Origin of the sequence: Enterobacter cloacae complex sp. I1M (assembly GCF_014982425.1) — a bacterium.
GTDB lineage: Bacteria > Pseudomonadota > Gammaproteobacteria > Enterobacterales > Enterobacteriaceae > Enterobacter > Enterobacter intestinihominis.
Genome location: NZ_JADCLG010000023.1, coordinates 181823 through 239135, shown reverse-complemented (window position 1 = coordinate 239135; position 57313 = coordinate 181823). Strand labels below are relative to the sequence as shown.

At 55.6% G+C, this 57313-nt stretch carries 46 protein-coding genes and 5 pseudogenes; 37 read left to right on the top strand and 14 right to left on the bottom strand.

Annotated features, from left to right (window positions below; genetic code table 11):
- The 8 genes from INF86_RS15365 to INF86_RS15335 all read left to right on the top strand — a co-directional run.
- A partial coding sequence (locus INF86_RS15365) for a type VI secretion system Vgr family protein (protein ID WP_193543684.1) occupies nucleotides 1-1356 on the top strand: 1356 nt, incomplete at its 5' end.
- On the top strand, nucleotides 1337-1849 hold the full coding sequence (locus INF86_RS15360; protein WP_227414795.1) for a hypothetical protein: 513 nt from the start codon (nucleotides 1337-1339) through the stop codon (nucleotides 1847-1849). The genes INF86_RS15365 and INF86_RS15360, both read left to right, overlap by 20 nt.
- A 57-nt stretch (nucleotides 1850-1906) precedes the next feature.
- Nucleotides 1907-2329, top strand: a complete 423-nt coding sequence (locus INF86_RS15355; protein WP_227414794.1) for a hypothetical protein — start codon at nucleotides 1907-1909, stop codon at nucleotides 2327-2329.
- Nucleotides 2330-2480: 151 nt separating this feature from the next.
- Nucleotides 2481-2924: a hypothetical protein gene (locus INF86_RS22505; protein ID WP_227414793.1), complete on the top strand. Its 444-nt coding sequence runs from the start codon at nucleotides 2481-2483 to the stop codon at nucleotides 2922-2924.
- A complete protein-coding gene (locus INF86_RS22500; protein ID WP_227414792.1) occupies nucleotides 2897-3556 on the top strand; it encodes a hypothetical protein in 660 nt (219 codons plus the stop codon). The genes INF86_RS22505 and INF86_RS22500 overlap by 28 nt, the downstream gene beginning before the upstream one ends.
- A 75-nt stretch (nucleotides 3557-3631) precedes the next feature.
- A complete protein-coding gene (locus tag INF86_RS15345) occupies nucleotides 3632-4072 on the top strand; it encodes a DcrB-related protein (RefSeq protein ID WP_022648394.1) in 441 nt (146 codons plus the stop codon).
- A 3-nt stretch (nucleotides 4073-4075) separates the two neighbouring features.
- Nucleotides 4076-8461 carry an RHS repeat-associated core domain-containing protein gene (locus tag INF86_RS15340; RefSeq protein WP_193543683.1) on the top strand — a complete coding sequence of 1462 codons (4386 nt, stop codon included), beginning with the start codon at nucleotides 4076-4078 and terminating at the stop codon, nucleotides 8459-8461.
- Nucleotides 8458-8937: a hypothetical protein gene (locus INF86_RS15335; RefSeq protein WP_094948303.1), complete on the top strand. Its 480-nt coding sequence runs from the start codon at nucleotides 8458-8460 to the stop codon at nucleotides 8935-8937. Before INF86_RS15340 ends, INF86_RS15335 begins: the two co-directional genes overlap by 4 nt.
- 427 nt (nucleotides 8938-9364) lie before the next feature.
- On the opposite strand, the pseudogene INF86_RS15330 reads toward INF86_RS15335, so the two are convergent.
- A pseudogene (locus tag INF86_RS15330) lies at nucleotides 9365-9613 on the bottom strand (DUF933 domain-containing protein); the annotation flags it as partial.
- Between INF86_RS15330 and INF86_RS22495 the strand changes: the two are divergent.
- From INF86_RS22495 to INF86_RS22650, 5 genes and pseudogenes are all read left to right on the top strand, one after another.
- Nucleotides 9612-10785 (top strand): annotated as a pseudogene (locus tag INF86_RS22495) (RHS repeat domain-containing protein); the annotation flags it as partial. The pseudogenes INF86_RS15330 and INF86_RS22495 overlap by 2 nt on opposite strands.
- An 8-nt stretch (nucleotides 10786-10793) precedes the next feature.
- The gene (locus INF86_RS15320; protein WP_058646411.1) at nucleotides 10794-11237 is read left to right on the top strand and encodes a DUF6386 family protein; all 444 of its coding nucleotides are present in this window, start codon (nucleotides 10794-10796) and stop codon (nucleotides 11235-11237) included.
- A 132-nt stretch (nucleotides 11238-11369) separates the two neighbouring features.
- On the top strand, nucleotides 11370-11597 hold the full coding sequence (locus INF86_RS15315; protein ID WP_154051376.1) for a hypothetical protein: 228 nt from the start codon (nucleotides 11370-11372) through the stop codon (nucleotides 11595-11597).
- Between the two features lie 296 nt (nucleotides 11598-11893).
- Complete coding sequence (locus INF86_RS15310; protein ID WP_227414791.1) at nucleotides 11894-12223, top strand: hypothetical protein; 330 nt, start codon at nucleotides 11894-11896, stop codon at nucleotides 12221-12223.
- A gap of 100 nt (nucleotides 12224-12323) precedes the next feature.
- Nucleotides 12324-12664, top strand: a pseudogene (locus INF86_RS22650) (hypothetical protein).
- Between the two features lie 59 nt (nucleotides 12665-12723).
- Here the strand turns inward: INF86_RS22650 and INF86_RS15305 are convergent.
- Nucleotides 12724-12879: pseudogene (locus INF86_RS15305) on the bottom strand (hypothetical protein); the annotation flags it as partial.
- Between INF86_RS15305 and INF86_RS15300 the strand changes: the two are divergent.
- Nucleotides 12863-13990: pseudogene (locus INF86_RS15300) on the top strand (RHS repeat-associated core domain-containing protein); the annotation flags it as partial. The pseudogenes INF86_RS15305 and INF86_RS15300 sit on opposite strands and share 17 nt — an antisense overlap.
- 11 nt (nucleotides 13991-14001) lie before the next feature.
- The gene (locus INF86_RS15295; RefSeq protein WP_154051375.1) at nucleotides 14002-14484 is read left to right on the top strand and encodes an SMI1/KNR4 family protein; all 483 of its coding nucleotides are present in this window, start codon (nucleotides 14002-14004) and stop codon (nucleotides 14482-14484) included.
- A gap of 276 nt (nucleotides 14485-14760) precedes the next feature.
- Here INF86_RS15295 and ychF read toward each other — a convergent pair whose 3' ends face one another.
- Both ychF and pth read right to left on the bottom strand, forming a co-directional pair.
- Nucleotides 14761-15855, bottom strand: a complete 1095-nt coding sequence (gene ychF / locus INF86_RS15290; protein ID WP_010432886.1) for a redox-regulated ATPase YchF — start codon at nucleotides 15853-15855, stop codon at nucleotides 14761-14763.
- A 126-nt stretch (nucleotides 15856-15981) separates the two neighbouring features.
- The gene (pth, locus tag INF86_RS15285; protein WP_193543682.1) at nucleotides 15982-16566 is read right to left on the bottom strand and encodes an aminoacyl-tRNA hydrolase; all 585 of its coding nucleotides are present in this window, start codon (nucleotides 16564-16566) and stop codon (nucleotides 15982-15984) included.
- Between the two features lie 274 nt (nucleotides 16567-16840).
- Here pth and ychH point away from each other — a divergent pair, with 274 nt between their 5' ends.
- Nucleotides 16841-17116 (top strand): stress-induced protein YchH, encoded by a 276-nt coding sequence (gene ychH / locus INF86_RS15280; protein ID WP_022648382.1) that lies wholly within the window; start codon nucleotides 16841-16843, stop codon nucleotides 17114-17116.
- Nucleotides 17117-17236: 120 nt separating this feature from the next.
- Entirely contained in the window at nucleotides 17237-18295 is a 1059-nt protein-coding gene (locus INF86_RS15275; protein ID WP_045621913.1) for a MerR family transcriptional regulator, read from the top strand.
- Here the strand turns inward: INF86_RS15275 and dauA are convergent.
- From dauA to lolB, 4 genes are all read right to left on the bottom strand, one after another.
- Nucleotides 18281-19960, bottom strand: a complete 1680-nt coding sequence (gene dauA / locus INF86_RS15270; protein ID WP_045308283.1) for a C4-dicarboxylic acid transporter DauA — start codon at nucleotides 19958-19960, stop codon at nucleotides 18281-18283. The genes INF86_RS15275 and dauA overlap by 15 nt on opposite strands.
- 124 nt (nucleotides 19961-20084) lie before the next feature.
- Nucleotides 20085-21032: a ribose-phosphate diphosphokinase gene (prs, locus tag INF86_RS15265; protein WP_003856663.1), complete on the bottom strand. Its 948-nt coding sequence runs from the start codon at nucleotides 21030-21032 to the stop codon at nucleotides 20085-20087.
- Between the two features lie 125 nt (nucleotides 21033-21157).
- Complete coding sequence (gene ispE, locus INF86_RS15260; protein ID WP_032624093.1) at nucleotides 21158-22027, bottom strand: 4-(cytidine 5'-diphospho)-2-C-methyl-D-erythritol kinase; 870 nt, start codon at nucleotides 22025-22027, stop codon at nucleotides 21158-21160.
- Complete coding sequence (gene lolB / locus INF86_RS15255; RefSeq protein WP_003856665.1) at nucleotides 22024-22635, bottom strand: lipoprotein insertase outer membrane protein LolB; 612 nt, start codon at nucleotides 22633-22635, stop codon at nucleotides 22024-22026. Before lolB ends, ispE begins: the two co-directional genes overlap by 4 nt.
- A 201-nt stretch (nucleotides 22636-22836) precedes the next feature.
- Here lolB and hemA point away from each other — a divergent pair, with 201 nt between their 5' ends.
- The 6 genes from hemA to kdsA are packed head-to-tail and all read left to right on the top strand — an operon-like array spanning nucleotide 22837 to nucleotide 28140.
- Nucleotides 22837-24093, top strand: a complete 1257-nt coding sequence (gene hemA / locus INF86_RS15250; RefSeq protein ID WP_003856666.1) for a glutamyl-tRNA reductase — start codon at nucleotides 22837-22839, stop codon at nucleotides 24091-24093.
- 41 nt (nucleotides 24094-24134) lie between these two features.
- Entirely contained in the window at nucleotides 24135-25217 is a 1083-nt protein-coding gene (prfA, locus tag INF86_RS15245) for a peptide chain release factor 1 (RefSeq protein ID WP_003856667.1), read from the top strand.
- Entirely contained in the window at nucleotides 25217-26047 is an 831-nt protein-coding gene (gene prmC, locus INF86_RS15240) for a peptide chain release factor N(5)-glutamine methyltransferase (protein ID WP_193543681.1), read from the top strand. Before prfA ends, prmC begins: the two co-directional genes overlap by 1 nt.
- On the top strand, nucleotides 26044-26436 hold the full coding sequence (sirB2, locus tag INF86_RS15235) for an invasion regulator SirB2 (protein WP_022648377.1): 393 nt from the start codon (nucleotides 26044-26046) through the stop codon (nucleotides 26434-26436). The genes prmC and sirB2 overlap by 4 nt, the downstream gene beginning before the upstream one ends.
- A 3-nt stretch (nucleotides 26437-26439) precedes the next feature.
- A complete protein-coding gene (gene sirB1 / locus INF86_RS15230; RefSeq protein WP_022648376.1) occupies nucleotides 26440-27249 on the top strand; it encodes an invasion regulator SirB1 in 810 nt (269 codons plus the stop codon).
- Nucleotides 27250-27285: 36 nt separating this feature from the next.
- Nucleotides 27286-28140 (top strand): 3-deoxy-8-phosphooctulonate synthase, encoded by an 855-nt coding sequence (kdsA, locus tag INF86_RS15225; RefSeq protein ID WP_022648375.1) that lies wholly within the window; start codon nucleotides 27286-27288, stop codon nucleotides 28138-28140.
- Nucleotides 28141-28245: 105 nt separating this feature from the next.
- Here the strand turns inward: kdsA and chaA are convergent, their stop codons facing one another.
- On the bottom strand, nucleotides 28246-29346 hold the full coding sequence (gene chaA, locus INF86_RS15220) for a sodium-potassium/proton antiporter ChaA (protein ID WP_003856672.1): 1101 nt from the start codon (nucleotides 29344-29346) through the stop codon (nucleotides 28246-28248).
- Between the two features lie 268 nt (nucleotides 29347-29614).
- Between chaA and chaB the strand changes: the two genes are divergently transcribed.
- Together chaB and INF86_RS15210 are read left to right on the top strand one after the other, a co-directional pair.
- Nucleotides 29615-29845, top strand: coding sequence for a putative cation transport regulator ChaB (chaB, locus tag INF86_RS15215; RefSeq protein WP_003856674.1), 231 nt, complete (start codon nucleotides 29615-29617; stop codon nucleotides 29843-29845).
- Nucleotides 29846-30022: 177 nt separating this feature from the next.
- Nucleotides 30023-30718 carry a gamma-glutamylcyclotransferase gene (locus INF86_RS15210; protein ID WP_193543680.1) on the top strand — a complete coding sequence of 232 codons (696 nt, stop codon included), beginning with the start codon at nucleotides 30023-30025 and terminating at the stop codon, nucleotides 30716-30718.
- 30 nt (nucleotides 30719-30748) lie between these two features.
- On the opposite strand, the gene INF86_RS15205 is transcribed toward INF86_RS15210, so the two are convergent.
- The 3 genes from INF86_RS15205 to INF86_RS15195 form a co-directional block, all read right to left on the bottom strand.
- Nucleotides 30749-30988, bottom strand: a complete 240-nt coding sequence (locus tag INF86_RS15205) for a hypothetical protein (protein ID WP_015570352.1) — start codon at nucleotides 30986-30988, stop codon at nucleotides 30749-30751.
- 196 nt (nucleotides 30989-31184) lie between these two features.
- Entirely contained in the window at nucleotides 31185-32969 is a 1785-nt protein-coding gene (locus INF86_RS15200) for a methyl-accepting chemotaxis protein (protein WP_023306429.1), read from the bottom strand.
- A gap of 106 nt (nucleotides 32970-33075) precedes the next feature.
- On the bottom strand, nucleotides 33076-33429 hold the full coding sequence (locus tag INF86_RS15195) for a DsrE/DsrF/TusD sulfur relay family protein (RefSeq protein WP_023300288.1): 354 nt from the start codon (nucleotides 33427-33429) through the stop codon (nucleotides 33076-33078).
- A gap of 73 nt (nucleotides 33430-33502) precedes the next feature.
- On the opposite strand from INF86_RS15195, the gene nasR reads away from it, so the two are divergent.
- The 7 genes from nasR (at nucleotide 33503) to INF86_RS15160 (ending at nucleotide 45895) form a co-directional block, all read left to right on the top strand.
- Nucleotides 33503-34675 (top strand): nitrate regulatory protein NasR, encoded by a 1173-nt coding sequence (nasR, locus tag INF86_RS15190; protein ID WP_193543679.1) that lies wholly within the window; start codon nucleotides 33503-33505, stop codon nucleotides 34673-34675.
- 227 nt (nucleotides 34676-34902) lie between these two features.
- Nucleotides 34903-36150 (top strand): CmpA/NrtA family ABC transporter substrate-binding protein, encoded by a 1248-nt coding sequence (locus INF86_RS15185; RefSeq protein ID WP_193543678.1) that lies wholly within the window; start codon nucleotides 34903-34905, stop codon nucleotides 36148-36150.
- Between the two features lie 2 nt (nucleotides 36151-36152).
- Complete coding sequence (ntrB, locus tag INF86_RS15180) at nucleotides 36153-37031, top strand: nitrate ABC transporter permease (RefSeq protein ID WP_022648369.1); 879 nt, start codon at nucleotides 36153-36155, stop codon at nucleotides 37029-37031.
- A 9-nt stretch (nucleotides 37032-37040) separates the two neighbouring features.
- Nucleotides 37041-37829, top strand: a complete 789-nt coding sequence (locus INF86_RS15175; RefSeq protein ID WP_022648368.1) for an ABC transporter ATP-binding protein — start codon at nucleotides 37041-37043, stop codon at nucleotides 37827-37829.
- A gap of 12 nt (nucleotides 37830-37841) precedes the next feature.
- Nucleotides 37842-41828: a nitrite reductase large subunit NirB gene (gene nirB, locus INF86_RS15170; RefSeq protein WP_193543677.1), complete on the top strand. Its 3987-nt coding sequence runs from the start codon at nucleotides 37842-37844 to the stop codon at nucleotides 41826-41828.
- The gene (locus tag INF86_RS15165; protein WP_193543676.1) at nucleotides 41825-44302 is read left to right on the top strand and encodes a nitrate reductase; all 2478 of its coding nucleotides are present in this window, start codon (nucleotides 41825-41827) and stop codon (nucleotides 44300-44302) included. The genes nirB and INF86_RS15165 overlap by 4 nt, the downstream gene beginning before the upstream one ends.
- 174 nt (nucleotides 44303-44476) lie before the next feature.
- Nucleotides 44477-45895: a YchO/YchP family invasin gene (locus tag INF86_RS15160; RefSeq protein WP_023306424.1), complete on the top strand. Its 1419-nt coding sequence runs from the start codon at nucleotides 44477-44479 to the stop codon at nucleotides 45893-45895.
- Between the two features lies 1 nt (nucleotide 45896).
- On the opposite strand, the gene narL is transcribed toward INF86_RS15160, so the two are convergent.
- Nucleotides 45897-46547 carry a two-component system response regulator NarL gene (gene narL / locus INF86_RS15155; RefSeq protein ID WP_003856701.1) on the bottom strand — a complete coding sequence of 217 codons (651 nt, stop codon included), beginning with the start codon at nucleotides 46545-46547 and terminating at the stop codon, nucleotides 45897-45899.
- On the bottom strand, nucleotides 46540-48336 hold the full coding sequence (narX, locus tag INF86_RS15150) for a nitrate/nitrite two-component system sensor histidine kinase NarX (RefSeq protein WP_193543675.1): 1797 nt from the start codon (nucleotides 48334-48336) through the stop codon (nucleotides 46540-46542). Before narX ends, narL begins: the two co-directional genes overlap by 8 nt.
- Nucleotides 48337-48645: 309 nt before the next feature.
- On the opposite strand from narX, the gene INF86_RS15145 reads away from it, so the two are divergent.
- From INF86_RS15145 to narI, 5 genes are all read left to right on the top strand, one after another.
- Complete coding sequence (locus INF86_RS15145) at nucleotides 48646-50043, top strand: NarK family nitrate/nitrite MFS transporter (RefSeq protein ID WP_022648363.1); 1398 nt, start codon at nucleotides 48646-48648, stop codon at nucleotides 50041-50043.
- 381 nt (nucleotides 50044-50424) lie between these two features.
- A complete protein-coding gene (locus tag INF86_RS15140) occupies nucleotides 50425-54168 on the top strand; it encodes a nitrate reductase subunit alpha (RefSeq protein WP_023300281.1) in 3744 nt (1247 codons plus the stop codon).
- Nucleotides 54165-55700, top strand: a complete 1536-nt coding sequence (gene narH / locus INF86_RS15135; protein WP_032624103.1) for a nitrate reductase subunit beta — start codon at nucleotides 54165-54167, stop codon at nucleotides 55698-55700. The genes INF86_RS15140 and narH overlap by 4 nt, the downstream gene beginning before the upstream one ends.
- Nucleotides 55697-56407 (top strand): nitrate reductase molybdenum cofactor assembly chaperone, encoded by a 711-nt coding sequence (gene narJ, locus INF86_RS15130; protein WP_022648360.1) that lies wholly within the window; start codon nucleotides 55697-55699, stop codon nucleotides 56405-56407. The genes narH and narJ overlap by 4 nt, the downstream gene beginning before the upstream one ends.
- Nucleotides 56407-57084, top strand: coding sequence for a respiratory nitrate reductase subunit gamma (gene narI, locus INF86_RS15125; RefSeq protein ID WP_126290891.1), 678 nt, complete (start codon nucleotides 56407-56409; stop codon nucleotides 57082-57084). The genes narJ and narI overlap by 1 nt, the downstream gene beginning before the upstream one ends.
- Nucleotides 57085-57313: the final 229 nt, after the last annotated feature.

The window sequence follows — 57313 nt, the reverse complement described above, 5'->3', positions numbered from 1 at the left end:
GCGAAGGGTGACGACACCAGTTCCTGCTGGGTGCGTGTCTCCAGCGCATGGGCGGGCCAGGGCTACGGCGGGGTGCAAATCCCGCGCGTGGGCGATGAGGTGGTGGTGGACTTTATCAACGGTGACCCGGACCGACCGATTATCACCGGCCGCGTGTATAACGAAGCCAGCATGCCGCCGTGGGCGCTGCCGGCTGCGGCGACGCAGATGGGCTTTATGAGCCGCACGAAAGACGGTTCAGTGGACAACGCCAACGCCCTGCGCTTTGAGGACAAGGCGGGCGCAGAGCAGGTGTGGATCCAGGCCGAGCGTAATATGGACACCAGCGTTAAAAATGATGAAACGCACAGCGTCGGGGGCGCGCGCAGCCATTACGTGAAGAAAAATGAGCTGCATCGTGTTGAAGCGAACCAGATCCAGGCCGTGAAAGGCGGAACCGAGATCCTGACGGGAAAAGGCAAGCTGGATGCAGCGGTAGAGCAGTATGTCATTGCTTCCGGGACGAAGCTGCGGCTGGTCTCGGGTGAGAGTGCTATTGAGCTTAACGCTAACGGCAAGATTAACCTGATTGGCAAAGAGTTTAACTTTTTCGTGGAAGGGGATGGTTATATCACCACGGGTGGTAAGCTGCATCTGAATACCTCGGGAACCAAGCCGGGCACAACGGCACCGGGATCGGGGCATAAAGGGGATATTGATGCGGCGGTGCAGGAGAAGTTTGCGCCGGGAAAGGAGAGTAAGGCAGGTGCGGCTGCAAGCGCGCCTGCCGAAACCTCTAAAACTGCAACACCCCCATCATCAGGTGTGCCTTCAAGCGGATATGGTAAGGATGTGGATGGTCTTGTAGACAAATCACCAACCATGAAAAATGACATTGCGACTTTAAAGAAACGAGGCTGGACATTCGAAGAGGGTGAAGCAGGCAAGGGAACGTTTGCTAATCGTCAAACGCGAGTTATTACCGTTGATAAAAATGAGCTTGGTAATCCGAAGGCTGTTGTTCAGTCTCTGTCGCATGAAAGTGGCCACGCGTTATATGAACCTAACATTGATGTTTCATCGCGCGATGCCTACCTGAACAGTGCACTTAGTGATGAAGGCGCTGCAACACTGAATAATATCCGGGTGCAGCGTGAAATCCTGGCCAATAAGGGAGGGGATATAGGTATTGCAGGCAATCCGGCAAATCAGTCACAATATAATCGAATCTACGATTCTCTCGAACGCGGGGCTATAAAGGAAAGTGAAGCGCGTACGCAGATAGGCCGTATCTTTGGCAAAGGCGAACAAACGTCTACCACAGGGCAATATTACGAAGATTATTATGGCGGTTGGTATGATAAAAATTATCCATAGTATAAAAACGGGTGCGGTGCTTGCGGCTTTATTAACGACGGGAATGGCAGGAGGTAACATGCAAAAACAGGATCTTTGGCAGTTCATTGCAGAAATGAGCGCATCACTCAAAACGTTGTCCGTTAACAGTCTGGATAACGCTCCGTTGTCATTCAAGCTAACGAAACAGAATGAATATATCAATTTCTACAATGCCGACGATATCCAACTGGCGGATGGAACGAACATTACTGCAATTGATTTACGTTTAAGCAAAGAAAGTGAAGGTATGGCACCGTTACTGAATTTTTCGCCGTCAGGCCAGTGCATCACACTCGATACCGTTAAAAAGCATTATCCGCAGCTGACGTTAACTGATTATCCACGAGGCCGCTCGGAGAGCGAAGTGACGAGTTATACAGCGCCAAAGGATTTGAATGGTCAAAAAGTGAGCTTCAGTTTCACGGTTAAAAACCCTGACTGCCTGGGTGTGGTCGTTATTAGCGCAGACTAAAAAAACTGATTCCTTGACTCACCACTTATTGATGTGGTGAGAAGTGTAATATGTATCATGGTAAATGACGATAACCGTGAAAATACGCCTTTCTGCCTGTCTTTTTTTGCCCTGATATCAACATTTCTGAACAGTTATGAAGTTTTCGCTCAGACTATGTCATCCATTCTGACAAAACAGGATTTTTCCGTGCAGATCAACGACCAGCCTGTCGCCTTGGGCGACAGATGGACGCCTGATATTGCCCGTAAAATTGACGTTCCGGTGGAAGGCTGTTTTATCGGTGAGATTCCTTTTGATGGAACAAACTATAAATTCTACCAGCATCAAAAGGCTGGGTCGAAATATACAGTTCTTATCTCTGGTGGGATAAAGCAGAAAGAAGCGTTGACGATTATATCGTCTCCCAGGTTACGCTGGCTGCCTCAGATATTTCAACGCTGCGTGGAGTTCAGGTGGGTTCAACAACCAGAGAATTGAACAATGCATACGGCGATGGTCAGGTCGAAAATGATTCAGGGGAGCAGTGGGTTTCCTATGAATTGGGTAAAAAATTACTCTTTTTGAGGTGAAATACAGTAAGGTTGTGCAAATAACCATGTATTACGAAAATGGTACTTCAGAATAAATTATGACCAAAAAATATCTGGAAGTCGTATTGTTCACCGCTTTATTGACAGGCGTCGTTGAAACGTCATCGGCACTTGAATTATCGCAATACGATAAGCTCGATACGGTCAATCGCATCGTTAACGACAGGGAAGTGACAGACAATCTCAGGACGCTGCTGGGAAATCATTACCAGACCTTAATTGATAACTTTGATGCCTTCGGTGAACCGCATACCACCACAGGTGGCGGATTGTTTGTTGAAGGTTGGTTAAAAGATCTCTATCAGGAGAATGCATCCGTGCTGGTTATCAATCCTGACGGCAAAATCTTTGCGGCCTGGGTGGTTTCGGAGTCGGACGTAATCCATTACCAATCCTCTGGTACTAGCCCGGGTATTAATGCTGATATCCATCAATGGGCTGCAGGTTCAATACGATGCAGTTTGCAACGAACAGCCAATTGAGACCTGTGTTTGACGGGGTTTGGGCAGGCGGGGTTGGCAACGACTCGACGTTAACCCTGCGGTTAGCTGAATCTGGCAACCGTATCACCGGGTCTTATTGCTATATCTTCCTGAGAGGCAACCGCATAGATTGTCCGGAAAATTATGAGCGAAATCTTAGCGGTACGATCGCTGGCAATCGTGCCAATGTAGAGTTCAACTCATCGTTTGGCGGCGCAAACGGACGAGCTGTTCTGGAAATAAAGGGGAGTGAAATGGAATGGAGTCTGGTAACGCCTCCTCAAAAAGGAAATGATTATGCTCCGCAGCGTTATAAGTTACGTAAAGCCGCTTCGGTTCATCACGCTGAAACCAGAAAACTGGACACCGAAAAGTTCACCATCTCTCTGATAAACAAGTGCGGGCGTTTCGAGGGCAAATGCGACCAGATGGTTTATCTCGGCGTGCGCAAAAGCGATAACAGTACGATCTTCTTAAAGGGTAAAACGTTACACGACCCCGCAGGTAAAATAATCGGCTCAACGTACAAGAATGGCGAGATCGCTTATACCGTAACGTATGCACCTGTGAAATTGGTTGTCAGCAAAGGCAGCCAAGTTTTAGTCGAACAATCAGGTCAATGGCGTAAATAATGAAACAGCCAGCCAAAGGGCCAGCCTGGATTGGCCTTTTTATTTCTCTCAATATCAATCATCCCGAGTTCACTTATGAAATACACCCTCCAGGAAGGTTCGTTTTCCCTTTTCCCTGCTGCCTGGCAGGATAACAGCATGAACATTATTCGCGATGACGAAAGCGGGTTATCTGTAGTGGTCAGCCGCGGCGTCATCCCGGATGGTAGCGATTACGAACAAGAGTTCCACCGTCAGTGGGAAGTCCTGCGCCCTCAGATGGGGGAGATCGCCCAGAGCGAATTTCAGCACGTAAAAGCCGGGCCAGACGGAAACATTAGCGGACTGGAAGTTGAGACCACCTTTGACCGTAACGGCCAGCGCCTGTGGCAAAAACAGCTGGCCGTGCAGACGCCGGGCAAACCGGTACTGATGATTTTTACCCTCTCGGCCTTAAAAGCCTTTACGGAAGAGGACGAGGCGCGCTGGAGCGCACTGAAGCAAAGTCTGACGCTAAACGACAACCGGAATGTGTAAGGCATGAGCGATAACAACGCGGCCCGTAAGGGCGACGAGATTATTCACTCCAGCATTTTTGCTGATATAACCAGCATTGTGGCGGAAGGTGCCGCCTATGCGGTGATTGGCGCGGCGGTGGGGGCAGCAGCTACCGTGGCGGCGCCACTGCTGGGAGCCGGGGCGGCAGCCGCAGGCGTGGCGGCGATCGGATCCAGCTGTCTGCTGAGCGGCATTATTGGGGGTGTCCTGGCGAACGTTGCGGGGATCACCGACGATATCAGCAACGCCGCTGAAGGGCTGGGCAACGCGCTTTTCCCGCCGTCGCCTGCGGGTAAGATCACTACCGGTTCCAGCAACGTTCTTACCAATGCGATCCCCGCTGCACGCGCAGCCGGGACCTTGACGCCTGCCGATACTCCTTCCCCTGAGCCGCAGTCTCCGGGCAGCTTTGCCGACTACGCGGGCATGCTGCTTGCCGCTGCCGGACAGTTCGGCAGCGAAATGTGGCAGCCGAGCGTGGCCTCTGCCGCTGCCGGGACCTCGCCGCTGGAAGAAGACAAGGTGGCGTGCGAGAAACACTCCGGGCCGCAGTATCTGGCGGAAGGCTCGAAAAGCGTCTTTATCAACGGGCAGCCCGCGGTGCGTGCAAAAGATCGCACCACCTGCGAAGGCACCGTTTCCGACGACGTCTCCCCGAACGTGATCATCGGCGGCGACACCCTCACAGTTCGCGATATTAAAAGCGGCAAAACGCCGGGCCTGGCGCTGGGGATGATTGCGCTCTCCCTGCTGCGCGGGCGTCCGGGCAAGATCCTGAAAAACATGCCCTGCGCGCTGGCTGCTGCCGGTGGCGGGATGCTGGCTGATATGGCCGTCAACGCCGTGTTCGGCTCCTCGCACCCGGTTCACGCCGCTACCGGCGTGAAGGTGCTGAATGACGACGACGAACTCGATTTCTCGCTGCCGGGGCGCTTTCCGCTACGCTGGCAACGCAGCTACAACAGCCTGACCACCCGCGAAGGGCTGTTTGGTCTGGGCTGGGCTACCACCTTTGACAGCTATCTGACGCTGGAAGAAAACAACGCCACCTGGTTCGATGAAACCGGGCGCGAGCTGAGCTTTGAACTGCCGCCGGTCGACCGCGCGTTTTACAGCATCAGCGAAGGCATTATCATCCGCCGCAATGAGAGCGGCGACGTGGCGATTGCCGACGATGACGGCGCGGTGTGGCGTCTGTATAAACAGACCCGCGCCAACCCAGCCATCCTGCGCCTGGCCTCCCTCAGCGACGAGTACGGCAACGCGTTGCTGACGGCGTGGGATGAACACGGGCGGCTGGTCGGTCTGCACGATGAGCCGCGGGCGATCGACGTCACTCTGCGTTATGAAAATGAACGTTTCCCGCAGCGCGTTACCTCGGCGAGCCATTTTGACGGCAACCAGACATGGCCGCTGATGCAGTGGGGGTATGACGCGCGCGGCCAGCTGGCCAGCGCAACGGATGCCTCCGGCGTGGTTACCCGTGAATACCGTTATAACGATGATGGCCTGATGGTCTGGCACCGTCTGCCGGGCGGGCTGGAGAGCGAATACCGCTGGCAAAAATTCGACCACTGGCGCGTGGTGGAAAACCGCACCAGCACCGGCGACGGCTGTCGCTTTAGCTACGATTTAGCCGCCGGGCTGACGACCGTCGATCACTACGACGGTCAGACGCGAAAGCATTACTGGAACGCGCAAAACCTGATTGTTCGCTACGTTGACGAGCGCGGTGAGAACTGGCGCTACGAGTGGGATGACAACGAACTCCTCACGCGTCGCATCGATCCGCTGGGTAATGCCGTTACCTTCGTCTATGACGAGATGGGCAACCGGGTGCAGGAGATCGACGCCGACGGCAATACCCGCACCACCACCTGGCTGGAGCACCGTGCGCTTCCGGCGTCCATCATCGAAGCCGACGGTAGCGCCACCCGGTTCCTGTATGACGAACATCACGGGCTGAAACGCGTGGTGGATCCGATGGGGCAGACCACGCTGCTTCGTCGGGACGAGTTTGGTCAGGTTGTGGAAGAAGTCGATGCCGCCGGGAACAGCCGTTACCAGGAGTACAACGAGGCCGGGCAGATGGTGCGTGCGACGGACTGTTCGGGCCGTGTGACACAATACCGTTATCATCCGCTGGGCTGGCTGGTGGCTGAGATAAGCGCCGACGGCGAAGAGACGCGTTACCGCTACGACGCCGCGGGGCGTCCGGTGCAGCTCGATCGCCCGGAAGGGTGGACAGAGTCGCTCAAATGGAACGAACGTGGTCTGCCGGTGAAGCATGCGGGCGCCGACGGGAAAGAGAGCGAGTTCAGATACGACGAGGCAGGGCGCTTAACCGCCACCCGTAATACGCAGGGTGAAGAGGTGCGCCGCCGCTGGGACAGCCGCGGGCGTCTGATTGCCCTGGAAAACGAAAACGGCGAAGCGTACCAGTTCCGCTGGGGTGCGGACTCGCTGCTGCTGGAAGAGGTAGGGCTCGATGGCGTGGCCTCGCAGTATCGCTACGATGCCTGCGGGCGTACGATAGCGCGCACCTTTGCCGCCGGACATCCGGAGGCCATTACCCATGCCTTTGCCTGGAGCGCGAGCGGCCAACTGGTCGCCCGCACCACGCCGGAAGGGCAGACCCGCTACCACTACACCCCGTCCGGCCTTCTGAGCCGGATTGGGCTGCATCCCGCGCTTTCAGCCGATGCCTGGAGCGCCGAAGCCGAGCAGGAGCTTGTGTTTGAGTATGACGCGCTTGGACGCGTCACGCGCGAAACGGGCGAACACGGAGAGCTGGCGTGGGAGTATGACGCCCTCGGTAACCGCACCTCCGTCACGCTGCCCGATGGCCGGGAGCTGAAACAATTCTACTACGGCAGCGGGCATTTGCTCAGCATTGCCCTTGATAAGCTGTCGGTCTCCGACTTTACCCGCGACGAACTCCATCGTGAAACCAGCCGTACGCAGGGGCTGCTGACCACCCGCAGCGAATACGACCGCCTTGGCCGACTGCATCGCCGGGACGTTTTTACCGGCAATGCCCAGCGCCCGTCGCCGCGCCGCTGGTCCCGCCGCTGGGATTACGACTATCGCAATAATCTTGTCCGCGAAGAGCGGGACGATAACCCGTTCAGCTGGTACCGCTGGCAGTACGACAGCGCAGGGCGCCTGCTCGTTCAGGACGGCACGCTGCCTGGTCAGGAGCAGTGGCGCTGGGATGCGGCCGGTAACCCGCTTGAGGGGGCTGCTGAGAAAGTCACGCACAACCGTCTGACGCAGCTCAACGGCATTCGCTGGCGTTATGACATCCATGGCCGCACCGTGGAGAAGGATAATGGCCAGACCCGCTGGCACTACCGCTACGACGGCGAGCACCGCCTGACGGAGGTCATCAGCCAGCCACGGGACCGCAACAGACCGCAGACGGAGGTCAGCTTCCGCTACGATCCGCTCGGGCGACGCATCAGCAAAACGCGCCGCCAGATGCTGGGCGGCCAGCCAACCGGTAAGCCTGTCACCACGCGGTTTGTCTGGGAAGGGTTCCGCCTGTTGCAGGAAGTGCACGGAGAAGTGCCGCTGACCTACGTCTACAGCGATCAGGACAGCTACGACCCGCTGGCGCGTATTGACGGCGTTGATGCCCCGGAAATCTTCTGGTTCCACTGTCAGCCCAACGGCACGCCGGAGCGGATGACGGATAGCGAAGGGCAGGTGCGCTGGGAAGGGGTGAACAGCGCCTGGGGCAAGCTGCTACGGGAAAGCGAGACGAAGGTATCAGGATATTCCCAGAACCTGCGCATGCAGGGCCAATACCTGGATCGTGAGACAGGGCTGCACTACAATCTGTTCCGGTATTACGACCCGGACTGCGGACGATTTACGCAGCAGGACCCGATAGGGCTGGCGGGGGGGATTAACCTTTACCAGTATGCGCCGAACGCGCTGGGGTGGGTGGATCCGTGGGGGTTGAGCCGTAAATGTAAGGATCCATCTAAAGAAGCTACGAAATGGCAAGGTCAAGGTGATTACAAAGGTATAGATGTCTACAAAAATAGGAAACTGAAAAAAGGCACGATTTTGTATGCATTATATCCGAACGGTGATACTCCTCCATCATATGCGGTGACTTATCCAACCGTTAGGCAAAACAAAGGAAATGCTATAGGCTACCATGAAGCGCTTCAGGTTAAAATTGATCCTCATCGTACATTAAGAACGCAAGTAAGAGCTTATTATGTCAGCGAGGATATTGATGTCGCATATGGAAGAGCATTGGCTAATAACATTTATGGCCGAGGGGGAGGGATGCAATTCTTTATCCCTGAGGAATTTAGAAATCTACTGATACCGGGGAAGGTTAGAAGCATATGATTGATTTTGAAATTAACATCGCAGATGGCAAAGTTAAGTTAGATAATAAATATCTTTTCATACAACGGGAGGATACGTTTATAGTTTCTGAACTTTACAAATATCTTGAATCAAAAAATAAAATGCAAAGATTAATTCCTTATCATTATACCGTTAATACCGTTCTTTGGTTTGATAAGAAATTTGAGCTTATAATACGCCCATTATGCTTTAGCAATTTTCCATTTATGGTGCAATTAATTTATAAAGAGGGTGAGTATTATCAGGCAATAAGTGATTGGAATAAAGTTTCTAACATTGATATGTTAAACAAAGAAGTTGATTTCTTATATCGTTGGGTAGCAGAGGAATATGATCTTGGAGAACCAGATGCAAAAGAAAAACATAGTGTAACATGGCGTTTGGAATGGGGTGATATTACTGTCTGCTATGACATTAAATCATTTAATTGCGGTATCTATATAACATGGAATTAACTATCAAATAAGTATCGCATGTTGACTGTTTTTTGATCTTTTCTTTTTTAATAATCGATACGCATAAACATATCAATGGTGTACCACGTCCACAGGTGGTCGATTCAGTGTAGTTAATGAGGGGTAAATAATTGCACACGTTCCTCTAGATCTCATTCTTAATGAAATCCGTGTAGCTGATTCCACAGATTGGAGCCTTCGAAAATAAAACGCCCCAGTATGAATTAGGATTTATACTACGGATTATTACTTGATAAAAAGCCCAGCGCAAGCGTTCGCTGGAACTATGACATCTTCTGTTAAACTGTGTAGAGCTCTAACGAGCGTGCCCGCTGCACTGTTGCAACTTTTCAAGTGCATATCTTGAATAAATTAATGGTGGAACATTACAGCTGCTAGGGATAGGACGCAATTACCCTATGATTTAGTCGGTGTGGATCTTACCGGCCGCCTGAGGCGCAGTCGCACCGACAGGGATGGTCCATGCACGCACTTCTTTTACGCCAGCAGTGAAGTAGATTTGCAGATTCAGCAGCTCATAGCCCGCGCGGATCACGCGGTTCAGGCCCGGCTCTTCCAGACCCGGCTCGGCCATTAAATCTTCACGATCGGTGTCGTTCATTTCAGCGATATCGGATTCAACCGCGGCGCAAACCGCCACCACTACAGAATCTTCACCGCTCGAAGATTTTGCTGAGAAGATCCCGCACAACCGCCGGTCGCAGCTCAACGGCATTCGCTGGCGTTATGACATCCATGGCCGCACCGTGGAGAAGGATAACGGCCAGACCCGCTGGCACTACCGCTACGACGGCGAGCACCGCCTGACGGAGGTCATCAGCCAGCCGCGGGACCGCAACAGACCGCCTGACGGAGGTCAGCTTCCGCTACGATCCGCTCGGGCGACGCATCAGCAAAACGCGCCGCCAGATGCTGGGCGGCCAGCCAACCGGCAAGCCGGTCACCACCCGGTTTGTCTGGGAAGGGTTCCGGCTGTTGCAGGAAGTGCACGGGGATGTGCCGCTGACCTACGTCTACAGCGATCAGGACAGCTACGATCCGCTGGCGCGTATTGACGGCGTTGATGCCCCGGAAATCTTCTGGTTCCACTGTCAGCCCAACGGCACGCCGGAGCGGATGACGGATAGCGAAGGGCAGGTGCGCTGGGAAGGGGTGAACAGCGCCTGGGGCAAACTGCTGCGGGAAAGCGAAACGCAGTTATCAGGATATACCCAGAACCTGCGTATGCAGGGGCAATACCTGGATCGTGAGACAGGGCTGCACTACAATCTGTTCCGGTATTACGACCCGGACTGCGGACGGTTTACGCAGCAGGACCCGATAGGGCTGGCGGGAGGGATAAATCTTTACCAGTATGCGCCAAATGCGCTGGTATGGGTGGATCCGTGGGGGTTGAGTAGGTGTTCTGGAGGTACCCGCTTAACTGTTAATAAACCGAAGATTTTAAGCAGCACAAAGCTGTCATCAACTGAGAGAAAATTCCTCGAAAGACAGTTTATGAAAAAAATGAATGCCTTAAACCGAGCGGCTCAAAGAGGAGAGTTAGTTTGGTCTCCTGGCACCCATGAGGTTAGGATTTCATCTTTGCAAAGTTCTTACAGGCAGGCTGTTTCTGCACGCTTTGAAAAAATGTTTGGTTCAGCACCTGATCTAAGTAAATTAAACGCTGATCATCCTGTTGATTTAATTGTTGGAGGTTCGCCTACACAAAGATTACAAATGCTGAATGAAACTATTAATAAAAGTGTCGGTAGTTCTTTGAAAAATGCAGGCAGAAAGGCGGGGCTTCAGCCCGGAGATGCCATCAGTGAAATAATATTTCAATAGGGGGTAAAATGAATAAATCTATTAATATACAGACGGATACTGCCACATTAGTAATTTATGATTTGATGTCATTAAAGCATAGGATTAATGATGATGCAGATTGGTGGAGTCTTCCAGAAGATGAAGTTGAAGAAATAAATAAAGGGAATGTATTATTTCTCAATGTTGGAGATGATGGTAACTATAAAGTTGATATTAAAAGTGAAATTGGTGAATATGCCGGATCGTTATTTTTAAACGTACCTACTGGAAAGGTTTTCATAGGGGCGGGAGAGGATGTCACTGGCGGAGATCTGGAGCCAGATGATTCAGATGCTATTTCAGGCGAGTTTATTACTTTAGAACCAGGTAGTTACGAGGTTAAATATAAAAAGCATGGTTCAGATGTGCTAATTTCCTTTACAAAAGCAACGTTCACTGAAAACTCATTAGAAGAGGGTGTTTATCTCTGAATAAAAATCCACGCCCTGGCGTAGATTTTTTCATCCAAAAAAATGTTAAAATGAAGAACCATAGATCAGCGACAAAAAGGCACTTCTAGTTATACTTGTGACTTTTTACATAAAATCAGTAAGGTAATCAAAATGTATTTTTTAGAAAGAAAAGATGCAGAAAAAATGCTCTTTGAATTTTTAAAGAGAACTTTAATAAAAGAATCAGATATTGATGAGTTAATGAGCATGGCAACTAAACATGATTACGGCCCTCCGATGAAAGGTATAATGTATAAGTATGACAAAATGGAGAGAAATGAACTCACCGCACAAGATTTAGATGATCTTAGTACATTGATGCATTTTTATGGCCCGTGATTAAGCATATCAATCCTTTTCTTTTAAAATATTATAATTCCAGAGCCTGGAAAGCTATCAACAACCAAATAGATGATATTTTTATTATTTCTCAGATAAGATATTCAAATCAAAACTAAATTTAAGGTTGTTATTCTTAATGATAAAAACCTGAAGCCTCATTGGAATCTTGAGGCCGTTTTAAAGAGTAAAGTCAGCATCAATATCAAAAACTTTCAACATCATCCATGTATAAAAATAATTTTTTATTGAGAGCGAATATGATCGCTGACTTCAGGTTTATCTGAGAAAACAACGTGCTAGAATGGATTTTCTGTTCAAAAATTATTAGACTAAACATACCTCGCTTAGATGCCGCAAAGGTCGATCCTGTACGCCAATTAGTCTTTGCGATAAGCGAACCAGAACCATTACCAACCGTTTTGAAAATCTTCAATGCTGAGGGCAAAGAGCTATTACTTTCTGCACCACCTGAAAACGCTTATTTCTATTACTTAACATTTAATTTGTTGAAGGAAGTCATTGTTGTCTGTAGTTTCGCAATTCACCAAAATGGCTGGTATGACTGGTTTTATACCTATGATATGAAGCTTAACACGCTGTCTCAGTCAGGCCCTGCGTGTTGAGATCGAAAGCGCCCCAAAATATTAACAATAACTAGTGGCAAAAGAGGGTTGCATAAGCAGTTCTAACAAGTGGCTGATAAACTGTGCTGAGAAGCAAAGGATGAGCACTGTTTACTTTGTCATATTTACCTATATAAAACCAGTCAAAGAGATTGACGCAGCGATACCTGCTCATGTGGAATGGCTAGAAAAGGGGAATTCAGAGCGGATCTTTCAGGCGTCCGGCATACTGATACTGTGAATCGGAGGTGTCAGTCTCGCTAAGTGCTAGTGTCAGGCCTTACTTGGAAAGCATCTACGCGAGAAGTCTTTACAGACTTTAAAGTTTGAGACTCTGAAATCATTACTTTTGTACCCAGCTTGAAGACAGTTCTCTTAGACAATAACTTTTACCCTGCAATAAAAAATCCACCCCTAAGCGTGGATTTTTCCCGTTCATAAAAATTAAACGTAAACAAGAAGTTCATCACATCGCCATCTTCAACAATGTAATCTTTTCCTTATGCACGCATCTTGCCTCCTTCTTTCGCGTCTGGCCCTTCCTGACCCAGCTCGGCCATAAACTCTTCACGGTCGGCATCGTCCAGTTCAGCATTATCGGATTCAACCGTGGCGCAAACTACTACCACTAACGAACCTTCACCGCTTGAAGGTTCTGCTGAGAAGCTCACGCAAAACCGTCTGACGCAGCTCAACGGCATTCGGTGGCGCTATGACATCCACGGACGCACCGTATAGAAAGATAACGGTCAGACCATCTGGCACTACCGTTACGACGGCGAGCATCGTATGACGAGGGTCATCAGCCGGCCGAGGGACCGCAACAGGGCGCAGACGCAGGTCAGCTTCCGCTACGATCCACTGGGCCGCCGCATCAGCAATACGCACCGCCAGATGCCTGACGGCCTGCCAACCGGTAAGCTGGTCGCCACGCGGTTTGTCCGGGAACGGTTACGGCTGTTACAGGAAATGTGCGGGGATGTGCTGCTGACCTACGTCTACAGCGATCAGGACAGCTACGACCCGCTGGCGCGTCTTGACGGCGTTGATGCCCCGGAAATCTTCTGGTTCCACTGTCAGCCCAACGGCACGCCGGAGCGGATGACGGATAGCGAAGGGCAGGTGCGCTGGGAAGGGGTGAACAACGCCTGGGGCAAACTGCTGCGGGAAAGCGAGACGCAGGTATCTGGGTATTCCCAGAATCTGCGGATGCAGGGGCAATACCTGGATCGTGAGACAGGGCTGCACTACAATCTGTTCCGGTATTACGACCCGGACTGCGGACGGTTTACGCAGCAGGACCAGATAGGGCTGGCGGGGGGGATAAACCTATACCAGTATGCGCCGAATGCGCTGGGGTGGGTGGATCCGTGGGGGTTGGCATTAAAGGGAGTCGACTTTACAGGAAGCCCAGATCTTTTCCCAATCAATGGAACGAAACAGAATATTGTATCTATTACAATGCAAGGAACTCGAGATAGAGATTTCACCGAGGCATTCAAGGCAGCCGGTATTTCTAAAAGCGAAGCAATCGGATATACATGGCACCATGTCGATGATTTTGACCCAGCCACAGGAAGGACAACAATGCAACTAGTAAAAACTTCTGCGCATGAAGCTACTTTCCCCCACAAAGGCTCAGTTTCACAATTCGAGAAATATTTTGGTGTAAAATATGGATCCCAAGAAGCTATTGCTGTTTCACCTTCTAAAGGCTGGTTGAAGGGGCGTGTTCCGAAAAAATTGCGTGCAAACTGTCACCATTGAGGTATAAATCTATGAATCATTTCAGTAACTGTGAAAAAAAGATTGAACGTGCAGATATTGCTAAAATCGAAGAAAAATTATCTATTACCCTTCCGGATGATTTTGTTTCACATTATCTGCAATTTAATGGTGGCACTCCTGAGAAAAGTTGGTGGGACGGTGATGAAGATTTTGAGCCAGTAGAGGTGGCAGGGTTTAAACCGTTTGTTTATAATGCTCAGACAAATGATGATCCTAGATCTTTAATTGACGGCTGCTATATCAGCATGTTGGGTCGGGAAGTCATTCCTAATAACTTGCTTCCTTTCGCAAATGATTGGGGCGGGAACTTCTTTTGTCTGAATTTAGATAATTATTCAATCGTATATTTTGCTACAGATTCTTTTGATGAGGATTTGACTATGCAAGAAAATCACACAAAACTTCAAAGATATCTAACAAATTCATTTTCTAAATTTGTTAATGGATTGGTAACAGAAGAAGATCTTTCCTAAGAAGCCATTAAATGTAAGCGAATTATTCGCTACAGTTGCTGTTGTTATGAGATTTTTTAATAAAATGCTATGATAAGCCATAGGGTGTTATAAGGAAACAGCATGGCGCGCTTGATGGCATGAACGTACAGCTGCGAAGTTTTTGCTAGATGATCCTTGGAGGGTGAGAGAACCTCTTCCCAAAGAAGGTATTTTTTAAATTTAATACTGATCGGGGAATTAATCTCGGAATAAAAAATCCACGCCAAAGCGTGGATTTTTTTCATTCAAAACAAATCAAACGTTAAACAGGAAGTTCATCACATCGCCATCTTTAACGATGTAGTCTTTCCCTTCAGCACGCATCTTGCCAGCTTCTTTCGCGCCTTGCTCACCCTTGTAGGTGATAAAGTCTTCAAACGCGATAGTCTGCGCACGAATGAAGCCCTTCTCGAAGTCGGTGTGGATCTTACCGGCCGCCTGAGGCGCAGTCGCACCCACAGGGATGGTCCACGCACGCACTTCTTTTACGCCAGCAGTGAAGTAGGTTTGCAGGTTCAGCAGCTCATAGCCCGCGCGGATCACGCGGTTCAGGCCCGGCTCTTCCAGACCCAGTTCGGCCATGAACTCTTCACGGTCGGCATCGTCCAGCTCGGCGATATCAGATTCAACGGCCGCGCACACGGCAACAACCACAGAACCTTCAGCAGCGGCAATTTCACGCACTTTGTCGAGGTACGGGTTGTTCTCGAAACCGTCTTCGTTAACGTTGGCGATGTACATGGTTGGCTTCAGGGTCAGGAAGCTCAGGTATTTGATCGCCGCTTTGTCTTCTTCAGTCAGGTTTTTCAGCGCGCGCAGCATGCCCGCGTTTTCCAGCTGTGGCAGACATTTTTCCAGGGCAGCCAGTTCCGCTTTCGCGTCCTTGTCGCCGCCTTTCGCTTTCTTCTGCACGCGGTGAATGGCGCGCTCGCAGGTGTCGAGGTCAGAGAGGGCCAGCTCGGTGTTGATGACGTCGATGTCGTCAGCCGGATCCACTTTGTTGTTAACGTGGATAATGTTGTCGTTCTCGAAGCAGCGCACAACGTGGCCGATCGCTTCGGTTTCACGGATGTTGGTCAGGAACTGGTTGCCCAGGCCTTCACCTTTGGATGCGCCTTTTACCAGGCCCGCGATGTCCACGAACTCCATGGTGGTCGGCAGAATGCGCTGCGGCTTCACGATTTCCGCGAGCTGGTCCAGACGCGGATCGGGCATAGGAACAACACCGGTGTTCGGCTCGATGGTACAGAACGGGAAGTTCGCCGCTTCAATACCTGCCTTGGTGAGCGCGTTGAACAGGGTGGATTTGCCCACGTTTGGCAGACCGACGATACCGCATTTGAATCCCATTTCTAAATCACCTTAATATCTTGATAATCAATCCGTTAACGATAACCGATTGAAGAAAAGTAAATAACTACGCCTATTATACACGTAACCCGCGCGACGCGCGGTAAAAAAGCCCCATGGCGCCGATTATTGCGCTTTGAAAGCGTGCAGTCGATTGGTGGCTTTCGTCAGGCCGTCCTGAAGCCAAATCTCGGTGCAGCGGGCCGCTTCGTCTACCGCTTCGTCAATCAACTTCTGCTCAGAAACCGGTGGTTTACCCAGTACGAAACCAACAACTTTGTTTTTATCGCCCGGATGGCCGATTCCCACGCGCAAACGGTGGAAATTAGGGTTATTACCCAGTTTGATGATGATGTCTTTAAGGCCGTTGTGGCCGCCATGACCGCCGCCCAGCTTGAACTTCGCCACGCCTGGCGGCAGATCCAGTTCGTCGTGGGCCACCAGGATCTCATCCGGATTGATGCGATAGAACGTTGCCATGGCCGACACGGCTTTGCCGCTCAGGTTCATAAAGGTGGTTGGCACCAGCAACCGCACGTCGGCACCCGCAAGATTGATGCGTGAGGTATACCCGTAAAACTTGGGTTCTTCACGCAGGGGCGCGCGCAGACGTTCCGCCAGCAGATCAACATACCAGGCGCCGGCGTTATGGCGGGTAGCGGCATACTCTGCGCCCGGATTGGCGAGGCCGACAATCAGTTTAATCGTCACGATTTACTTCCTAATGGGTTCCAGATCTGGCGCGTAGTTTACTGTCTGGCGCGCCGCTTGACAAAGTTCTGCCTGCTGTACACCGAAATGCGAATAATTTCTTCTTTGAACAATTAGAATTTCAAGCTGTTCAATGTCTTATTTGTAAATTTTTGTCCGGGAGTTATCTGTAAATGTGATCATTCACGCAACTCATATAAGTGGCGTTGTCTATACTTTACACACAAGGAGAAGGGGTTTTTCCCCTGACAACCCAAAGTTCCGGAGGTGACATATGAAACGCAAAAACGCTTCAATGCTCGGTAACGTGCTAATGGGGTTGGGACTGTTCGTGATGGTCGCCGGTGTCGGTTATTCAATTTTAAACCAATTACCGCAGCTTGACCTCCCACAATACTTTGCGCATGGCGCGGTGCTGAGTATCTTCCTCGGTGCGGTATTGTGGCTCGCCGGGGCGCGCGTGAGCGGACATGAGGAAGTCTGCGATAAATACTGGTGGGTGCGCCATTACGATAAACGATGCCGCCGCGACCAGCATAAGCACGGCTAGTGCCCCATAAAGAACACCGAAACGACTTCATCTGAAGTCGTTTTTTTTTGCATGACGCATTGACCCTCACGTAACGTAAGGCTTCAGAGTAGCAACACTGGCAGAACAAAAGGAGCCGTTATGTTGATTCAGGTGGGTGAACTGGCGAAACGTGCTGGGATCACCGTGCGGACTTTGCATCACTACGAGCAAACAGGGCTGTTGTTACCTTCTGCCAGAAGCGCGGCAGGCTACCGGCTTTATAACCTGGCGGATGTGCAGCGTCTGCATATGATCCAGACGCTGGCAAAAGCCGGGCTGGAGCTTGCCGAAATCAGGGATTTTCTGGAACAGCGTTCGCTGTCATTAGCGGAATTACTCGACGGGCAAATCACTTTGCTGGACAAGCAACTGCGTAGCATCCATACGCTGCGCAACCGGCTGGTGGAATTGCGTACCGGGCTGACTGACGATGCGACGCCGGATCTGGAATCCTGGCTACAGACTCTGGAGTTAATGAATATGTACGATCGCTGGTTTAGCAAAGAAGAGTTGCAGCAACTGCCGTTTGCGGTAGAGAAAGAGGCGCTGGCGGATATCTGGTCGGGTCTGGTGACGGAGGTTAAACACTTGCTGGAACAGAACGTCAGCGTCACGGACGCGCGGGCGACCGATTTGGCTTCACGGTGGATGGAACGCCTGGAACAGGATACCGCAGGCAAACCGGAATTTTTGACCCGTCTGAACGAAATGCACAGCGGGGAGCCGCAGATGCAGGAGCAAACCGGCATTACGCCGGAGATTACGGATTACATCACGCGGGCGTTTGCCGAATCAAAGCTCAGCATCTGGGAGCAATATCTCACTGCCGAAGAGATGGCCTTTACCCGGGCGCACTACTTTGACCGGATGATGGAATGGCCGCCGCTGGTGGCGAAGCTGCATCAGGCGCAGCGGGATAATCTCAGTCCCGCTTCTGACGATGCGCAAAAGCTGGCAGAAAAGTGGCTGGTTTTATTCCAGTCCTATGCGGGAACAAACCCGCAGACCCAGCAAAAATTTCGTCTCGCCATGCAGCAGGAGCCGCATCTGATGAAAGGCACGTGGATGACGCCTGCCGTGCTTGAATGGCTCCAGCAGGCGATCGGGGTGATGATGCAAAGACGTGTCTCTGCATCAGATGACTCACAGATCCGCTAATGCAGCTTCACGGTTAGGGTAGAAGGACAATCGGCCAGGGATCGGCTGCACGCCCGCGCGCGCCATGGTGCGCAGGGGCTGGAATTCGAGGTTACTGATCCGCAGCTCGCAGCCTTCCGGCAGGCGGGCAACAAAGCGCTGGAAGGCATCCAGACCGCCGGCATCCAACACCGGGACGGCATCCCACTTCAGCACCACAATCCGTTTGCCCGCGATGCGGGACGCCAGATCGCTGAACAAACCTTCCGCCGCGGCGAAGAACAGCGGGCCAATCACGCGCAGCACCAGCACATCGTCAGGCACCTCAACGTTAACCGGAGAGAGACGCGTCATCTGCGCGATGCGGCGCATAAACAGCAGCGAGGCCAGCACTATGCCGACGCTGATAGCGATAACCATATCAAACAGCACGGTCAGCGACATGCAGATCAGCATCACGATGATGTCGTCTTTCGGCGCACGGCGCAGCAGATTCACCACCTTATGCGCCTCACTCATATTCCAGGCCACCATCAGCAGCAGCGCAGCCATGGCAGAGAGCGGAAGCCATGAAAGCAGTGGGGCAAGGATCAGCAGCGCCATGATCACCAGCAGGGAGTGAATGACCGCGGAAACCGGTGATGTCGCGCCCGCACGTACGTTCGCGGCGGAACGGGCAATCGCAGCCGTAGCCGTAATACCGCCGAAGAACGGTGCAACGATGTTCCCTAAGCCCTGACCGACCAGTTCGCTGTTGGCTTTGTGCTTAGTGCCGGTCATGCCGTCGAGCACGACGGCGCAGAGCAGGGATTCAATCGCGCCCAGCATTGCCATGGAGAACGCGGCAGGCAGCAGAGCGCGAAGGGAATCCCAGCTCAGGGTGAAGCTGGAGCCCGGCATGTCCCACGGCAGAACCAGCTGCGGCAGCAGCTGCGGAATACCGTTACCCTGTGAGCCATCCGCCAGAACATAGTGGAACTGGGAGCCAATGGTGGCGACCTGTCCACCGAGCAGGTTGACGACGCCCATCACCGCGCAGCCCAGCAGCAGAGCGGGGAGATGCCCCGGGAGACGAATGCCTAAGCGAGGCCAGACGATGAGTGTGCCGAGGGTAACGATGCCAATGGCTGCATCGCCCAGGTTGGCCGTCGGCAACGCCATAAACAGCGCGCCCACTTTCTGTAAGTAGTGCTCCGGAACATGGGCCATTTGCAGGCCGAGGAAATCTTTAATCTGCATGGTCCCGATGGTAATCCCAATCCCCGAGGTGAACCCCAGCGTCACGGAAAGGGGAATATATTCAATCAGGCGACCAAAGCGGGCCAGACCGAACAGAATTAAAAAGATGCCGGACATCAGGGTGGCAACCAGCAGGCCTGCCAGACCAAACTGTTGGGAAACCGGGTAGAGGATCACCACAAAGGCGGCAGTTGGGCCGGAGACGCTGAAGCGGGACCCGCCCGTCAGCGCAATCACAATCCCCGCAACGGCCGAGGTGTACAGCCCGTACTGCGGCGCGACGCCGCTACCAATCGCCAGTGCCATCGCCAGCGGGATGGCAATAATCCCGACGGTGATCCCGGCTATCAGGTCACGAACGAAGCGTGACGACGTGTATTTCTCTTTCCAGCAGGCGTCGATGAGGGCGCGAAAGGGCAGAACATGTGAGGAGGTTACGTTTTTCACAATTATCTATCATCCGTGTGCGCATCATCTGTCATATGAATGGCAGGTGAAGGAGGCATAAGTCATACAAATAAATACTATAAACAAAAAAACCCGCCGTAGCGGGTTTTTTGGCCGTGTTCGATCAGTGTTCGAACATTGCAGAGATCGATTCTTCGTTGCTGATACGACGAATCGCTTCGGCCAGCATCCCGGACAGAGTCAACGTACGCACGTTTGGCAGCGCTTTGATCTCGTCGCTCAGTGGGATGGTATCGCACACCACAACTTCGTCGATGACGGAGTTACGCAGGTTGTTTACCGCATTGCCGGAGAAGATCGGGTGAGTTGCGTAAGCGAATACGCGTTTCGCACCACGCTCTTTCAGCGCTTCAGCGGCTTTACACAGCGTACCGCCGGTATCGATCATGTCGTCCACCAACACGCAGTCGCGGCCAGCCACGTCACCGATGATGTGCATCACCTGAGAAACGTTAGCGCGCGGACGGCGTTTGTCGATGATCGCCATGTCGGTATCGTTCAGCAGCTTCGCGATAGCTCGAGCACGTACCACGCCGCCGATGTCCGGAGAAACCACAATCGGGTTGTCCAGATTCAGTTGCAGCATGTCTTCCAGCAGGATTGGGCTGCCGAAAACGTTATCAACCGGCACGTCGAAGAAGCCCTGGATCTGCTCTGCGTGCAGGTCGACCGTCAGTACGCGGTCAACGCCGACGCTGGAGAGGAAGTCTGCGACAACTTTAGCGGTGATTGGCACACGCGCGGAACGGACGCGACGGTCCTGACGTGCATAGCCAAAGTAAGGAATAACAGCAGTGATACGGCCAGCAGAAGCACGACGCAGCGCGTCGACCATAACAACCAATTCCATCAGGTTGTCGTTCGTTGGAGCACAGGTGGACTGGATGATGAAAATATCACCACCGCGTACATTTTCGTTAATTTGTACGCTGACTTCGCCGTCGCTAAAGCGACCTACAGCGGCGTCGCCGAGGGAAGTGTACAGGCGGTTGGCAATACGTTGTGCTAGTTCCGGGGTGGCGTTACCAGCAAAAAGCTTCATATCAGGCACGAGAAGAACCTCAGGCATGCGTCCAGTGGTGGATAGCGTTCGCCGCAAACTGCGGGGCCTAAGCAAACGCTATCCAGGCGGTGTATTAAAGAGCGCGATGCAACGTCTGGAACAGGGTGACGTTGTCACCGAAACTCAGTCTGCGCCAGAATGGCCTGCTGTAGGGGGGAGGTGTTCATCCCGCGTGCTACAAAACCATGCAGCCAGTCCGGCGCTTGCTCAAGCACCTGACGGGCGGCGGATTCGGTGTCAAATTCAGCAAAGACACAGGCCCCTGTACCGGTCAGGCGCGACGGCGCGTATTCTAACAGCCAGGAAAGCACCGCATCAACCTCGCGAAAACGTTTTCTTGCGATATCCTCGCAATCGTTGCTGAATTCACAATTTAATAACGTTTTTATTGACCGTACCGGGGTATTTCTTTTCAGGTCAGGATCTTTAAAGATGACCGGGGTAGGAATGCTCACGCCAGGGTGAACGATCAGATACCATTTTTCCGGCGGATCGACCGGCGTGAGGATTTCGCCCACCCCTTCAGCAAACGCCGCGTGGCCGCGCACAAACACTGGTACATCGGCGCCCAGCGTCAACCCTAATGCTGCCAGTTCGTCCGTCGTCAGACCGCAGCCCCAGAGGTGGTTAAGCGCCACCAGTACGGTCGCGGCGTTTGACGAACCGCCGCCAAGACCGCCGCCCATCGGCAGGCGTTTGTCGATACGGATATCCGCACCGCTTCCCGCTGGCAGACGACCCGACGACGACGCCGTTTTCATCAGCAGGCGGGCAGCGCGCACGATCAGGTTATCGTCATGCGCCACGCCGTCGACTGGCGTCAGCAGGCAAATCTGCCCGTCCTGACGCGGTTCGATTGAGATCGTGTCGCCGTAGTCGACAAACTGAAACAGGGTTTGCAGGGTGTGATAGCCGTCAGCGCGCTGCCCGGTAATGTAGAGAAACAGGTTCAGTTTTGCGGGAGAGGGCCAGTGGGTCATCATTTAACGATCCAGTTATCCATTTTCAGCTTGATACGCTGGCTACCCTGCGTCAGCTCCATATTGGACGGCAGCGATGGTTGCGTCTTGCTGTCATACGCGCTGTACACCACTTTCCAGGTTTTACCGCCCTGGGTGTAGTTAACCTGGCTCAGACGGTATTGGTCATCAAGCGTATAGTCGGTGGCGTCACCCGGCAGGCCAAGGATCCACTGGCGCAGACTATTGAGCGGAATCGGCATCCCGGTCAGTTTGCCAATCATCTCTTCGGCGTCGGTCGCGGTGTAGTGCTGGCCTTTGTTATCGGTGATCTGCGCTTCGCCAGGCTTCGCGTTAAGCTCCAGCTCGGTGCTGCCCAGCGGGTTGAGCAGCAGCAGGCGATAGTTGTCCTGCCCCGTTTGCTGCCAGAAGAAGCGAGCATAAACTTTTTGTTCGTCAGAGAGATATGCAAATGCACCGCGGGTCTGGTACTGGCTTAATTTCAGCACATCCTGCTGGTGCTGACGCCACTGCGGTGAGTCGGGGCTTTTGCCCGGGCCTTTCGGCTGATGAACGGAACAGGCGGTCAGAACCAGGGCCGCCAGAGGCAGCAGGCGAATCATTCGGGTCATAATGATGACAAATCCTTGAGATACGTTGCAGTTATAACTGTTAATGCTAGCGTTGAAGGGTGCCACCGTCTACGTTCAAATTATCTCAAAGCGCGGCGTAAGCTATTACTCCGAAAGGGGGCAGTCTCTTTTATTGATCTCGCGCATCCTGTATGATGCGTCCTGCTAACCTTATTAACGCTGGTACTACTCCCGCTCAACATGACCCTATTAGCACTCGGTATTAACCACAAAACGGCCCCGGTTTCACTGCGAGAACGCGTTACGTTTTCGCCGGATACGCTCGACCTGGCGCTGGATAGCCTGCTTGCACAGCCGATGGTGCAGGGTGGCGTGGTGCTGTCGACGTGCAACCGTACCGAGCTCTATTTAAGCGTGGAAGAGCAGGACAACCTGCACGAGGCGCTGATCCGCTGGCTATGTGACTATCACAACCTCAACGAAGAAGAGCTGCGCAACAGCCTGTACTGGCATCAGGATAACGATGCGGTCAGCCATCTGATGCGTGTGGCCAGCGGTCTGGATTCGCTGGTGCTGGGCGAGCCGCAGATCCTCGGCCAGGTGAAAAAAGCCTTCGCGGATTCCCAGAAAGGGCATCTGAAAGCCAGCGAACTGGAGCGAATGTTCCAGAAGTCATTCTCCGTGGCGAAGCGTGTGCGAACCGAAACCGACATTGGCGCCAGTGCGGTTTCGGTTGCTTTCGCGGCCTGTACTCTTGCCCGTCAAATCTTTGAATCGCTGTCGACCGTCACCGTACTGCTGGTGGGGGCGGGCGAAACCATCGAGCTGGTGGCGCGCCATCTTCGCGAACACAAGGTGAAGAAGATGATCATCGCTAACCGCACCCGCGAACGTGCGCAGGTGCTGGCAGATGAAGTGGGCGCTGAGGTGATTGCGCTGAGCGACATCGATGAACGTCTGAAAGAGGCGGACATTATTATCAGTTCTACCGCCAGCCCGCTGCCGATTATTGGGAAAGGGATGGTCGAGCGTGCGCTGAAATCACGCCGCAATCAGCCGATGCTGCTGGTGGATATCGCTGTTCCGCGTGATGTCGAACCGGAAGTGGGCAAACTGGCGAACGCCTACCTGTACAGCGTGGATGACCTGCAAAGCATCATTTCGCACAACCTTGCCCAGCGTAAGGCGGCGGCTGTGCAGGCGGAAACCATCGTTGAACAGGAAACCAGCGAATTTATGGCCTGGCTGCGCGCGCAAAGCGTCAGCGAGACCATCCGCGAATACCGCGGTCAGGCGGAGCAGGTGCGTGATGACCTGACGGCCAAAGCGTTAGCGGCCCTTGAACAGGGCGGCGACGCGCAGGCGATTATGCAGGATTTAGCCTGGAAACTGACCAACCGCCTGATCCATGCCCCAACCAAATCTCTTCAGCAGGCTGCCCGTGACGGGGACGATGAACGCCTGACTATTCTGCGCAACAGCCTCGGGCTGGAATAGCGCCCTATACCCATTTTCTAAGACAAGGTGCATTTACGCCTATGAAGCCTTCTATCGTCGCTAAACTGGAAGCTCTGCACGAGCGCCATGAAGAAGTCCAGGCGCTGCTCGGCGATGCCGGGACCATTGCCGACCAGGAACGTTTTCGCGCGCTGTCGCGTGAATACGCGCAGCTAAGTGATGTTTCAAAATGCTTTACCGACTGGCGACAGGTCCAGGAAGATATCGAAACCGCGCAGATGATGCTCGACGATCCTGAAATGCGCGAGATGGCCCAGGAAGAGTTGCAGGACGCTAAAGCACGGTCAGAAGAGATGGAGCAGCAGCTTCAGGTCCTTCTGCTGCCAAAAGATCCGGACGATGAGCGTAACGCTTTTGTGGAAGTCCGCGCCGGTACCGGCGGCGACGAAGCGGCGCTGTTCGCCGGAGATCTGTTCCGTATGTACAGCCGTTATGCGGAATCACGCCGCTGGCGCGTAGAGATCATGAGCGCCAACGAAGGCGAGCATGGCGGCTACAAAGAGGTTATCGCCAAAATCAGCGGCGACGGCGTTTATGGTCGGCTGAAGTTTGAATCCGGCGGTCACCGCGTGCAGCGCGTGCCTGCGACAGAATCTCAGGGACGCATTCACACCTCGGCCTGTACGGTGGCGGTCATGCCCGAGCTGCCGGAAGCGGAACTGCCGGATATCAACCCGGCGGATCTGCGCATCGACACCTTCCGCTCTTCAGGGGCGGGTGGTCAGCACGTTAACACCACCGACTCCGCTATCCGTATTACTCACCTGCCCACCGGGATTGTGGTTGAGTGTCAGGACGAGCGATCCCAGCACAAGAACAAAGCTAAGGCGTTATCCGTGCTGGGTGCCCGTATCCACGCGGCGGAAATGGCGAAACGCCAGCAGGCGGAAGCCTCTACCCGCCGTAACCTGCTGGGCAGCGGCGACCGTAGCGATCGTAACCGCACCTATAACTTCCCGCAGGGGCGCGTAACCGACCACCGCATCAACCTGACGCTCTACCGTCTGGATGAGGCAATGGAAGGCAAGCTCGATATGCTGATTGAGCCTATCGTGCAGGAATACCAGGCCGACCAGCTGGCGGCGCTGTCCGAGCAGGATTAATGGATTTTCAGCGCTGGTTACGTGAGGCGGCCCGTGAACTTTCAGAAAGTGAAAGCCCGAAGCGGGACGCCGAAATTCTGCTTGAGCATGTGACGGGTAAAGCCCGCACGTATCTGCTGGCTTTCGGCGAAACCGAACTGACAGCTGAACAGCTATCGCAGCTGGGGGCACTGCTCGCCCGCCGTAAAACCGGCGAGCCGGTGGCGCATCTGGTTGGCGAGCGCGAGTTCTGGTCACTTCCGCTGTACGTCTCAGCGGCCACGCTGATCCCGCGCCCGGACACAGAGTGTCTGGTGGAGCAGGCGCTGGCGCGGTTACCGGCGCAGTCGTGTCAGATCCTCGATCTGGGTACCGGCACCGGCGCGATTGCGCTGGCGCTTGCCAGCGAGCGGCCGGACTGTATCGTGACGGCGGTAGACGTGATGCCTGATGCGGTCGCCCTCGCGCGGCGCAACGTTGAACGGATGAGGCTGAACAATGTTTCCGTTCTGCAAAGCAGCTGGTTTGCCGCGCTTGAAAGCCGCATGTTCGAAATGATTGTCAGCAATCCGCCCTACATCGACGAAGACGATCCGCATCTCGCGCAGGGCGACGTGCGTTTTGAACCGTTGACCGCGCTGGTCGCTGCGAATCAGGGACTTGCGGATCTCGATCACATTGTGACAACGTCACGGCAACATTTGCTTCCCGGTGGCTGGCTGCTGGTGGAACATGGGTGGACGCAGGGAGAGGCGGTGCGAGCACTGTTTACGCGTGCCGGATACGCCGCCGTGGAAACCTGCCGGGATTACGGCGGCAATGAACGTCTGACGCTGGGGCAGTGGTCATGAGCCTGTTTACGCTGCTAATCTCCGTTCACCTGGTTTCCGTTGCCCTGACCATCGGCTTTTTCATTGTCCGCTACTGGTGGCGCTACAGCAATAATCCGCTGATTAACGCCCGCTGGGTACGTATCGCCCCACACGGTATCGACACAGTGCTGTTCCTTTCCGGAGCCGGGTTAATGTGGAAGACCGGCTATCTGCCATTTACTGATAAAGGCCTATGGCTGACTGAAAAGCTGTTTGGCGTTATCATCTACATCGTTTTGGGTTTTATCGCGCTTGGGCGTCATCGTCCGCGCAGCCAGCAGACAGGGTTTATCGCCTTTCTGCTGGGTCTGGTGGTGCTGTACATCATCATTAAACTCGCCACCACAAGAATACCGTTACTGGGGTAAGTCATGAGGTCCTTAGCCGATTTCGAATTTAACAAAGTGCCGCTATGCGATGGTATGATCCTGATTTCAGAGATGATCCGCGACGATTTCACATCACAGTACGTTTACGCTGAACTGGAAAATCTGGTCAGCCTGGCGCGCGAAGAGATCAATCAGGCACGTCCGCAAGACTGGCAATTAGAGAAGCTGATTGAGCTTTTCTACGGCGAATGGGGTTTCTGCGACACGCGAGGCGTGTATCGCCTGTCTGACGCACTGTGGCTGGACCAGGTGCTGAAAAATCGACAGGGTAGCGCCGTCGCGTTGGGCGCCATTTTACTGTGGGTTGCGCACCGACTGGATATTCCACTGGTGCCGGTCATTTTCCCCACGCAGATGATTTTGCGGGCGGAGTGGCTGGACGGTGAGATGTGGTTAATCAATCCGTTTAACGGCGACACGCTGGATGAGCATACGCTGGACGTCTGGCTGAAAGGCAACATCAGCCCGATAGCGGAGCTGTTCAATGAAGATCTCGATGAAGCCGATAACGCCGAAGTGATCCGCAAGCTGTTGGATACGCTGAAGTCTGCGCTGATGGAAGAGCGTCAGATGGAGCTGGCCCTGCGCGCAAGCGAAGTGCTGTTGCAGTTCAATCCGGAAGATCCGTACGAAATCCGCGACCGCGGCCTGATTTATGCGCAGCTCGACTGCGAGCACGTGGCGCTGAATGATTTGAATTATTTCGTCGAGCAATGTCCGGAAGACCCGATCAGCGAAATGATTCGCGCGCAGATCAACGCGATCGCGCATAAACACATTACACTGCATTAATCTTAATTCCGATTCACACCTGAATAAGGCGATCCTATGAAACAAAAAGTGGTTAGCATTGGTGATATCAACGTGGCAAACGACCTGCCGTTCGTGCTGTTTGGCGGTATGAACGTTCTGGAATCCCGCGATCTCGCTATGCGCATCTGCGAACACTACGTGACCGTGACCCAGAAGCTGGGCATCCCGTACGTGTTTAAAGCCTCTTTTGACAAAGCCAACCGCTCCTCCATTCACTCCTACCGTGGCCCGGGCCTGGAAGAGGGGATGAAGATTTTCCAGGAGCTGAAACAGACGTTTGGCGTGAAAGTGATCACCGACGTGCACGAAGCGTCTCAGGCACAGCCCGTGGCTGATGTGGTAGACGTGATTCAGCTTCCGGCGTTCCTGGCGCGCCAGACTGACCTGGTAGAAGCGATGGCGAAAACCGGTGCCGTGATTAACGTGAAAAAACCGCAGTTCGTGAGCCCTGGCCAGATGGGTAACATCGTCGATAAGTTTATCGAAGGTGGTAACGACCAGGTGATCCTGTGCGACCGTGGTTCAAACTTCGGTTATGACAACCTGGTTGTGGATATGCTGGGCTTCAGCGTAATGAAGAACGTCTCTAACCAGTCTCCGGTGATTTTCGACGTGACCCACTCCCTGCAATGTCGCGACCCGTTTGGCGCCGCGTCTGGCGGGCGTCGTGCGCAGGTGACCGAACTGGCACGCGCCGGTATGGCAACCGGCCTGGCGGGTCTGTTCATTGAAGCGCACCCGGATCCGGTTAACGCGAAATGCGACGGTCCATCCGCGCTGCCGCTGGATAAGCTGGAGCCATTCCTGAAACAGATTAAAGCGATTGACGATCTGGTGAAGAGCTTCGACGAGCTGGATACCAGCAACTAATAAAAAACCCGCTTCGGCGGGTTTTTCTTTGCCCGGCGGCGCTACGCTTGCGCGGGCCTACGGGGTTCGTAGGCCGGGTAAGCGCAGCGCCACCCGGCAAAAAAATTACGCAAATATCGTCATCAGATACGCAATAAACAGCGCCATATGCGCCGCGCCGTTCAGCACATTGGTGCGCCCGGTGGAGAAGGATATCTGGCACAGCAGCAAGGATGCCACCATCACAATCATCTCTGGCGCACCCAGCGCAAACTGCAATTCATTTCCCGTCATAAAGGCAATCAACGTCACCACCGGAACGGTAAGGGAGATGGTCGCCAGAACGGAGCCAAAGAACAGATTCATCGCACGCTGCACCTGATTATTGAGCACCGCTTTCAGCGCTCCCAGGCCTTCTGGCGACAGGATCAACAGGGCTACCAGGAAACCGGTAAAGGCGACCGGCGCGTTCAGTTCAGTTAACAGCGCCTCCAGCGGGTTCGCATTCATCTTGGTGACCGCAATTACCGCAATCAGATGCACGATCAGCCAAACCGTGTGCCACGCGCTGCTGTGGGCCGACGGCTTACCGTGATGCGGGTCATCATCGTCGCCGTCGTCTTCATGCTCGTAAACAAACAGGCTCTGGTGCGTTTTGGTCTGGATCAGCAAGAACACGCCGTACATTGCCGCGGAAATCAGCGCCACCAGCAGCGCCTGGCCGGTGGTGAAGTTTGCGCCCGGCAATGCCATCGGGAATACCAGCACGATAATCGCCAGCGGGAACAGGGCGATCAGATACTGTTTAATGCCAAAAAGGTTCATGTACTGGGTGGCAAATTTGCGGCCACCTAATAAAAGCGAAAAACCGACCAGGCCGCCGGTAACAATCATAATGATGGAGTAGAGCGTATCGCGCATTAACGTTGGTGCGGCGTCGCCGGTGGCCATTAATGCGGAAATTAGACTGACCTCAAGAATCACAACCGAAAGGCTTAAAATTAATGACCCATACGGCTCTCCAAGACGGTGGGCTAAAACATCCGCATGGCGTACCACGCTAAATGCACTGGTTAAAATACCCACCAGAGCCAGAATATTGATCCCCACAACCACTGGCAATGACTGACTGCTTCCCCAGAAGAGCAGCACAGCCAGTGCCAGAACCGGGAAAATGAGAGAGGTCTCCTTGTGGCGGGTCTTTACCGCCTCGTGTGTTGCTGTCATGTGTTTCTCCAACAGTGCAGGTGCTTGTAATTATAGATAGATTTTGAGGGTGTTAAATTAACAGAAAACGGTTAAATACCCTGTATTTTTTACTTAATTTTACCCTTTAATGGGATTTTTCTTCCTGAAGCTTATAATGACTCATTTACACAAAATAATAATTTAATAACAATGCCTTGCACTCTTAAATAGTTCATTTCTCGCTGTCGGCTGGCACCCTGGCGTATCGTCGTCCACACTTATCTTTTAGCCAAAAGAGAGGTTAGCGATGCCATACAAATCGAAAAGCGAATTACCGGATAACGTGCAAAACGTACTGCCTGCCCACGCTCAGGATATCTATAAAGAAGCCTTTAACAGCGCCTGGGATCAGTACAAAGATAAAGAAGATCGCCGGGACGATGCCAGCCGTGAAGAGACGGCGCATAAAGTGGCCTGGGCCGCCGTAAAAAATGACTATGAGAAAGGGGATGATGACAAATGGCACAAAAAGAAATAGCTGCCGAATAATACACTGCCTCCATTTTGACATTTCAGGCGGTTGAACTGCCGCTGTATTGCATCTGGCCCGCGAATTGCTTATCGTTGCTCAACTGCTGTTAAAATGAACAGCACAGAATGCCGGGAAGGCGCATTAAAGATGTCGCAAGGAAGCATGCAGTGGCGGAGGTGGAATGTGTTAACGCGTGATTTCTTGATGAAGGCAGATTGTAAGACGGCATTTGGTGCTATTGAGGAATCGCTTCTGTGGTCGGCTGAACAACGTGCGGCGTCGCTTGCGGCAACGCTGGCCTGCCGCCCGGATGATGGCCCGGTCTGGATTTTTGGTTACGGCTCTCTGATGTGGAACCCGGCGCTCGAGTTTGTTGAATCGGCAACCGGAACGCTGCCTGGCTGGCACCGCGCCTTCTGTTTGCGCCTGACCGCCGGACGCGGCAGCGCCTGTCAGCCTGGACGTATGCTTGCACTAAAAGAGGGCGGGCGCACCACGGGCGTGGCATACCGGCTGCCGGATACCACGCTGGAAGATGAGCTCACGCTGCTGTGGAAGCGCGAGATGATCACCGGCTGCTATATGCCCAGCTGGTGCAAGCTGGAACTGGACGACGGCCGCACCGTCAACGCGCTGGTGTTCATTATGGAACCGCGCCACCCGCTGTATGAAGCCGACACCCGAACCCAGGTGATTGCCCCGCTGATTGCCGCCGCCAGTGGACCGCTGGGCACTAATGCCCAGTACCTTTTCTCGCTCGATCAGGAGCTGACGCGTCTCGGTATGCAGGACGACTGTCTGAGTGAGCTGGTGGTGAAGGTTAAAGCGCTGCTGGAAGGGAACCCGCTCAGCAATACGCTGCGCCCGGGTTTTGCCTGATAATACGCCCGGCTGGCCGGGCGTTTATGGTTATGCTGCCACGTAACTTACGGAATGTTCGAGCGACTGGCTGTGGCTGTCGATCAGCACATCCCAGGTGCCGGTGTAAGGCACCGTCAGCCAGGCTTTATCATCCTGGACGGTAAGGATATCTGCCTGCGATTGCTTTTGCCCTTTTGTACTCATCAGATGGATGCGGCAACGTTCTGAGCAACGCACCACTACCGTATCCCCGCCAAACAGTTTCAGACTCGTTTTAACTCGTGCCATTTTTTATACCCCGTCGTTTTTGCCCATCCCGAGCGTGATGTTGTTCACAATTTACTCATTGCATAACACCAAAGGGGAAGGTGGGTGATGCTGATTTCGATCAAAAAATGGCGCAACGATTAAACAAAAATGACAAAATCCCTGAAACCTTTCAGCGGACGCGCGTTTTCCCTGCTTAACGCGCGTCCGGGAAAAATTATATGCGGAAATGGCCAGCGGTCTCAGCAAGGTCGCCCGCCTGGCTTTGCAGCGCGCTGGCCGCCGCAGCAGACTGTACAACGAGTTCAGCGTTCTGCTGCACCATACGATCCAGGTGAGTCACCGCGTGGTTAATTTCATGGATCCCTTTCATCTGCTCGCGGGTGGCAATAGATATTTCACGCATAATGCCAGACACGCTCCCGACGCTGGCGCGGATCTCATCCATGCTGTCGCCCGCAAGGTGCACAAACCGGGAGCCGGTTGCAACGCTTTCGGTAGTGGAGTCAATAAGGGATTTTATCTCTTTCGCCGCCTGAGCGCTGCGGCTGGCCAGATTACGCACTTCCCCCGCAACGACCGCGAACCCACGGCCCTGCTCACCGGCACGAGCCGCTTCGACGGAGGCGTTAAGCGCCAGAATGTTGGTCTGGAAGGCGATGCCGTCAATCACGCTGGTGATATCGCCAATCTTTGCAGAAGCCACTTCGATGGACTGCATGGTGCTGATTGCCTGCGAGACAACTTCGCCGCCGCGCGCTGCGGCCGCAGAGGCCTTACTGGCCTGGTCGTTGGCCTCTTCGGCCGATTCATTCGACTGGGTGACGGAGGCGGTTATCTCTTCCACGGCGCTGGCGGTCTCACGCAGGCTGGACGCGGCCTGCTCGGTACGTCCGGAGAGATCCTGATTGCCTGCCGCAATCTCCTGCGCGGCGTTTTTCACTGAGGCGCTGGCGTCGCGAAGCTGGACCATCACCACCGAGAGTTTATTGCTGAAGGCGTTGAACGCCTGCGCAATTTGCGCCACTTCGTCATCGCCGCTATCCGGCAGACGCTGGGACAGATCGTTGGTGCCGTTGGCAATGCTGTGCATCGCGTCGCGAATGTCGGACAGGCGCTTAAGCAGGCGGGCTATCAGGAGGTGGACAATGGCGCCGCTCAGAAGCGCCAGAATCACCAGCGAGATTGCCGACGCTTTCAGCAAGGAACGCATGCCGGAGGTAGCGTCGCTGCTGTCGAGGGCGACGACCAGCAGCCAGTTCGTGCCCGGCACGGCTGAGGCGATAAAGGTTTTTTCCTCATCATTGAGCGTCCCGTCGACCGGATTACCGCTCTTCAGCGCCGCAAGGTCGATGCCTTTGATCGTCCCGGTAAACGGCTTCAGCGTCAGGGTCGGCTCGTTGGCGGCAATAACCGTGCCGTCGCTGTTCAGGAGCAACCCGCTGCTGGCAGGCGTTGGGTGGATCCCGCGCACGTTCGCCACCACGCTATCCATGGCGACATCGCCCGCTACCACTGCTTTCAGAGTACCATTCTCCTTCACCGGTACGGCAAACGTCACCACCAGCTTCCCGGTCCCGGCATCAACGTAGGGCGCCGTCACAACCGGGCCGTCCGTGCTCACCACCTGCTGATACCAGGGACGAATGGTTGGGTCATAATCCGCCGGGACCCCCGCAGGATCGGAGAATTTCGCCGTCTTGCTGGCGTAGCCTGCGTAGACGTTGGTGAAGCCGCCCGCCTGGGCTAATTGCTTAAATACCGGAACCGGATCGTCAGCCAGCGCGATGCTCTGCGCGGAGGCAATCACCGTCATTTTGCTTTTGACCCAGTCGGCAATCGCCATATTGTGGCTGGCGCTGGTGCTGGTCAGTATATCGCGCTGCGACTGCTGATTATCCTGGCGCGTGACCTGAAAGTTGATAATGGTATTAAGAAGAAGGGCGACGACCATACAGCCTGTCGTCGCCGCAATAATGCGGGCGCGAATGGATCTGAACATAAGTGTAATACCTGCTGTGTTGTTTCCATGCCTATCGGCAATGGCGCAGGTAAACTTGATGCTGAAACCGCGTCCATAAGAAAATAATATTTTTAGCGATTTATTATTAAAAAGTTAATACTTTATCAGCGGTAAGAGTCCATTCAGCCAGTTCAACCAGCGTGCCAATTTCCACGCCATCAATCAGGGGCAGCCCGGTAATGCCGCGACCGTCGGTACAGGTTTTGCACAGCTTGACCGGAACGTTTTGCGCGGTCAGGATCTCCAGCATGTGTTGTATGTTGTAGCCCTCAGCGGGTTTCTGCCCCTTCAGCGCGGCCGTGACGGCATCGGACATCAAAAAGAGGCGCAGCTCCAGCTCACTCTCCTTATCGCGCAGCGCGATTGCCAGGCGTAGACTGTTAAAAAGGGATTCACTGCCGTAGGCCGCACCGTTGGCGACGATCACAATCTTCTGCATGTTGACTCCTGTTCTTTGAAAAGGCACGAATATTGCTTCTCATACCGAAGAATATGTATCGGAGAGAGAAACGATGACGATAGTGGCTGGCAGTTCGCCTGGCGCGACCGAATGGTTCCAGCGTGCAAGAATGCTGCGGGAGGAACAGCTCGGCAGATTAGCGCAGCTGGGCGCACTGGTGAACGGCATCAGTCGACTGGTGCATATGCTACAGTGCGAACGCGGTGCGTCAAATGTCTGGCTCTGCTCGCAGGGTAAATTGTACGGGCCTGAATGCAAGGCCAGCAGGGCTTTGGTGGATGAAAACCTTGCGGCATTGCACCTCCTGTTTAGCGAACCGCTGCCGGGCAGCGCCCTCTGCGAACGTATCGCCAACGCACTGCACGGCCTTGAAACGCTGACGGTGCTGCGTGATGGCGTTACAGGTCAACGCGTCACCGCGCCGCAGGCGATGGAACACTACAGCCGCATACTGCGGCTTCTGCTCAATATCGTACCTCAACTCAGCGACAGCATTGACGATCCGCACATCGCGGGCCGATTTGTGGCCCTTTACAGCCTGATGCAGGGCAAAGAACTTGTGGGACAAGAGCGGGCGTTAGGGGCTATTGGTTTCACCCAGGGATTCTTTGACGATGAAACTCGCCAGCGGCTGGTGGATCGCATTGATGGCCAGCAGGCCTGCTTTGAGGTTTTTATCTCCCATTGCACTCCAGACGTGCAGGAGACGTTTACCCTCAACTGTCAGCCGGGTCTGGAGACTGAAAAACTCAGGCGTGAAGCGTGCACCCGCCAGCCTCCGGCAGATGATGGCGATACCGCCCTCAAATGGTTTGCCCTGCAAACCGCGCGTCTTGAGCATCTGCGCACGCTGGAGGAGGTGGCCATTGCCGATCTGATGACGGCAGTTGAGAAGCGTCGCTATAGCGAAAACCTGCACATAGACGATGAGTACGACGATATCCTGGCGCGATTTCCGGATAGACCACTGCTGCCGCTGGTGCGCCAGCAGGCGCGTGAAATTGAGCAACTCTCCCGTCAGCTTGCTTCCCTGCGCGACACGCTGGAGGAGCGCAAGACCATCGACAAAGCCAAAAGCGTGCTAATGACGCATCAGAACATGAGCGAGGAGCAGGCGTGGACAGCCCTGCGCAAAATGGCGATGGATAAAAACCAACGCATGGTGGATATCGCCCGTGCGCTCCTTACGGTGAAAAATCTGTGGAAGGTACCCCCTGGGGAGTAGTTGCACAGTCAGTGGGCATTTAATGCCTGATTGAGGTGCGTAAAAGAGCGCTCTCCTTGCAGAAACCCCGTAACGCCGGGGTTAAAAAGCTGGCATCACCTTTGCATTAACAGATTAACTATTTTTGACGATGCGCCAACGGCGGTGCATACGTCTTCGGGATAAAGGCGTCCAGCGGTGCTTCAGCACCGTCGGGCGCTTTTTTTTGCCTTTTTTCAGGAGCAATTATGGCGGATTTGTCGAGACGGCGGTTATTGCAGGCCAGCATGCTGGCGAGTGGTGCGTTGCTGTTGCCGGGTGTCATGCAGGCCGCATGGGCGGCGGGGTCAGATAAGCCGGAGCAGGATACCGTGCGTATCGGGTTTATCCCCCTGACCGATTGCGCGCCAGTGGTTATCGCGGCCCTGAAAGGGTTCGATAAAAAACACGGCATTACCATTGTACCTACTAAAGAGGCGAGCTGGGCGGCGGTGCGCGACAAGCTGGTGGCGGGGGAGCTGGACGCCGCACACATTCTTTACGGCCTGCTGTACGGACTGGAGCTGGGTATCGCGGGCAAGCCGCAGCAGATGGCGAACCTGATGACTCTCAACCAGAACGGTCAGGCCATTACGCTCTCCAGCGATCTGGCGGAGAAGGGCGTTCGTGATCTCGACGGGCTGAAAAAGCTGATTACACAGCAGGCACCGGGAACCTACACCTTCGCGCATACCTTCCCGACGGGGACACACGCTATGTGGCTCTACTACTGGCTGGCCAGTGCGGGCATTAACCCGTTTGACGACGTGCGCACTGTGGTGGTCCCGCCGCCACAGATGGTGATGAACATGCGCATCGGCAACATGGTCGGGTTCTGCGTCGGCGAGCCGTGGAACGCGCGGGCGATTAACGACCGCATCGGGTTTACCGCCGCCACGTCACAGTCCATCTGGGCCGATCACCCGGAAAAGATCCTCGGCACCCGACGCGACTGGGTGGTGAAAAATCCGCACACCGCACGGGCGCTGGTGAGCGCTGTGATGGAAGCCGCGCGCTGGATCGAGGCGTCAGCGGAAAACAAACGTGAAACCGCGCAGATCCTCTCGCGCCGCGCATGGCTCAACTGCAAGGAACAGTACCTCACCGGACGCATGCTCGGCGAATACGACAACGGGCTCGGTCAACGCTGGCAGGATGCGCACCCGATCCGTTTCTTCAACGAGGGTGCCGTGAGCTACCCGTATCTCTCCGACGGCATGTGGTTCTTAACCCAGTTCCGCCGCTGGGGCTTGCTCAACGCCGCGCCGGATTATGCGGGCATCGCACAGCGCATTAACCAGACCGCGGTCTGGCAGGATGCCGCGACCGCCGTGGGCGGCATGTCCACACCGTCATCACCGTATCGCAGCAGTACCCTGATGGACGGCACCGTCTGGAACGGCACCGATCCGGAAGGGTACGCCAACCGCTTCGCCATTCACCGTAAAGGGGCCTGAGTATGCAGCATCTGCAAAATACGCAACCACAAGAGAAGTCAGAGAGCGGGGAAGTGATTGTCCTGCCTCCGCTACAGGTTCGCCGTCGTGCGCCAGCGTTTACGCGTCGGATGAATGAGTTTTTACAGCGCGTCATCCCGGCGCTGCTCGGTCTCGGTCTGCTGGTGGTGCTCTGGCAGCTGGCGGCGATAAACAGTAAAGGTTTCCCGACGCCGCTCAGCACGCTCGATTCGGCCATGACCCTGTTTGCCGATCCGTTTTATCGCGACGGGCCAAACGATATGGGCATTGGCTGGAACGTGCTGGCGTCGTTGCAGCGCGTCGCCATCGGCTTCGGTCTGGCGGCGCTGGCGGGCATTCCGCTGGGCTTTTTGATTGGGCGCTTCACCTTTTTCTCCCGCATGTTCAACCCGCTGATCGCGCTCCTGCGTCCGGTCAGCCCGCTGGCCTGGCTGCCTATCGGCCTGCTGCTGTTCCAGAAAGCGGAGCCCGCGTCGAGCTGGACCATTTTCATCTGCTCCATCTGGCCGATGGTCATTAACACCGCCGAAGGGGTGCGCCGTATTCCGCAGGACTACCTCAACGTGGCCCGGGTGCTGCAACTCTCAGAGTGGACCATCATGCGCCGCATTCTTTTCCCCGCCGTGCTGCCTGCGGTGTTGACCGGGGTACGTCTCTCCATTGGCATTGCCTGGCTGGTGATTGTCGCCGCCGAGATGCTCACCGGAGGTTTAGGCATTGGCTTCTGGATCTGGAATGAGTGGAACAACCTCAACGTCGAAAACATTCTCATCGCCATCGTCATCATTGGCGTGGTCGGGTTGCTGCTGGAGCAGGGGCTGATGCTGATCGCCCGTCGCTTTAGCTGGCAGGAAAAATAAGGAGTGAAGATGAAACCTTTAATTCAGGTCCAGGCCGTGAGCCAGCGTTTTTCCACCGCCAGCGGCGAGTTTCTGGCGCTGCAAAACGTCTCTTTTGATATCCACGAGGGCGAAACCGTCAGTCTGATTGGTCACTCCGGCTGCGGCAAGTCGACCCTGTTAAACCTGATCGCCGGGATCACGCTGCCGACGGAAGGCGGGCTGATTTGCGACAACCGCGAAATCGCCGGGCCGGGGCCTGAGCGTGCGGTAGTGTTTCAGAATCATTCGCTGCTGCCGTGGTTAACCTGCTTCGACAACGTGGCGCTGGCGGTGGATCAGGTCTTCCGTCGCACCATGAGTAAGGCCGAGCGCAAAGAGTGGATTGAGCACAATCTCGACCGGGTGCAGATGGGCCACGCGCTGAATAAGCGCCCCGGGGAGATCTCCGGCGGTATGAAGCAGCGCGTCGGTATTGCCCGGGCGCTGGCAATGAAGCCGAAAGTGCTGCTGATGGATGAGCCGTTTGGCGCGCTCGATGCGCTGACGCGTGCCCATCTTCAGGACTCGGTGATGCAGATCCAGCAGGCGCTGAACACCACCATCGTGCTCATCACCCACGACGTGGACGAGGCGGTACTGCTCTCTGACCGCGTACTGATGATGACCAACGGCCCGGCGGCCACCGTGGGTGAGATCCTGCGCGTCGATTTGCCGCGCCCGCGCAACCGGGTGCAGCTGGCGGACGACAGCCGCTATCACCACATGCGCCAGCAGATCCTCCATTTCCTCTACGAAAAACAGCCGAAAGCGGCGTAATGAGGGGGCACGATGCGACTGGTCATTATCGGTAATGGTATGGCGGCAACCCGGCTGATTGCGTCGCTCACCGGGCGTGTTCCCGGTCGTTTCGCTATCACCGTCATCGGTGACGAGCCGGAGCAGGCATACAACCGCATCCAGCTTTCGCCGGTGCTGGGTGGCGAAAAGCAGGCGGAGCACATCTGTCTGCACGATGAAGACTGGTACACGGCACGAGGCGTGACGGTGCTGCGAGGAGAAACGGTGCTCGCAGTAGACGTTAACGCGCGTAAAGTGCGTACCTCTGCTCGCACGCTGGGCTGGGATGCGCTGGTGTTTGCCACCGGGTCTACCCCTGTAGTGCCGCCGATCCCCGGCGGCGATGCGCCGCATGTGTTCACCTTTCGCACCCTGGCAGAGACCCGCGCCATCCAGAACCTCTCCGGTCCGGCGGTAGTGCTGGGCGGTGGCGTACTTGGCGTGGAAGCAGCGGCAGCGCTGGCGCGCAACGGTGACAACGTCACGCTTATCCATCGTGGTCCCTGGCTGATGGAACAGCAGCTGGATCAGCAGGCGGGACTGCTGCTTGAAGAGGCGCTGGCGGCGCGGGGTGTAAGCTGTGAATTCGCCTCTGGCATCGCGGCGATTAACGGCAAGAGCGTGACGCTACTCAACGGGCACAGCGTCACCGCCGCGCGCGTGGTGCTGGCCACGGGTGTACAACCCAACGTTGCGCTGGCAAAAGCCAGCGGCATTCACTGCGCGCGCGGCATCGTGGTGGATCACCAGATGCAAACCTCCGTGCCGGATATCTACGCCATCGGCGAGTGCTGTGAAATTGACGGCCAGACATTTGGCCTGGTCGCCCCCTGTCTGGCGCAGGCGGATATTCTCGCCGCGCGGCTGGCCGGGGAGATCACCGCGCCGTTTACCCGGACCGACAACGGCGTGCGTCTTAAGGTGACCGGCGTGGAGCTGTTCAGCCTCGGACGCGCGACGGCGCAGGCGGACGATGTGGTATGGAGTTCATGGGACCCGCTGACCCGTCACTATCGACGTTTACTGATCCATCAGGGGGCGCTGGCTGGCGTGCTGCTGATGGGTGACTGCCGCAGCGCGGCAACCTTTACCGATTTACTGGCAACGGCTGCGCCCGCCCACGCGGACTGGCTGTTCGATCGTTTCACAACGCAACCGCAGGTTGCAGGACAGAACGCTATGACAAAACCTACTCTGGTGGTGGTTGGGCACGGTATGGTCGGCCATCATTTCCTCGAAGACTGCGTTAACCGCAATTTGCATCAGCAATATCAGATTATTGTTTTTGGCGAAGAGCGCTATGCGGCCTATGACCGCGTGCATCTGTCGGAATATTTTGGCGGACGCAGCGCGGACTCGCTCTCGCTGGTGGCGGGGGAGTTCTTTGCCGATAACGGCATTGAACTGCGCCTCTCGCAGCAGATTGTCGCTATCGATCGTGATGCACACGTTGTGCGTACCGCCAGCGGCCATGAAACCCACTGGGATAAGCTGGTGCTGGCGACCGGCTCGTACCCGTTCGTACCGCCCGTTCCGGGCAGCGATCTGCCGGGTTGTTTTGTCTACCGCACCCTCGACGATCTGGACAATATTGCGGCCCATGCGGCAGGCTCTCGCCGCGGCGTGGTAATTGGCGGCGGCCTGCTGGGGCTGGAGGCGGCGAATGCGCTTAAGCAGCTAGGGCTGGAAACCCACGTGGTGGAGTTTGCGCCGAACCTGATGGCGGTGCAGCTCGACAGCGACGGTGCGGCAATGCTGCGCAAGAAAATTGAGGCGCTGGGCGTAGGGGTACACACCAGTAAATCGACGACGGAGATTGCCACCGCAGACGACGGGCTGGTGCTGCGTTTTGCCGAGGGTGAACAGCTGGAAACGGACATGGTCGTCTTCTCTGCCGGTATTCGTCCGCAGGACGCGCTGGCGCGCAACAGCGGGCTGGCTATTGGCGAGCGCGGCGGGATCTGTATTGACGACGGCTGCCGGACCTCCGATCCGGACGTGCTTGCCATCGGGGAATGCGCGCTGTGGGAGGGGAAAATCTTTGGCCTGGTGGCCCCGGGCTACCAGATGGCGCGCGTGGCCGCCGCTGTGCTGGCGGGTGAGGAGAAGCGCTTCACCGGCGCGGATATGAGTACCAAACTCAAGTTGCTGGGTGTGGATGTGGCGTCGTTTGGCGATGCCCACGGGCGCACGCCGGGGGCGCTGAGCTACCAGTGGACGCACGGGCCGCAGCAAATCTACAAAAAAATTGTGGTCAGTCACGACAGCAAAACCCTGCTGGGTGGCGTGCTGGTGGGCGATGCCAGCGAATACGCCACGCTGGTGCAGATGATGCTTAACGGCATCAGTCTGCCAAAAGAGCCTGAAACGCTGATCTTACCCGCGTCGTCAGGCTGCACGCCAAAAGCGCTGGGCGTGGCGGCGCTGCCGGAAAGCGCGCAGATCTGTTCGTGTCATAACGTCAGCAAAGGGGATATCTGCCTGGCGGTAAGCGCGGGCGCAACGGATATCGGCGCCATTAAGCAGTGCACCAAAGCGGCGACCGGCTGCGGAGGTTGTAGCGCGCTGGTGAAGCAGGTGATGGAGTTCCAGCTTGCGGAGCAGGGCGTGGAGGTGAAAAAAGATATCTGTGAGCACTTCTCGTACTCGCGTCAGGAGATATACCACCTGGTGCGCGTCAACCATATCCGGACCTTCGACCAGCTTATCAGCCGTTACGGACAAGGGCACGGCTGTGAGATCTGTAAACCGCTGGTGGGATCAGTGCTGGCCTCCTGCTGGAACGAATACCTGCTGAAACCGGCGCATCTGCCGCTGCAGGACACCAACGACCGCTACTTTGCCAATATTCAGAAGGACGGAACGTATTCCATCGTGCCGCGCATGCCCGCCGGGGAAGTGACGGCCGACGGGCTGATCGCCATAGGCCAGATTGCGAAACGCTATAGCCTTTACAGCAAAATCACCGGCGGACAGCGTATTGACCTGTTTGGCGCCACGCTCGAACAGTTGCCGGAAATCTGGCAGGCGCTGGTGGAGGCCGGATTTGAGACCGGACATGCGTACGGGAAATCCCTGCGCACGGTGAAATCCTGCGTCGGGTCGACCTGGTGTCGCTATGGCGTGCAGGACTCCACCGGCCTTGCGGTCAAACTGGAGCATCGCTACAAGGGGTTACGTGCGCCGCACAAAATCAAAATGGCGGTCTCCGGCTGTACCCGTGAGTGCGCAGAGGCGCAGAGCAAAGACGTGGGGGTGATTGCCACGGACAAGGGCTGGAACCTTTATCTGTGCGGCAACGGCGGGATGAAGCCGCGCCACGCGGATCTCTTTGCCAGCGATCTGGACGACGAAACGCTGATCCGCACCGTTGACCGTTTCCTGATGTTCTACATTCGCACGGCAGATCGTCTGCAACGCACCAGTACCTGGATGGATAACCTGGAAGGCGGCCTCGACTATCTGCGCGAGGTGATCCTGAACGACAGCCTTGGGATCGCCCACGAGCTGGAGCAGGAGATGGCCCGGGTGGTGGAGACCTATCAGTGCGAATGGCAAACCACCCTCAACGATCCTGATCGCCTGGCGCTGTTCCGCACCGCGGTGAATGTCCCTGCCGCGGCGGAGAGCAAGCGCTGGCAGGAAATTTGCGGCATCGATGATATCCCCGAGCAGGCGGGCATCGGCGCGCGGCTTGGCCGAAAACCGATTGCGCTGTTCCGCTTTGGAACGTCCGTTTATGCCCTGGACGACCTGGAGCCGGGCAGCAGCGCGAACGTGCTTTCGCGCGGCATCCTTGGCGATGCAGCGGGCGAGCCGGTGGTGATTTCCCCGCTTTACAAGCAGCGCATACGTCTGCGCGATGGGTGTCAGGTGGAGAACGGCGAACCCGTGGTGCGCGCCTGGCCGGTAAAAATTGAAAACGGCAAGGTTTGGGTTGGAAGCCAAGAGCTGGTGATGCGTGCGGAGGCCTCATGACGGAAACCCGTACAACGTGCCCTTACTGCGGGGTAGGCTGCGGTGTGGTCGCCAGTGTGGAAGATGGCGCGGTAAGCGTTCGTGGGGATGAAACTCATCCGGCGAACTTTGGTCGCCTGTGCGTAAAAGGATCTGCCCTTGGGGAAACGACGGGGTTGCAGGGACGTCTGCTGCGCCCGGTTGTTGACGGCATGGAGGTGGCATGGCCGCAGGCGCTGGGTGAAGCGGGCGAGCGGCTACGGAAGATCATCAACGAATGGGGGCCGCAGGCGGTGGCGTTTTATGCCTCCGGCCAGCTGTTGACCGAGGATTACTATGCGGCCAACAAGCTGATGAAAGGCTTTATCGGGGCGGCGAACATTGATACCAACTCGCGGCTGTGCATGTCGTCGGCGGTGGTGGGCTACAAACGCGCCTTCGGTGAAGACATTGTGCCGTGCAGCTACGAGGACGTGGAAAACAGCGATCTGGTGGTACTCGTTGGCTCAAACGCGGCCTGGACGCATCCGGTGCTGTATCAGCGGCTGGTGCAGGCAAAACGCAGCAACCCGCAGATGAAAGTGGTCGTGATCGATCCGCGCAAAACCGCCACCTGCGATGTCGCTGACCTGCATCTGGCGCTTAAGCCCGGCAGCGATGCCGGGCTGTTTGTGGGGTTGCTCAATCTGATTCAGGGGAGCGGCGAGTGGCCGATTCCTCACGTGGCCGCGTTTTGCGATCTGCCTTCAGACGAGATTGGCACCTTCTACGACTGGTTTGTCACTGCGCCACGCGCGATCACGCTCTACACCATGGGGATCAACCAGTCCTCCAGCGGCAGCGACAAGTGTAACGCCATCATTAACGTGCATCTTGCCAGCGGGAAGTTCAACCGTTCGGGCTGCGGCCCGTTTTCGCTGACCGGACAGCCAAACGCCATGGGCGGGCGGGAAGTGGGTGGGCTGGCGAACCAGCTGGCGGCGCACATGAACTTCGAGCCGGACGATCTTTCGCGCGTGGCGCGTTTCTGGGGAACCGAGCGGCTGGCACAAACGCCGGGGCTGATGGCGGTAGAGCTGTTTGACGCGATTGCCCGCGGCGAAGTGAAGGTGGTGTGGATCATGGGCACCAATCCTGCCGTGTCACTTCCCGACAGCCACGCGGTGTGCCAGGCCCTGGCAGCCTGCCCGCTGGTAATAGTATCTGAGGTGATGCAGGAGACGGACACCAGCCGGTTTGCTCATATCCGTTTTCCCGCCCTGGGCTGGGGCGAAAAAGACGGAACGGTGACCAATTCCGAGCGGCGTATTTCTCGCCAGCGCGCGTTTCTGCCTGCGCCGGGCGAGGCCAGACCGGACTGGTGGATCATCGCCCGGATCGCAGAGCAGCTCGGTTATGGCGATGCCTTCGCCTGGGAACACCCTCATGAGATATTTTGTGAACATGCGGCGCTGACGGCGTTTGAAAATAACGGCGAACGGGCGCTAAACCTGCGCGAACTGGCGTCGCTGTCGCGAGAGGCGTGGGACGAGCTGGCGCCTTATCAGTGGCATGCCGGTGATTTCCCGCAAAGAAATCTTGTACCGGTTGATCCTTCCTCGCATGGGGCAGGCGTCGACGAATTGTACCCCTTGATACTGAATACCGGGCGGATCCGCGATCAGTGGCACACCATGACGCGCACGGGGTATGTTTCGCGCCTGATGCAGCATATCGATGAGCCTTTTATTGAGATGAACGCAACCGATGCGGCGCGCGCGGGGCTGACTGACGGCCAGCTGGCGCGGATAAGTTCCCCGCGCGGGGTCATGGTTGCCAGAGTACGTATCTCTACCGCACAGCGTGCGGGCGAGCTGTTTGCGCCGATGCACTGGAACGCGCAGTTTGCCCGGCAGGGGAAGGTCAACGCGCTGGTGGAAGGGCGGGTTGATGCCTGGTCCGGCCAGCCGGAGAGTAAACAAACCGCGGTGAGGATCCTGCCCTGGCTACCCGCCTGGCAGGGGGAGCTGTATGCCCGCGAGTTGCCAGCGCTGCCGCTGTCGGTCTGCTGGTGGCGTAAAGCCTCACGTCTGACGGTGGCGGGGGAGCAGCCGTTGCTGTCGTGGGTCATGGCGTACGCCAGCGGTCGGGGCTGGCAGTTACAGGTGGCACAGACGGGAGAACGCAGCAGCGTGCTCGCCTGGCATCACGGCGAGCTGATGCTGGGCTACTGGGAGGGCCAGACGCTGCCGGCGCTGGCGCATGCGTTTATTGAAGAAGCCTTTGCTGCTGCGCCCGTACAACTCGCTGAACGCCACGCGCTGCTGCAGGGACAACGGCCGGGCGAAGATGCCGATCCCGGGCGAATTATCTGTAGCTGCTTTAGCGTGGGTGAAAATACGATACGTAAGGCGATAGCCGGAGGCTGTAATTCTGCCGCAGCGCTGGGCGTGAAGCTGCGTTGCGGTACGAACTGCGGCTCCTGCCTGCCGGAGCTGAAAGGGTTGTTGGGATAATAGTGTAAAGGCGTCAGGTGGCGGCTTCGCACCGGCACGAATTTGTAGGTCGGGTAAGGCGAAGCCGCCACCCGACAATTCTGTTCAGGATATTCCTGAAATTTCTGTTAAGACTGGTTTTCAGGGCTTATGGCGTTAACATAATAAGTGTTTGTTCATAAACACAGGTTCTGATTGACGACGTTGAAGGCTGTATCGTCCCGCATCCGTTTTTTGCTGTTACTCCCCCTTTTTACGGCTGGAGCCGTTCACGGTGCGCCGAAATCCTTCGTGCAGCAGGCGCAAAATCCGTTTGATAACAACGGCGATAGTCTGCCGGATCTCGGTATGGCGCAACCGACTACCGAAGGCGAAAAGCACCTGGCTGAAATGGCAAAGGCCTTCGGTGAAGCCAGTATGATCGATAACGGCCTGACGGCCGGTCAGCAGGCGCGACAGTTCGCGTTTGGCAAGGTGCGGGATGCCGTCAGCGGGGAAGTCAACGAGCAGATTGAATCCTGGCTTTCCCCCTGGGGTAACGCCAACGTCAATGTACTGGTGGATGACGACGGCAACTTTAACGGCAGCAGCGGAAGCTGGTTTATCCCCTGGAACGACAACACCCGCTATCTGAGCTGGAGCCAGCTTGGCCTGACGCAGCAGACAGACGGGCTGGTGAGCAACGTCGGGATCGGGCAGCGCTGGGTTGCCGGAAACTGGCTGCTGGGCTACAACACTTTTTACGACAACCTGCTGGAAGACAACCTGCAACGTGCCGGACTGGGCGCAGAGGCGTGGGGCGAAAACCTTCGCCTGTCGGCCAATTACTACCAGCCGTTCGCTGGCTGGCAGCCGCGTTCCGACATCCGGGAGCAGCGCATGGCGCGCGGGTACGACGTAACGGCCAAAGCCTGGCTTCCCTGGTTTCATCACCTGAACACCAGCGTCAGCTTTGAACAGTATTTTGGCGATAACGTCGATCTGTTTAACAGCGGTACGGGGTATCACAACCCGGTTGCGGTCAACCTGGGGCTGAACTATACCCCCGTTCCGCTGGTCACCCTGACGGCTGCCCATAAGCAGGGGGAGAGCGGCGTTAGCCAGAATAACCTCGGGCTGAAGCTCAACTATCGCTTTGGCGTGCCGCTGGCGAAACAGCTTTCCGCCGGGGAAGTGGCGGCGACGCGCTCGCTGCGGGGCAGCCGCTATGATTCACCTGAGCGTGATAATCTGCCCGTGATGGAATTCCGTCAGCGTAAAACCCTCTCGGTCTATCTGGCCACGCCGCCGTGGGATCTTAAGCCAGGCGAAACTGTGATGCTGAAGCTGCAAATTCGCAGCACGCACGGTATCCGTCAGATCCACTGGCTGGGTGATACCCAGGCGCTCAGCCTGACCTCACCGGCAAACAGCAACAGCAGCGATGGCTGGAGCATAATCATGCCCGCCTGGAACGACGCGGAAGGGGCGAAAAACGAATGGCGGCTTACGGCCGTGGTGGAAGATAAGGATGGGCAGCGTGTCTCCTCCAATGAGATCACGCTTTCCGTGGTGCAACCGCTCGTCGCAATGCCTGCCGACGATCCACGGTGGAAGTTGCTGCCGGATGAGTAAGTTAAAAAATGCGCTCCTGATGCACCCAGACGGCGGCTTCGACGCGGGATTTTAACTTCATTTTCTTCAGCATGTGTTTGACATGCACTTTGACCGTGCTCTCGGTGATGTCCAGACGGCGGGCGATCATTTTGTTCGGCAGACCCTGAGCAATCAGCTTCAGAATGTCGCGCTCGCGCGGGGTCAACTGGCTGACGTCACGGTCAGATGTGGCGCGGTTCGCACGCAGGCTGGCGGCCAGTACCGGCGTTAACGCTTCACTCAGCACCATCTCGCCTGCGGCAGCCTGTTGCAGCGCCTTGAGCAGATCTTCCGGCTCCATATCTTTCAGCAGATAGCCGTCTGCCCCCCGCTTGAGGGCGGTGACCACGTCTTCTTCATGGTTTGAGACGCTGAAGACCACCACCCGGCCAGAGAGGGATTTCTCCCGCAGCTTGTCGAGGGTTTCCAGGCCATTCATGCCCGGCATGTTGAGATCGAGCAAGATTAAATCAGGATCGAGCGATTCGGCAAGTTCAATACCCTGTTCGCCGTTGCTGGCTTCCCCGACGACGGTGATATCGGGCGCCATGCTGACAAGCTGTTTAACGCCAGTGCGCAGCATCGGATGATCGTCAATCAACAGGATAGATGCCGGTTCCTGATTAGTCATGGTTTTCTCCTTGAGCAGTTATAAGGGGCTTTTCGGGTATAAAGGTGACCACGACTTCGGTGCCACCTGACTCTCCCCGGCGAACCTGGCAATCACCGCGCAGGCTTTGCGCGCGGTCTCGCATGATGATTAAACCATAATGGTTCGTTCGTTCGGCATTTTCCGGCACGCCGCGGCCGTTATCCTGAACCCTGAGCTTCACCTGATTATCCTGGCAGCTGACGGTGACCGTGACGGCCGTCGCCTCGGCATGCTTGAGCACGTTGCTCAGGGCTTCACGGGCAATTTGCAGCACATGGATCGCCTGGTGAGAGGGGACAAAACGCGGTGGCAACTGGTAATCCAGCTTCACCGGGAAGCCCAGCCTGGCACTAAATTCCTGACAGCTGGACTCCAGCGCAGGGCGTAGCCCCGGCTCGGTGAGCTGTAAACGGAAGGTGGTCAGCAGCTCGCGAAGCTGAATCCACGAGGTGTTAAGCTCGTTGCGGATCTGGCTGAGCAGCTGTTTGCTGCTCTTGGGCATGCCTTCGTCCTGCATTTGCAGGCAACTCACCTGCATCTTCATGCAGGAGAGGGACTGGGCGATGGAGTCGTGCAGCTCGCGGGCGATGGTGGCGCGCTCCTCCATCACGATCAGCTGCTGTTGTTTTTCCTGGTGACGGTCGAGCGCCAGCGTGGCCGTGAGCTGCTCTACAAGAGTATCGACCAACTGCTGCTGGTCGTGGCTCAGGTGACGTCCGGCGGGCAGGGTGGCCAGCAAAATACCGTACTGGGTATGGCTGTCCATCAGCCGCCACTTGAGGGTCGTGCCGCTGGTGGTAAGCGGCGGCAAGCCGCGCGGGCACAGATGACACCCTTTATCGTCGCAGGAGATGTCCGACTGACAGGTAAATTCCTGATGGTTTTCCTCATCTTCAACGTCATAAACCCGTAGCTCAAGATCGTGGAGCAGAGTCAGGTTTTGCAGGCCGTTCAGTACCGGCGAGAGACGCTCGCAAAGCGGTACCTGCATATGCAGGCGACGGTTCGCCTGCCAGAGGAAAGAGAGGATCTCGTTTTTCTGCTCAAGCCCGGCGGTTTTCTCCTGGACGCGTTTTTCCAGTACCGCGTAGCTTTCAGATAGCTCCGCCGACATGGTGTTGAGCGCCTCGCCGAGCATCGCCATTTCGTTGCGCCCGCTGATGTGCGTGCGTTGGGTAAAATCGCGCTGTGTGACGGCGCGGGCCATCGCCAGGAGTTGCTTCCAGGGGTTAAGCAACCGCGCGCGCAGCCAGATAACCGTGAAAATCAGCAGCAAACCCATAAACAGCGCCATTGCGCGGTGAACCATCACCACGCGGTCAATGCGTAACTCTGTGGTGCGATCGAACGAGGAGACGAGATGATCGATGCGTGACACAAACCCGGCGACATCCTGGGCGACCGTTTCCCGGTCTTCCGCCCGCTTTAACCCGGGCTCCAGCTGGGTATGCCAGTAGCCCTGAAGCGCCTTAAGCTGAGATTGCTGGCCGTCACGGATGGCGGCTCTTTCCAGTTCAGGGCTGAATGCGGTACGCTCCATTTCGTCGATAAGCGGTTGGTCAGCCTGCGTCAGCGGCACCGACGCCAGCAGCCGGTAACTCTGCATACGTAGCGAGCCTGCCTCGTTGATGGCATGCGCATTACCCTGCACACCCTGTACCAGCCAGCCAGAAATAGCCATGCCGGTCACACCGATAGCGGTGGACAGCAGAACAATAAGCGCCAGCTGGTTAACCAGCGTCAGCGGAGATAAACATCTTTTTAACATAGAGTTGCCGGGCTCCTGACGTGACCTGATTGCAGGAATGGCGCTATTCTGGTGCATACCCTGGAGTATACCCATACCAATAAAGGATTACCTCTAAATTGCCAGAGAGGTAACGGTTAGTGGGTGGACGAAGCAGGGATGCGTCAGCACCGTGAAAAACCACACCTTTTTTACGTTTTGCATCTACTCATTAAGAGTGATGGCTTTTTTTTCGCCGCAAAACCTCCCACTTTTCCTTTGATTTATATCAACTTACCGCCGCCCTAAAGCCCTAATGTTTGCAGCATCATTCGAGAATCAGAGGTGTCTATGAGTCACTCTTCCGCTCCCGAAAGGGAAACTGGTGCCGTTATTACAGACTGGCGTCCAGAGGATCCGGCGTTCTGGCAACAGCGCGGCCACCGTATAGCAAGTCGTAATCTGTGGATTTCCGTGCCATGTCTGTTACTGGCGTTTTGCGTCTGGATGTTGTTCAGTGCGGTTGCGGTTAACCTGCCAAAAGTGGGCTTTACCTTTACCACCGATCAGCTGTTTATGTTGACTGCGTTGCCGTCGCTTTCAGGCGCACTGCTGCGCGTTCCTTACGCGTTTATGGTGCCGGTCTTTGGTGGTCGTCGCTGGACGGCTTTCAGTACCGGGATCATGATCGTGCCGTGCGTGTGGCTCGGTTTTGCGGTGCAGGATACCTCTACACCGTTTAGCGTGTTCGTGATTATCTCTCTGCTGTGCGGCTTTGCGGGGGCGAACTTTGCGTCCAGTATGGCAAACATCAGCTTCTTCTTCCCGAAAGCGAAGCAGGGTGGTGCGCTGGGCATTAACGGCGGTCTGGGTAACATGGGCGTGAGCGTGATGCAGCTGATTGCTCCGCTGGCGATCTCGGTCTCCATCTTTGCGGCCTTTGGCGGCGGCGGTGTGACGCAGCCCGACGGTTCAGTGCTGTTCCTGCAAAATGCCTCCTGGATTTGGGTACCGTTCCTGGTGGTCTTTACCCTGGCGGCATGGTTCTTCATGAACGACCTGTCCGCGTCCAAAGCGTCCCTGAGCGAGCAGCTGCCGGTTCTGAAACGTGGCCACCTGTGGGTAATGGCACTGCTGTATCTGGCGACCTTCGGCTCGTTCATCGGTTTCTCCGCAGGCTTTGCCATGCTGTCGAAAACCCAGTTCCCGGACGTACAGATCCTTCAGTTTGCCTTCTTCGGTCCGTTTATTGGCGCGCTGGCACGTTCGCTGGGCGGGATGATCTCCGACCGTCTGGGCGGAACGCGCGTTACGCTGGTGAACTTTGTATTGATGGCCATCTTCTGTGCGCTGCTGTTCCTGACGCTGCCTGCGGGTGGTGAGGGAGGTAACTTCTTTGCCTTCTTCGGCGTCTTCATGGTGCTGTTCCTGACCGCTGGGCTGGGCAGTGCGTCTACTTTCCAGATGATCTCTGTCATCTTCCGCAAGCTGACCATGGACCGCGTGAAAGCGCAGGGCGGGAGCGACGAGCAGGCGATGCGTGAAGCCGCCACCGATACTGCTGCGGCGCTTGGGTTTATCTCTGCGATTGGCGCGATTGGCGGCTTCTTTATTCCAAAAGCGTTCGGTATCTCACTGGATCTGACCGGCTCTCCGGCGGGTGCGATGAAGGTATTCCTCGTCTTCTATATCGCCTGTGTGGTTATCACCTGGCTGGTATATGGCCGTAATACCAAGAAAAACAAGTAAGCTTGATTATCCGTTTGCGCGGCCTGAGTGCCGCGCTTTTTTTAATCGCTTAATAGTTACAACATACTAATAGCGTTTCCCGTAGTCGCACGCAGGTAACGCTGTGATCGCCATCGCTTTACAGGTGTCTCTACCCCTTAATACCTTAGATGTTAAATTTTGCTCCACTTATTGTACGATAAATAAAATATATCCATATAAATCATTAAGTTAAAAAATATTAACAGCTACCGCTTTGGTGGTATTTGATCTAATCCCCCCCTCAGAGACCCCCCTCCGTCTTGATCGTTATCAATTCTCACCATCTTTCATAGCGTTACCTTCGCTGCAAATCAGCAATGTCGATTTAGAGAGCCACAGGCTCCACACAGGAGATACCCGATGAGCAAATTTTTGGACCGGTTTCGCTACTTCAAACAGAAGGGTGAAACTTTTGCCGATGGGCACGGCCAGGTTCTGGATACCAACCGGGACTGGGAAGACGGTTACCGTCAACGCTGGCAGCATGACAAAGTTGTCCGTTCTACCCACGGTGTAAACTGCACTGGCTCATGTAGCTGGAAGATTTTCGTTAAAAACGGTCTGGTGACCTGGGAAATGCAGCAGACCGACTATCCGCGTACCCGTCCGGATATGCCGAACCATGAACCGCGCGGCTGCCCGCGTGGGGCCAGCTACTCCTGGTATCTCTACAGTGCCAACCGTCTGAAATACCCGCTGATGCGTAAACGCCTGATGAAAATGTGGCGTGAAGCGAAAGTGCAGCACAGCGATCCGGTTGATGCCTGGGCATCCATCATCGAGGACGCCGACAAAGCGAAAAGCTTCAAACAGGCGCGTGGTCGCGGTGGTTTCGTTCGTTCTTCCTGGAAAGAGGTGAACGAGCTGATTGCGGCCTCCAACGTCTATACCGTGAAAACTTACGGTCCTGACCGCGTGGCAGGCTTCTCGCCAATCCCGGCAATGTCGATGGTCTCTTACGCCTCCGGCGCGCGCTACCTTTCACTTATCGGCGGTACCTGTCTGAGCTTCTACGACTGGTACTGCGACCTGCCGCCAGCGTCGCCGCAGACCTGGGGCGAACAGACCGACGTGCCGGAGTCCGCTGACTGGTACAACTCCAGCTACATCATCGCCTGGGGCTCTAACGTTCCGCAGACCCGTACCCCTGATGCGCACTTCTTTACCGAAGTACGTTACAAAGGGACCAAAACCGTTGCCGTGACCCCGGACTACGCCGAAATCGCCAAACTGTGCGACCTGTGGCTGGCACCGAAACAGGGTACTGATGCCGCCATGGCGCTGGCGATGGGCCACGTCATGTTGCGTGAATTCCACCTCGACAAGCCAAGCCAGTATTTCACCGATTACGTGCGTCGCTACACCGACATGCCAATGCTGGTGATGCTTGAAGAGCGTGACGGCTATTACGCCGCTGGCCGTATGCTGCGTGCTGCGGATCTTGTGGACGCGCTGGGTCAGGAAAACAACCCGGAGTGGAAAACGGTCGCCTGCAACAGCAACGGCGAGCTGGTGGCGCCAAACGGTTCTATCGGCTTCCGCTGGGGAGAAAAAGGCAAATGGAACCTGGAACAGCGTAACGGCACCACGGGTGAAGAGACAGAACTTCGCCTCAGCATGCTGGGCAGCCAGGACGAAATCGCCGATGTCGGCTTCCCGTACTTTGGTGGTGAAGGTTCCGAGCACTTCAACAAGGTTGAGCTGCAAAACGTTCTGATGCACAAACTGCCGGTTAAGCGCCTGCAACTGGCGGACGGTTCTACCGCTCTGGTCACTACGGTCTACGATCTGACCATGGCGAACTATGGCCTGGAGCGCGGTCTGAACGACGAAAACTGCGCGACCAGCTATGACGACGTGAAGGCTTATACACCAGCCTGGGCGGAGCAGATCACCGGTGTGCCACGCGCCCAAATCACCCGTATCGCCCGCGAATTTGCGGAAAACGCAGACAAAACTCACGGTCGCTCCATGATCATCGTCGGTGCCGGTCTGAACCACTGGTATCACCTTGATATGAACTATCGCGGCCTGATCAACATGCTGATCTTCTGTGGCTGCGTCGGGCAGAGCGGCGGTGGCTGGGCGCACTACGTGGGCCAGGAAAAACTGCGTCCGCAGACCGGCTGGCAGCCGCTGGCGTTTGCCCTTGACTGGCAGCGTCCGGCTCGTCACATGAACAGCACCTCCTACTTCTATAACCACTCCAGCCAGTGGCGCTACGAGACGGTGACCGCGCAGGAGTTGCTGTCGCCGATGGCGGATAAATCCCGCTACAGCGGCCACCTGATTGACTTCAACGTGCGCGCTGAACGCATGGGCTGGCTGCCGTCTGCACCGCAGTTGGGCACTAACCCGCTGCGCATTGCGGAAGCGGCGAAGAAAGCGGGCATGTCACCGGTGGACTACACCGTGAAATCGCTGAAGGATGGCTCAATCCGTTTTGCGGCAGAACAGCCTGAGAACGGCAAAAACCATCCGCGTAACCTGTTCATCTGGCGCTCCAACCTGCTGGGTTCGTCCGGTAAAGGCCATGAGTACATGCTGAAATACCTGCTCGGTACCGAAAACGGTATTCAGGGTAAGGATCTCGGCAAGCAGGGCGGCGTGAAGCCAGAAGAAGTTGAATGGAAAGACAACGGTCTGGACGGCAAGCTGGATCTGGTGGTAACGCTGGACTTCCGTCTGTCCAGTACCTGCCTGTACTCCGATATCGTGCTGCCTACCGCCACCTGGTACGAAAAAGACGACATGAATACGTCGGATATGCATCCGTTTATTCATCCGCTGTCTGCGGCCGTTGACCCGGCGTGGGAATCAAAAAGCGACTGGGAAATCTATAAAGACATCGCGAAGAAATTCTCCGAAGTCTGTGTAGGGCACCTGGGCAAAGAGACCGACGTGGTGACGCTGCCAATCCAGCACGACTCCGCTGCCGAACTGGCGCAGCCGCTTGACGTGAAGGACTGGAAAAAAGGCGAATGCGATCTGATCCCGGGCGTGACCGCGCCGCACATTATTCCGGTTGAACGTGATTACCCGGCTACGTACGAGCGCTTTACCTCTATCGGTCCGCTGATGGAGAAGATCGGTAACGGCGGTAAAGGCATCGCCTGGAACACCCAGAGCGAAATGGACCTGCTGCGCAAGCTCAATTACACCAAAGCAGACGGCCCGGCCAAAGGCCAGCCAATGCTGAACACGGCAATTGATGCAGCGGAAATGATCCTGACCCTGGCACCGGAAACCAATGGCCACGTGGCGGTGAAAGCGTGGGCGGCTCTGAGTGAATTTACCGGCCGTGACCATACGCATCTGGCGAAGAATAAAGAAGAAGAGAAAATCCGCTTCCGCGATATTCAGGCTCAGCCGCGCAAGATTATCTCCAGCCCGACCTGGTCTGGCCTCGAAGATGAACATGTGTCCTATAACGCCGGATACACCAACGTTCACGAGCTGATCCCATGGCGCACGCTCTCTGGCCGTCAGTCTCTGTATCAGGATCACCAGTGGATGCGTGACTTCGGTGAAAGCCTGCTGGTTTACCGTCCGCCAATCGATACCCGCTCCGTGAAAGCGGTGATGGGGGCGAAATCAAACGGTAACCCTGAGAAGGCGCTGAACTTCCTGACGCCGCACCAGAAGTGGGGTATCCACTCCACCTACAGCGACAACCTGCTGATGCTGACGCTGTCACGCGGGGGGCCGATTGTCTGGATGAGCGAAGCGGACGCCAAAGATCTGGGTATCGAAGATAACGACTGGATCGAAGTGTTCAACAGCAACGGTGCCCTGACGGCACGTGCGGTGGTGAGCCAGCGTGTACCAGCCGGGATGACCATGATGTACCACGCGCAGGAACGTATCGTTAACCTGCCGGGTTCAGAGATCACCGAGCAGCGCGGCGGTATTCACAACTCTGTGACCCGTATTACGCCGAAACCGACGCATATGATCGGCGGCTATGCCCAGCTGGCCTACGGCTTTAACTACTACGGCACTGTAGGATCAAACCGCGATGAGTTCGTGGTGGTACGTAAGATGAAGAATATTAACTGGTTAGATGGCGAAGGTAATGACCAGGTACAGGAGAGCGTAAAATGAAAATTCGTTCACAAGTCGGCATGGTGCTGAATCTGGATAAATGCATCGGCTGTCATACCTGCTCAGTCACCTGTAAAAACGTCTGGACCAGCCGTGAAGGTATGGAGTACGCCTGGTTCAACAACGTGGAAAGTAAGCCGGGCACCGGCTTCCCGACCGACTGGGAAAACCAGGAGAAGTGGAAGGGTGGCTGGATCCGTAAAATCAACGGCAAACTGCAACCGCGCATGGGTAACCGTGCGATGCTGCTCGGTAAAATCTTTGCTAACCCGCATCTGCCGGGCATCGACGATTACTACGAGCCGTTTGATTACGACTATCAGAACCTGCACAACGCGCCGGAAAGCAAACACCAGCCGATCGCCCGTCCTCGCTCGCTGATCACCGGTAAGCGCATGGACAAAATTACCAGCGGTCCAAACTGGGAGGAAATTCTGGGCGGCGAGTTCGAAAAACGCGCCAAAGACCAGAACTTCGAGAACATGCAGAAGGCGATGTACGGCCAGTTCGAAAACACTTTCATGATGTATCTGCCGCGCCTGTGCGAACACTGCCTTAACCCGGCGTGCGTGGCGACCTGCCCAAGCGGCGCCATCTACAAGCGTGAAGAAGATGGCATTGTGCTGATCGACCAGGACAAGTGCCGCGGCTGGCGTATGTGCATCACCGGCTGCCCGTACAAAAAAATCTACTTTAACTGGAAGAGCGGTAAGTCTGAGAAGTGTATCTTCTGCTACCCGCGTATCGAAGCCGGTATGCCGACCGTCTGCTCAGAGAGCTGCGTAGGGCGTATCCGCTACCTCGGCGTGCTGCTGTACGACGCGGATGCGATTGAAAATGCCGCAAGCACCGAGAACGAGAAAGATCTGTATCAGCGTCAGCTGGACGTCTTCCTCGATCCGAACGATCCGAAGGTGATCGAGCAGGCGCTGAAAGACGGTATTCCGCAGAGCGTGATTGACGCCGCACAGCAGTCCCCGGTGTACAAAATGGCGATGGACTGGAAGCTGGCGCTGCCGCTGCACCCGGAATACCGCACGTTGCCGATGGTCTGGTACGTGCCGCCGCTGTCTCCGATTCAGTCTGCGGCTGACGCAGGTGAACTGGGCAGCAACGGCATTCTGCCGGACGTGGAAAGCCTGCGTATTCCGGTTCAGTATCTGGCCAACCTGCTCACCGCAGGGGATACCCAGCCGGTGCTGCTGGCGCTGAAACGTATGCTGGCGATGCGTCACTTCAAACGTGCGGAAACCGTTGACGGCGTTAACGATACCCGCGCGCTGGAAGAGGTCGGCCTGACCGAAGCGCAGGCGCAGGAGATGTACCGCTATCTGGCAATCGCTAACTACGAAGATCGTTTCGTGGTGCCGAGCAGTCACCGCGAGCTGGCTCGCGAGGCCTTCCCGGAGAAAAGTGGGTGTGGCTTTACCTTTGGCGACGGTTGCCACGGGTCAGACAGCAAATTCAACCTGTTCAACAGCCGCCGCATCGACGCGATGGATGTGACCAGCAAAACGGAGCCGCACCAATGATTGAACTCGTCATTGTTTCGCGTCTGCTCGAGTACCCTGATGCTGCGCTTGTGCAGCATCAGCAGGAACTCTTTGATGCACTCGCGTCATCTGAAAACCTGGATAAAGAGGATGCCCAGACGCTGGGCATTTTCCTCCGCGACCTGCTGGCGCGCGATCTTCTTGATGCGCAGGCGGACTACAGCCAGCTGTTTGACCGTGGTCGTGCCACGTCTCTATTGCTGTTCGAACACGTTCACGGTGAATCCCGCGACCGTGGTCAGGCGATGGTGGATCTGATGGCCCAGTACGAGCAGCACGGTTTGCAACTCGACAGCCGCGAGCTGCCGGATCACCTGCCTCTGTACCTGGAATATCTGGCGCAGCTGCCGAAAGAGGAAGCGCTGGGCGGGTTGCAGGACATCGCTCCCATTCTGGCGTTGCTCGGCGCACGTCTCCAGCAACGTGAGAGCAATTATGCAGTCCTGTTCGATCTGCTGGTGAAACTGGCTAACGCCTCGGTTGACAGTCAAAAAGTGGCGGAAAAAATTGCGGATGAAGCCCGTGACGACACCCCACAAGCACTGGATGCCGTCTGGGAAGAAGAACAGGTGAAATTCTTTGCTGACCAGAGCTGTGGCGAATCTGAAATCTCCGCGCATCAGCGTCGTTTTGCCGGAGCGGTGGCTCCGCAATATTTGAATATCTCTAACGGAGGACAGCACTAATGCACTTCCTGAATATGTTCTTCTTTGACATTTACCCGTATATCGCGGGCACCGTGTTCCTGGTGGGAAGCTGGCTGCGTTATGACTATGGCCAGTACACCTGGCGTGCTGCCTCCAGCCAGATGCTGGATCGTAAAGGGATGAACCTGGCGTCAAACCTGTTCCACATCGGGATTTTGGGTATTTTCGCCGGTCATTTCCTGGGGATGCTGACGCCGCACTGGATGTACGAAGCGTGGCTGCCGATTGAAGTGAAGCAGAAGATGGCGATGCTCGCCGGTGGCGCCTGCGGCGTGATGACCCTGGTGGGTGGGCTGCTGCTGCTGAAACGTCGTCTGTTCAGCCCACGCGTGCGGGCTACCACGACCGGAGCGGACATCCTGATCCTCTCCCTGCTGATGGTGCAGTGTGCGCTGGGTCTGCTGACCATTCCATTCTCTGCGCAGCATATGGACGGCAGCGAGATGATGAAGCTGGTGGGATGGGCGCAGTCTGTCGTGACCTTCCGCGGTGGTGCCTCTGAGCATCTGGACGGCGTGGCGTTCATCTTCCGCGTTCACCTGGTGCTGGGTATGACCCTGTTTGTGCTGTTCCCGTTCTCTCGCCTGGTGCACATCTGGAGTGCGCCGGTGGAGTACCTGACGCGCAAATATCAGATCGTGCGTACTCGTCGCTGATTCGCTGTATTGATACAACCCCGCATTTGCGGGGTTTTTTTTGTCCTGGAACCAGGGTTTCGTGCGGATGCCGGGTGGCGGCTGCGCCTTACCCGGCCTACGGAATTCACTATGCTCGGATCGAACCCTGGTCGAAGCTTCTCATCTTTCCCCGCATGGGAGAACCATAGGGCATTGTGCTTTTGGAGAGTGCTAAAGAATCTGGAAGTGATGGTGGTGGGGGAAGGAT

Bases quoted from the DNA above. Each gene is read 5' to 3' on its own strand.
- prmC (WP_193543681.1), top strand. From the start codon at position 25,217: ATGGATTTTCAGCGCTGGTTACGTGAGGCGGCCCGTGAACTTTCAGAA.
- INF86_RS15145 (WP_022648363.1), top strand. From the start codon at position 48,646: ATGAGTCACTCTTCCGCTCCCGAAAGGGAAACTGGTGCCGTTATTACA.
- kdsA (WP_022648375.1), top strand. From the start codon at position 27,286: ATGAAACAAAAAGTGGTTAGCATTGGTGATATCAACGTGGCAAACGAC.
- INF86_RS15165 (WP_193543676.1), top strand. From the start codon at position 41,825: ATGACGGAAACCCGTACAACGTGCCCTTACTGCGGGGTAGGCTGCGGT.
- ntrB (WP_022648369.1), top strand. From the start codon at position 36,153: ATGCAGCATCTGCAAAATACGCAACCACAAGAGAAGTCAGAGAGCGGG.
- INF86_RS22505 (WP_227414793.1), top strand. From the start codon at position 2,481: ATGACCAAAAAATATCTGGAAGTCGTATTGTTCACCGCTTTATTGACA.
- INF86_RS15140 (WP_023300281.1), top strand. From the start codon at position 50,425: ATGAGCAAATTTTTGGACCGGTTTCGCTACTTCAAACAGAAGGGTGAA.
- narI (WP_126290891.1), top strand. From the start codon at position 56,407: ATGCACTTCCTGAATATGTTCTTCTTTGACATTTACCCGTATATCGCG.
- INF86_RS15200 (WP_023306429.1), bottom strand. From the start codon at position 32,969: ATGTTCAGATCCATTCGCGCCCGCATTATTGCGGCGACGACAGGCTGT.
- INF86_RS15360 (WP_227414795.1), top strand. From the start codon at position 1,337: ATGATAAAAATTATCCATAGTATAAAAACGGGTGCGGTGCTTGCGGCT.
- hemA (WP_003856666.1), top strand. From the start codon at position 22,837: ATGACCCTATTAGCACTCGGTATTAACCACAAAACGGCCCCGGTTTCA.
- narH (WP_032624103.1), top strand. From the start codon at position 54,165: ATGAAAATTCGTTCACAAGTCGGCATGGTGCTGAATCTGGATAAATGC.
- nirB (WP_193543677.1), top strand. From the start codon at position 37,842: ATGCGACTGGTCATTATCGGTAATGGTATGGCGGCAACCCGGCTGATT.
- INF86_RS15315 (WP_154051376.1), top strand. From the start codon at position 11,370: ATGTATTTTTTAGAAAGAAAAGATGCAGAAAAAATGCTCTTTGAATTT.
- INF86_RS15340 (WP_193543683.1), top strand. From the start codon at position 4,076: ATGAGCGATAACAACGCGGCCCGTAAGGGCGACGAGATTATTCACTCC.
- INF86_RS15355 (WP_227414794.1), top strand. From the start codon at position 1,907: ATGGTAAATGACGATAACCGTGAAAATACGCCTTTCTGCCTGTCTTTT.
- chaA (WP_003856672.1), bottom strand. From the start codon at position 29,346: ATGACAGCAACACACGAGGCGGTAAAGACCCGCCACAAGGAGACCTCT.
- INF86_RS15195 (WP_023300288.1), bottom strand. From the start codon at position 33,429: ATGCAGAAGATTGTGATCGTCGCCAACGGTGCGGCCTACGGCAGTGAA.
- INF86_RS15335 (WP_094948303.1), top strand. From the start codon at position 8,458: ATGATTGATTTTGAAATTAACATCGCAGATGGCAAAGTTAAGTTAGAT.
- ychH (WP_022648382.1), top strand. From the start codon at position 16,841: ATGAAACGCAAAAACGCTTCAATGCTCGGTAACGTGCTAATGGGGTTG.
- INF86_RS15275 (WP_045621913.1), top strand. From the start codon at position 17,237: ATGTTGATTCAGGTGGGTGAACTGGCGAAACGTGCTGGGATCACCGTG.
- lolB (WP_003856665.1), bottom strand. From the start codon at position 22,635: ATGACCCGAATGATTCGCCTGCTGCCTCTGGCGGCCCTGGTTCTGACC.
- INF86_RS15205 (WP_015570352.1), bottom strand. From the start codon at position 30,988: ATGGCACGAGTTAAAACGAGTCTGAAACTGTTTGGCGGGGATACGGTA.
- INF86_RS15320 (WP_058646411.1), top strand. From the start codon at position 10,794: ATGAATAAATCTATTAATATACAGACGGATACTGCCACATTAGTAATT.
- sirB1 (WP_022648376.1), top strand. From the start codon at position 26,440: ATGAGGTCCTTAGCCGATTTCGAATTTAACAAAGTGCCGCTATGCGAT.
- prfA (WP_003856667.1), top strand. From the start codon at position 24,135: ATGAAGCCTTCTATCGTCGCTAAACTGGAAGCTCTGCACGAGCGCCAT.
- narX (WP_193543675.1), bottom strand. From the start codon at position 48,336: ATGTTAAAAAGATGTTTATCTCCGCTGACGCTGGTTAACCAGCTGGCG.
- nasR (WP_193543679.1), top strand. From the start codon at position 33,503: ATGACGATAGTGGCTGGCAGTTCGCCTGGCGCGACCGAATGGTTCCAG.
- INF86_RS22500 (WP_227414792.1), top strand. From the start codon at position 2,897: ATGCAGTTTGCAACGAACAGCCAATTGAGACCTGTGTTTGACGGGGTT.
- INF86_RS15295 (WP_154051375.1), top strand. From the start codon at position 14,002: ATGAATCATTTCAGTAACTGTGAAAAAAAGATTGAACGTGCAGATATT.
- chaB (WP_003856674.1), top strand. From the start codon at position 29,615: ATGCCATACAAATCGAAAAGCGAATTACCGGATAACGTGCAAAACGTA.
- narL (WP_003856701.1), bottom strand. From the start codon at position 46,547: ATGACTAATCAGGAACCGGCATCTATCCTGTTGATTGACGATCATCCG.
- INF86_RS15345 (WP_022648394.1), top strand. From the start codon at position 3,632: ATGAAATACACCCTCCAGGAAGGTTCGTTTTCCCTTTTCCCTGCTGCC.
- ychF (WP_010432886.1), bottom strand. From the start codon at position 15,855: ATGGGATTCAAATGCGGTATCGTCGGTCTGCCAAACGTGGGCAAATCC.
- sirB2 (WP_022648377.1), top strand. From the start codon at position 26,044: ATGAGCCTGTTTACGCTGCTAATCTCCGTTCACCTGGTTTCCGTTGCC.
- INF86_RS15175 (WP_022648368.1), top strand. From the start codon at position 37,041: ATGAAACCTTTAATTCAGGTCCAGGCCGTGAGCCAGCGTTTTTCCACC.
- narJ (WP_022648360.1), top strand. From the start codon at position 55,697: ATGATTGAACTCGTCATTGTTTCGCGTCTGCTCGAGTACCCTGATGCT.
- INF86_RS15185 (WP_193543678.1), top strand. From the start codon at position 34,903: ATGGCGGATTTGTCGAGACGGCGGTTATTGCAGGCCAGCATGCTGGCG.
- ispE (WP_032624093.1), bottom strand. From the start codon at position 22,027: ATGATGACCCACTGGCCCTCTCCCGCAAAACTGAACCTGTTTCTCTAC.